Origin of the sequence: Ensifer meliloti (assembly GCF_030064585.1) — a bacterium.
Classification (GTDB): Bacteria; Pseudomonadota; Alphaproteobacteria; order Rhizobiales; family Rhizobiaceae; genus Sinorhizobium; species Sinorhizobium meliloti.
Genome location: NZ_CP120365.1, coordinates 735,814 through 791,188, shown reverse-complemented (window position 1 = coordinate 791,188; position 55,375 = coordinate 735,814). Strand labels below are relative to the sequence as shown.

The window sequence follows — 55,375 nt, the reverse complement described above, 5'->3', positions numbered from 1 at the left end:
CTGATGTCGCGGGTAACGCCCGAAAGTGTCGAGGACCTGCTTCGCTCGGCGGTCGACGCGAACATGAACATGATCCGCGTCTGGGGGGGCGGCTTCTATGAGCCCGACTGGTTCTACGATCTGTGCGACCGGCTCGGTCTGCTCGTCTGGCAGGATTTCATGTTCGCCTGCAATCTCTACCCGTCGACGCCGGATTTCCTGGAGAATGTTGCGGCCGAAGTGGACTATCAGGTCAGGCGGCTTTCGACCCATCCGTCCCTCGCGCTCTGGTGCGGCGACAACGAGCTTGTCGGCGCGCTTACCTGGTTCGAGGAGAGCCGCCGGGATCGCGACCGCTATCTCGTCTCGTACGATCGCCTGAACCGGACGGTCGAGGCGGCGATGAAGCAGGCCTGCCCGGAAGCGATCTGGTGGCCGTCCAGCCCCTCCGTCGGCTACCTCGATTTCGGCGACGCCTGGCACGCCGACGGCGCCGGCGACATGCACTACTGGTCCGTCTGGCACGAGAACAAATCCTTCGACAATTACCGCACCGTGCGGCCGCGCTTCTGCTCGGAATTCGGATTCCAGTCCTACACCTCGATGCCGGTCATCCGGCAGTTCGCCGAAGCGCATGACCTCAATATCGCCTCGCCGGTGATGGAGGCGCATCAGAAGAATGCCGGCGGCAACGAACGCATTGCCGGCACGATGTTCCGCTACTTCCGCTTCCCCAAGGATTTTCCGAGCTTCGTCTATCTGAGCCAGATCCAGCAGGGCCTCGCGATCCGGACTGCCGTCGACTACTGGCGGTCGCTGAAGCCCCATTGCATGGGCACGCTCTATTGGCAGCTCAACGACACCTGGCCGGTCGCGTCGTGGTCGAGCCTCGACTACGGCGGACATTGGAAGGCGATGCACTACATGGCGCGCCGCTTCTTCCAGCCGGTTGCCGTAGCCGCAACTCCCTCTGCGGATGGGCGGGAGATCGCCTTCTCGATGGTGAACGACACGGCCGAGCCGGCGACGGTCGAGTTGCAGGCGTTCCTGGTCTCGCTCGACGGCAATCGGCAGCGGCTGCTCGCCGCAGCGGGGACGTGCCCGGCCGATCGCGCGTCGACACTCGTGACGGTCGCCGCGAAGGACATTCCGCCAGACACGCTGCTCTTCTGGTCTTTCGAAGCTTCGAACGGGGCAACGGGCGAGGGACATTATGCCCACGGTACCTATAAGGCGCTCGATCTCGTGCCTTCCGGCCTGACCATCGAGGCGGTGCCTCGGCCGGACGGTTCCTTCGATGTCGCCGTAACGGCAGCCGGGCTGGCGCTGCACGTCATGATCGAGGCCGATGTCGAGGGACGTTATTCCGACAATGCCTTCGATCTGACCGCCGGCGAGACGAAATCGATCCGTTTCACCCCGAGGATAGCGCTCGACGCGGGCGCGAGCCCACGCTTCAGCGCCTACGATCTCGAATCCTGCCAGGGAAAAGGGTGACCCCTTTTACGCGCACTCCCAAGCAACCGTTCCAACGAAACCACCAGGAGATTTCGATGAAAGACGTCAGCTTCCAGCTCTACAGCGCCCGCAATTTTCCGCCCTTTGCCGAGGTCCTCTCTGCTGTCGGCTCTGCCGGCTACACACAGGTGGAAGGCTACGGTGCCCTTTACGCGGCCCTCTCGGACGCGGAGATCGCCGATTTCAAGGCAGGGCTCGATCGCAACGGTCTCTCCATGCCGACCGCGCATTTCGGCCTGGATATGCTGGAGAGCGACGCTCCACGCGTGCTTGAGATCGCCGAGGCGCTCGGCATTCGCGCTATTTACTGCCCTTACCTGATGCCGGACCAGCGCCCGGGCGATGCGGGCGGATGGCGAGCCTTCGGGGCACGGCTGCAGACGGCCGGCAAGCCGTTCCGCGATGCGGGGCTCGACTTCGGCTGGCACAATCACGACTTCGAGTTCCATGCACTCGCCGACGGCTCGGTGCCGCTCGACCAGATTTTCGCCGGCGGTCCGGACCTTTCCTGGGAGGCGGATATCGCCTGGATCGTGCGCGGCGGGGCAGACCCCTTCGCCTGGATCTCCAAATATCCAACCCGCATCACGGCGGTCCACGTCAAGGACATCGCGCCCAAGGGCGAGAAAGCGGACGAGGATGGTTGGGCCGACGTCGGAGAGGGCACGCTCGACTGGAAGGCACTGATCCAGGCGCTTTCCAGAACCTCGGTTAAATACTTTGTCGCCGAACACGACAATCCCAGCGACTTCAGGCGTTTCGCCAAGCGCTCGCTGGCTTCGATTCAATCCTACTGATCGACGGATAAGTCCCATGACAAAAGAACTTGGTGTCGGCATCATCGGATGCGGCAATATTTCCACGACCTATTTCAAGCTCGCCCCCCTGTTCAGGGGCATTCGGATCGCCGCTTGTGCCGACATCAATCCGGCGGCGGCGGAAGCACGGGGCGCCGAATTCGACGTCACGGCGCAGAGCATCGATGCGTTGCTCGCCAATCCGGAAGTTGACATCGTTGTCAATCTGACGATCCCGGAGGCGCACTTTCCGGTCTCGAAAGCCATTCTGGAAGCCGGCAAGCATGTCTACTCCGAGAAGCCGCTGGTGCTTTCGCTGGAGCAGGGCGAAGAGCTCAGGAAAATCGCCACGGGGAAGGGGCTGACCGTCGGCTGCGCACCGGACACTTTCCTGGGTGGAGCCCATCAGCTTGCGCGCGCCTATATCGACGCCGGCAAGATCGGGCAGGTCACCTCCGGTACCTGCCACGTCATGAGCCCGGGCATGGAGATGTGGCATCCGAATCCGGACTTCTTCTTCCTGCCGGGCGGCGGGCCGGTGCTCGACCTCGGACCCTATTACATAGCAAACCTGATCAACCTGATCGGACCGGTGAAACGGGTAGCCGCACTCTCCTCCATGGCAAGCACGACGCGGACCATCACCAGCGAACCCAGAAACGGGGAGGTTATCCCGGTCAAGACGCCCACCAACATTCATGCCCTGCTCGAGTTCCGGGACGGCGCCACCATCACGCTATCGGCAAGCTGGGATGTCTGGGCGCATCGTCATGCGAACATGGAGCTTTATGGCACCGAAGGGTCGCTCTTCGTTCCGGATCCGAATTTCTTCGGCGGCACCGTCGAGGCGAGCGGGCGGAACAAGGACATCCAGCCGCTCGAAATGTGGGAGCACCCCTTCGCCGTCAACAACTGGGACCATCCGCTCGGCCCGATCGCCAATTATCGTACGGCGGGGCTTGCGGATATGGCCGATGCGATCCTCAAGGGGCGCGATGCCCGCTGCTCGCTGGAACGTACGCTGCACGGTGTCGACGTGATGGTGTCGATCCTGAAATCCGGCGAGGAGGGAAGCTTCGTCACGCTGTCGACCACCTGCACTCAGCCGGCGGCGCTCGGTATTGAAGAGGCGCGGGCGTTGTTGCGCTGAGCCTGCTTCTGCGTTGACCCTCCTCCGGTTGCCCGGGCCTTGCCGGTGCCCCTCATCCGGCTGCCGCCACCTTCTCCCCATTTTGACGGGGAGAAGGGACAAGCGGCCGGCCCCCTGCTGCTATTGTCGGTGTGAGAGGTGATCGAGCGTCTGCCGCTGTCCCCTTCGCCCCGCTTGCGGGGAGAAGGTGCCGGCAGGCGGATGAGGGGCCCTTTATCGATCTACTCCCTCTTGAGGGCCCTTGTGGGGAGGGGTATTCAAGGCCACCGAAGCGAACGAAGGAACATAAGTCATGGCCTGGCAACCGGCGGAAAACCGATACGAGAAGATGAAGTACAATCGCTGCGGCAGGAGCGGCTTGAAGCTGCCGGCGATTTCGCTGGGTCTTTGGCACAATTTCGGTGGCGACACGCCGCATGAGCGCAAGGTGGACATGTGTCGCACGGCCTTCGATCTCGGCATCACCCATTTCGATCTGGCCAATAATTACGGCCCGCCGCCCGGCTCGGCCGAAATCGCCTTCGGCGAGCTCATGCGCAGCGATTTCGCCGGCCTGCGCGACGAACTCATCATCTCGTCCAAGGCGGGGTATGACATGTGGCCCGGCCCCTATGGCGAGTGGGGCAGCCGGAAATATCTTGTCGCCTCTTGCGACCAGAGCCTCAAACGCATGGGGCTCGACTATGTCGACATCTTCTATTCCCATCGCTTCGATCCGGAAACGCCCCTCGAAGAGACTTGCGGAGCGCTCGATCACATCGTCCGCTCGGGGCGTGCGCTCTATGTCGGCATCTCCTCGTATAACTCCCAGCGTACCCGCGAGGCGGCGGTAATCCTGAAGGAGATGGGCACGCCCTGTCTCATCCACCAGCCGAGCTATTCGATGCTCAACCGTTGGGTCGAGGATGACGGTCTCGTCGACACGCTGGAGGAACTCGGCATCGGCTCGATCGTCTTTTCGCCGCTCGCCCAGGGCATGCTGACGACGAAGTACCTGAACGGCATTCCCGAGGACAGCCGCGCCGCGCAGAACCACTTCCTCAAGAAGGACTTCATCCGTCCGGGGATAATCGACAATATCCGCAAGCTGAACGCCATCGCCGAACGGCGCGGCCAGACGCTCGCCCAGATGGCACTCGCCTGGGTGCTGCGCGGCGGCCGCATCACCTCGGCGCTGATCGGCGCCAGCCGTTCCGCACAGATCGTCGACTGCGTCAAGGCGCTGGAAAACGACACTTTCACACCAGAGGAACTGAGCGAGATCGATCTTTACGCCCGCGAGGCCAACGTCAATCTCTGGGCCAAATCCGCCGAGCTCTGAATTGGCTCGAATGCATTGATTTGCCTCGATTTTGGGCAACTTCCAAACGCTTGCGGCGTCTTATACAAAAGTCGAAGAAGACGGCGCAAAACGGTCGCTGGACATGCATTATCGATTATGTATGGTGCACATGTGCCGCGGTGCGCAAAGCCTTCGCGGGCTTCAGCGTTGCCGGCAATAACGAGGAGGAAAGAGACCTTGCGACGTCCCGGACGGGGCGGACGAAGGCTCGACGGGCAGTGGCGCGGTCGATCCGTGCCGGACTGCTCGTGGCGGGAAACAGGGAGGAACCATGGATCGCCGTTCATTCATCAAACATGCGAGCATCGGCGGCCTGGGTGCGGCTGCTGCATCGGCGCTGGCTGCGCCGGCCATTGCGCAGACCAATCCGAAGGTCACCTGGCGCTTGACGTCGTCCTTCCCGAAATCGCTGGATACCATCTATGGCGGTGCGGAAGTTCTGTCGAAATACGTGTCCGAAGCCACCGACGGGAATTTCCAGATCCAGGTCTTCGCCGCCGGCGAAATCGTCCCGGGCCTGCAGGCAGCGGATGCGGCGGCTGCCGGCACCGTCGAGGCGTGCCACACGGTCGCCTATTATTACTGGGGTAAGGATCCGACCTGGGCACTCGGCGCAGCCGTGCCCTTCGCCCTCAATGCCCGCGGCATGAACGCCTGGCACTATCATGGCGGCGGCATCGACCTCTTCAACGAGTTTCTCGGAAGCCAGGGCCTCGTCGGCTACCCGGGGGGCAACACCGGCGTTCAGATGGGCGGCTGGTTCCGCAAGGAAATCAAGACCGTTGCCGATATGAAGGGCCTGAAGATGCGCGTCGGCGGTTTCGCCGGCAAGGTCATGGAACGGCTCGGAGTCGTCCCGCAGCAGCTCGCCGGCGGCGACATTTATCCGGCGCTCGAAAAAGGCACGATCGACGCGGCCGAATGGGTCGGTCCCTATGATGACGAGAAGCTCGGCTTCTACAAGGTCGCACCCTATTACTACTATCCCGGCTGGTGGGAAGGCGGCCCGACCGTGCATGCCATGTTCAACAAGGCAGCCTTCGACGGCCTGCCGAAGGCCTATCAGTCGCTCCTGCGGACGGCCTGCCAGGCGACCGACGCGAACATGCTGCAGAAATACGACTATCTCAACCCCTCCGCGATCAAGCGCCTCGTGGCGGCGGGGGCAAAGCTGAGCCCGTTCAGCCCGGAAATCCTGTCGGCCTGCTTCGACGAGTCCAACAAGGTCTACGCGGAAATGGAAGCGTCGAACGCGCCATTCAAAAAGATCTGGGAATCGATCAAAGCCTTCCGCGCCGAGTATTTCCTCAACGCACAGATTGCGGAATACAACTACGACACCTTCATGATGATTCAGCAGCGTAACGGTAAGATCTGAAACTGCGGACTGGATTGCAAAATGAAGACCCCCGGAGCGACGGTGCTTCGGGGTTCTTTTTTTGCTTATCACCTGACGAAATCGGTTCTCATCTTCGTTTCACCGAATCGATGACCGGTAGAATGCTTCAACAAATTGAACTTCCGTTCGCACATACTTTTCCATCCCGCTTTAAGGCCTGTTGAGATTCATCTGGTGTTTATGACGGCTGCTGCGAAATCGGTGATGGCGTTTCTCCTGGCCCTCATCTCTGTGCTTGTCACAGAGATCCAGCAGCGCCGCGTCTGCGGCGCGGGAAATGTTTTTTCAGGCCAAGGACTTGGCCTGGCTGGATCCCTGTGACGAGCACAGGGATGAGGAGATCAAACAAGCCGCCCCGGGGGTATCCCGAATCTCAACGGGCCTTAGTTGAACGACGGCGGTGCGCTGAGATCGGGGGCCGGATTGTTCTGTTGAGGCGCCGTACTCGGTTGGGCCGGCTGCTGGCCACCCCCGTCGAGCGGACTGCCACCCGGCAGCTGCAAGCCGCCGGGAAGGCCGAGGCCGCCGCCATTGTCGGGCAGGGTAAGACCGCCGCCGCCGGTGCCGAAGCCCGGGACCTCGATCTTGATCGTCGACGGATCGACCGCCGCGCCGCTGCCTTTATAGTGCAGGACCATCTGCGGGAACATGAGGGTCAGCGCAACCATGACGACCTGTATGCAGACGAAAGGCACGGCGCCCCAATAGATCTGTCCGGTCGTCACGGGCTGCATCATCTTGCCGGTTACCCTGTCCAGATAGGGCACCCTGGCTGCCACGGAACGCAGATAGAAGAGCGCGAAGCCGAAGGGCGGATGCATGAAGCTCGTCTGCATGTTGATGCCGAGCAGCACGCCGAACCAGATCAGATCGATGCCCAGCTTGTCGGCCGCCGGCGCGAGCAGGGGGACGATGATGAAGGCGAGCTCGAAGAAATCGAGGAAGAAGGCCAGGAAGAAGACGAGCACGTTGACGGCGATCAGGAAGCCGATTTCGCCGCCCGGCAAGGCCGTCAGCAGATGCTCCACCCAGAGATGCCCGTTGACGCCGTAGAAGGTGAGCGAAAAGACGCGGGCGCCGATCAGGATGAACAGAACGAAGGCGGAGAGCCGCGTCGTGGAGGCGAGTGCGGCGCGGACCACTTCCATGTTGAGGCGGCCCTTGCCGGCCGCCATGACGAGCGCGCCGACGGCTCCCATGGCGCCGCCTTCGGTGGGTGTGGCGATGCCCAGGAAAATCGTCCCGAGAACGAGGAAAATCAGGGCCAGTGGCGGGATCAGAACGATGATCACCTGTTGCGCCAGCCGCGAAAGCGCGTTGATCTTGAGCGTCCTGTCGGCGAGGGCGGCCAGGTAGATGAATATGATGCCCACCGTCGCGCCGAGGATGTCCGCGTTTTCGCCCTGCGTCGGCGAGAGATAGACGTGGGCCGCATAGGCGATCGCGCAGGCGACCAGGAGCGCGATCGCAAGCGAGGTGACGCCGGACCCGAGCGTGCGCGCTTCCAGAGGCAGCGCCGGCATGGAGTGCCGCTTCACGAAGGTCATCAGCAGGATGTAGCCCATATAGAGCCCGGTCAGAACGAGGCCGGGGATGAGGGCGCCGGCATACATGTCGCCGACCGAGCGGCCGAGCTGGTCGGCAAGAACGATCAACACCAGCGACGGCGGGATGATCTGCGCAAGCGTGCCGGAGGCGGCGATGACGCCGGAGGCAATGCGCCGGTCGTAGCCGTAGCGCAGCATGATCGGCAGCGAGATCAGGCCCATCGCGATGACGGAAGCCGCGACGACGCCGGTGGTCGCCGCAAGCAGCGCGCCGACGAAGATGACCGCGTAGGCAAGTCCCCCGCGCACGGGACCGAAGAGCTGGCCGATCGTGTCAAGAAGGTCCTCGGCCATGCCCGACCGTTCGAGCACTATGCCCATGAAGGTGAAGAAGGGGATGGCGAGAAGCGTGTCGTTCGACATGACCCCCCAGAACCGTTCCGGCAGTGCGTTCAGCAGTGGCCAGGAAAGATTGATGGAGTCGGACAAAGGCGCGAGTTCGACGCCGATGATGAAGAACAGGAGACCGTTGGCGGCGAGCGAAAAGGCGACCGGGTATCCGAGCAGAAGGAATACGATCAGCGACACGAACATGATCGGCGCCAGGTTTTCAGCGACGAACTCGATCATGAACGGGCCTCCGGCGCAACGGCGTCATCGAGCGGTGCATGGGCTGGGACGTAAGGCGTCGGATCATCCATGTTCCCGGTCATGATGGCGATTTTTTTGATGATTTCCGAAACGCCCTGCAGCGCGAGAAGCACGAAGCCGATCAGCAGGATCGCTTTCGCCGGCCATATGATGAGCCCCCCGGCGCTCGAGGAAAGCTCGCCCGAGACATAGGACATCCGTACGTAGGGTACGAGGTAATAGAGCATGAGAACCACGAAGGGCATCAGGAAGAAGACGTGCCCGAAGAGGTCGATCCAGTGCTGCACGCGGCGCGAGAACATTCCGTAGACGACGTCGATGCGGATGTGCTCGTTCTGGCTCAGCGTGTAGGCGGCAGCGAACATGAAGGCCGCGCCGAAGAGATACCACTGCGCCTCCAGCCATGCATTGGACGACATGTTGAACATTTTTCGGATGACGGCGTTGCCGGCGCTCACGAGCACGGCCACCAGAATAAGCCAAGAGACCGCCTTGCCGATCCTTTCGGTAATGGCGTCGATCAATCGGCTGAAGCCGAGTAACGGTTTCATCGAGTTCCTCCCCGCAATGGTTTTTGTTTTTTTGCCAAGCACAGGCAGAGTGCCCATTTCAAGCCTGCTTTCAAGTGCGACGGCCGATTTTCCGGGATAGGGGCGGGGTCTCAGACGAAAGTCGAATACAGTCCGCCGGCGAATGATCAAAACTTAGGCACGCGAGCGCGATTCCCGCCGATGTTCCGCCGCAGCTTTCGTGGAAAATAAAGCCCGTGCAGGGGATTTCACGCGATTCGAGAGGTGGCAACCTGCCAGGATCGCCGGTGTGGGAGCGCCTGCGTGAAAGGTCTTGAAAAGACGGTGAGCATGGGGCTGGATGCGGCACCGCGAAGAGGGAGATGCAAGAGATGACCGCGACGATCCGGAACCCGATCCTGCCCGGTTTCAATCCGGACCCATCCATCTGTCGGGTCGGCGAAGACTATTACATCGCGACCTCGACATTCGAATGGTACCCCGGTGTACAGATTCACCATTCGCGCGATCTCGTGAACTGGCGGCTCGTGCGCCGCCCGCTCGAGCGCGCAAGTCAGCTCGACATGCGCGGCAATCCCGACAGTTGCGGCGTATGGGCTCCGTGCCTCTCCTATTGCGACGGGCTGTTCTGGCTCGTCTACACCGACGTCAAACGCCTGGACGGCAACTTCAAGGATGCCCACAACTACATCGTGACGGCGGAAGCGGTGGAGGCCACCTGGTCCGATCCGGTCTATGTCAATTCGTCGGGCTTCGATCCGTCGCTGTTCCATGACGACGATGGCCGCAAATGGTTTCTCAACATGCAATGGAACCACCGCTCGGAAAGCTTCGCCGGCTCGCCCAAGAGCCCCGCTTTCGACGGTATCCTGCTGCAGGAATGGGACGAGCGGACCCGCAAGCTCGTGGGCCCGGTGAAGAACATCTTCGCCGGCAGTCCGCTCGGCCTTGTCGAAGGGCCGCATCTCTTCAAACGCGACGGTTGGTATTACCTGACGGTCGCCGAGGGTGGAACAGGTTACGACCACGCCGTGGGCATGGCGCGGTCCCGCACGATCGACGGACCTTACGAGATGCACCCGAATGTTCATCTCATCACCTCCAAGGATCACCCGGAGGCAGCTCTGCAACGGGCGGGGCACGGGCAATATATCGAGACGCCGAACGGCCAGGCCTATCATACGCATCTTTGCGGCCGGCCGCTGCCGCCGCAGCGACGCTGCACGCTCGGGCGCGAGACTGCGTTGCAGAAATGCGTCTGGCGGGAGGACGGTTGGCTCTATCTCGAAAATGGCGGGCCGGTTCCCGAGGTGACCGTGCCCGCGCCGGGAGCCGCGGGAACAGTCGCTGAGCGGGTCCTCTTTGAAACGGACTTCGACGAGCAGGTGCTTCCGCCGGAGTTCCAGTGGCTGCGCACTCCGGTACCGGAGCGGATCTTCTCGTTAGCCGCCCGGACCGGGCATCTCCGGCTCTTCGGCCGCGAGAGCATCGGAAGTTGGTTCGAGCAGGCGCTGGTGGCGCGGCGGCAGGAACACCATTCCTTCCGCGCAGAAGCCGTCGTCGATTTCGCTCCCGATACCTATCAGCAGGTCGCGGGACTGACCCATTACTATAACCGGCACAAGTTCCATGCCCTCGGTGTCACACGGCACGAAACCCTCGGACGCGTCCTCACCATACTCTCCTGTCCGGGCGATTTTCCGAACGGGCGGTTGGCCTATCCGGTCGGCAGCGGTTTCGCCGTACCGGACGGTCCAGTTCAACTCTCCATGGAGGTCAGAGACAACGATCTCCAGTTCTTCTGGCGGGGAGCGGCCCAGGCAGAGTGGCTGACCATCGGGCCGGTGCTCGACGCCGGCGTGATTTCGGACGAAGGCGGGCGCGGCGAGCACGGTTCCTTCACGGGGGCGTTCGCCGGCATTTTCGCTTTCGACATCTCGGGTTGCGCGACGCCTGCCGACTTCGACCGGTTCCGCTACCAGGCGCTCAGCGTTTGAAATGCCGTACGCTTATGAGAGAACTCTTATAAGTATCGGTAATCATTACTTATTTGTAATGTCAGGCTTCATATTCGGTTCAGGAAGGGAGGCTTAGTTTCGGGGGGTAATAACGAAAGGGAAACCCCATGAAACGCCTTCTGATCGCGCTCGTCGCAAGCTCATTCCTCGCCACTCCGATGGCGCTTGCTCAGCCGGCCGGCTCCTTCGAGCTTGCGCAGGCGCATGATCGCAATCGCCACAGGCACGTCGATCGACATGTCGAGAAACGCGTCGACCGACACGTCGAGAAGCATGTCGAAAAGCGCGTGATCATCAAGAAGCACCGCTGGGCGCGCGGCCACAGGCTGAGCCCGTCCGAGCGGCGCCACATGGCCTATGTCCGTGACTACCGCCGCTACAAGCTGCGGCCGCCGCCGCGGGGCCAGCAATGGGTGCGTGTCGACAATGACTTTCTGCTGATCAGCCTCGCAACGGGCGTGATCGCAGGCCTTGCATCGGCTTATTGACTTTACGTGTTCCTTTTGAAGGACTCCGATTTCTCCCTCATCCCTGTGCTTGTCACAGGGATCCAGTAGCGCCGCGTCTGTGGCGCGGGAGAGTCTTCTCGGCCCAGGGACCTGGGCCGACTGGATTCCCGTGACAAGCACAGGAATGACGGATACAGGAATGACGGGCTCGTTACATCTTCCATGTCAGTCTAGCTCGCCGAAGAAAGGCATTCCTTCAGCGAATCGCCGATGTTTTCCATCATCTGGAAGTAGAGATCCGGTCCAGCCTCGAGGGTGCCGGCTTCCGGATCGAGCATGCCGGATTTCGCCGGCGTGCCTTCTATGACGACGCTGACGAGCTTCGGCTCGAACTGCGGCTCGGCGAAGACGCAGGTCGCGCCCAATTCCTTGATCTTCGCGCGAATCTCGGAGAGCCGCTCGGCGCCGGGCAGCACCTCCGGGCTGACGGTGATCGAGCCGGCGACGCGCATCTGGTAGCGGTTTTCGAAATACTGATAGGCATCGTGGAAGACGACGAAAGGCTTGTCCTTGACGGCAGCCACCGTCTCGGCGAGGCTCTTGTCGAGAGCGTCGATCCGCGCGTTGAACTTCTCCAGATTTGCCTTGTAGGCGGCGGCGTTGGCCGGATCGGCCGCGGCCAAAGTCTTCTCGATCTCGGTCGCCATGTCCTTGGCGTTCATCGGATCAAGCCACATATGCATGTCGAACTCGCCTTCGGCATGATCGTGATGGTCATGCTTATCGGCGTGCTCGGCACCGTCCGCTTCGCCGGCATGGGCATCGCCGTGACCCTCGTGCCCCTCATGGCCCGCTTCCTCGCCGTGGCCCTCTTCACCGTGATCGTGCCCCTCGAAGGCGCCGCCCTCGCGGAACTTCAGCTTCGCGAGCCCGGGAGCCTCGCCGAGTTCGACCACCTGGGCTCCTGTGCCGAGCGTATCAAGCGGCTTGTCGAGGAACGCCTCGAGGCCGGGTCCGACCCAGAACACGACCTTTGCCGCCTGCAGTGCCGCGGCGTTCGAAGGCTTCATGGTGTAGGTATGAGGGGAGGCGCCGCCCTCGACGATGAGCGAGGGCTCGCCGACGCCCTGCATGATCGAGGCGACCAGCGAATGGACCGGCTTGATCGAAACGACCACATTGGGCGCCTCCGCAAATACGGGGGAGGCCAGGAGAAGCGTCGAGGCGAACAGGAGGGCAGTCGTCGATTTCATCGTTTTCTCCGAATTGTCCGGTGGCTGCAGCCGCTTTTACGGCCGGACATTGCTTGTAACGGCGTTGTTATGTTATTACATCAATTGCGTTATGCTATAACGTGTGCGATAGCCAGTGGCAACCACCAGCCGGAACTTTTTGATGTTGAACTTCCGATCACCAGAAACGATGCCCTTGGTCAGCCTCGCCAATGCCGGGGTGCGGCGAAACGGCAGGTGGCTCGTGCGCGGTGTCGATTTTTCGATCAGCCGCGGCGAGATCGTCACCCTCATAGGGCCGAACGGATCGGGAAAGTCGACGACGGCGAAAACGGCGATCGGGGTTCTCAAGCCGGATGAGGGACACGTCGAACGGCTAGCAGGGCTGAAGGTCGGCTATGTGCCGCAGAAGCTTGCGGTCGACTGGACGCTGCCTTTGACGGTGGAGCGGCTGATGACGCTGACGGGCCCGCTTAAAGGTCGGGAAATCGAGGAGTCGCTCGCAGCGACGGGCATGCTGCACATGGCGAAGGCCGAGGTACAGCACCTTTCGGGTGGCGAGTTCCAGCGGGCGCTGCTTGCCCGCGCTATCGCCCGCAAACCCGACCTGCTGGTCCTGGACGAGCCGGTGCAGGGGGTCGATTTTTCCGGGGAGATAGCCCTTTACGAGTTGATCAAGCAGATCCGCAACCGCACCGGCTGCGGTATCCTGCTCATTTCCCACGATCTCCATATCGTCATGGCGGAAACCGATACGGTCGTCTGCCTCAACGGCCATGTCTGCTGTCGCGGAACGCCGCAGGTGGTGAGCCAGAGTCCGGAATATCTCAAACTCTTCGGCCGCCGGGCCGCCGGCGCGCTTGCGGTCTACAGTCATCACCACGACCACACGCACCTCCCCGACGGGCGGGTGCTGCATGCGGACGGCAGCATCACCGAAAGCTGCTTCCCGGGCGACGGCCATCATCATCACGAAGAGGCCGACAACATTCATGACCACGATCCGGACTGCGGCTGCGGCCATCACGCGCGGCTCCAGGGTTACGACGGGACGGAGAAGCGCGATGCTTGACGATTTCTTCATTCGCGCGCTCGTCGCCGGAATTGGCATCGCCATGGTCGCCGGGCCGCTCGGTTGCTTCGTCATCTGGCGGCGCATGGCCTATTTCGGCGATACGATGGCGCATTCGGCGCTGCTCGGGGTGGCGCTCTCGCTGCTCATGGACCTCAACCTCATGGTAAGCGTGTTTATCGTCGCCTCGGTCGTCTCGGTGCTGCTTCTCTTCCTGCAGAAGCGCGGCGCGCTCTCGACCGACGCGCTGCTCGGCATCCTCTCGCACTCGGCGCTGTCGATCGGCCTCGTCATCGTCGCCTTCATGACCTGGGTCCGGATCGACCTCGTCGGCTTCCTCTTCGGCGACATCCTCGCGGTTTCCCGCGCCGATATCGACATCGTGTGGGGCGGTGGCATTCTGGTGATCTTCGCGCTCGTCTATCTATGGCGGCCGTTGCTCGCATCGACCGTCAATCCGGAGTTGGCCGAAGCGGAAGGCCTCAATCCCGAAAGGGCGCGGTTCTTTTTCATGCTGCTGATGGCTCTGGTGATTGCGATCGCCATGAAGATCGTCGGCATCCTGCTGATCACCTCGCTGCTGATCATACCGGCGGCGACCGCCCGTCGCTTCGCCTCGTCTCCGGAAGTCATGGCTGTCTGCGCCTCGCTCATCGGCGTGGTCGCCGTTGCCGGCGGGCTTTTCGGCTCGCTTCACTGGGATACGCCGTCGGGACCGTCTATCGTGGTTGCGGCGCTGGTCCTTTTCGTGCTGAGTCTGCTGCCGGTCGGCCGCCGGATCGAGAGCGCCCCGCATACTTCGCATGGAGGACATCACTGATGGTTACGCCCCAACTGACCAAGAACCAGTCGCTGGTGATGGGGGCGCTTGCCCATTCGGACGGTCCGATGAGCGCTTACACCATTCTCGACAAGCTGCGCGACAATGGCTTTCGCGCACCGCTGCAGGTCTATCGCGCACTCGACAAGCTGCTCGAATACGGGCTGGTTCATCGGCTGGAGAGCCTCAACGCCTTCGTGGCCTGCAGCTGCCCGCATGAACACGAGCACGACCACGGCGTCACGGCCTTCACCATCTGCGAAGGCTGCGGCCAGGTGACCGAGTTTCATGACGAGGTGATCGAGGATCGGCTTTCCACGCTCGTGCGGGCGCAGGAGTTCAAGACCGAGAAGACGACGATCGAGATCCGCGGACACTGCAAGAGCTGCGCGTAAGGCCGCGTATCAATCCAGCAGCGTAAACTGGGCGGCGTAACGCTGCCAATTCTTCACATAATGTTCGGCCGAACGCTTCAATCCCTCGACTGCGGCGTCGTCGAGTGTCCGCACCATCTTGGCCGGAGCGCCGACGATGAGTGAATTGTCGGGGAATTCCTTCCCCTCGGTCACCAGCGCATTGGCGCCGACGAGGCAATTGCGGCCGATCTTCGCGCCATTCAATATCGTCGCTCCCATGCCGATCAGCGAATTGTCGCCGATGGTGCAGCCGTGAACGATCGCCCGGTGACCGATGGTGCAGCCTTCGCCTATAGAAACCGGGTGACCGGGATCGACATGGATGATGACGGCCTCCTGGATGTTCGTGCGCGCGCCGATGCGGATCGGCTCGTTGTCGCCGCGCAGCATCGCGCCGAACCAGATGCCGACGTCCTCGCCGAGCTCAACCTGCCCGATGATATTGGCGTCCGGCGCCACCCAATAGCTGCCTTCGGTCGGCGTCTGCGGTCTGAGCGGTCCTAGAGCGTAAAGCGGCATGGCGGCTGCGTCCTTTAATCGAAGGCGGTGACTTTCGCTCTTCCTGTTTCTCAAACGATATTGACGGAGATCGCGCCGATCCCGTCGATGCCGCAGGCGACGACATCGCCTTGCGTGACGGGACCCACACCTGATGGCGTCCCGGTCATGATGATATCGCCCGGTGCGAGAGTGAAGAGGCGGGACAGTTCGGCGATGATTTCGGGCACCTTCCAGATCATTTGATCAAGATCGCCCTGCTGGCGCAGTTCGCCATTGACCTTGAGCCATATGTTGCCGCTTGCGGGATGACCGATCGCGGTGACGGGGACGATCGCGGAGACCGGAGCGGAATGCTCGAACGCCTTGGCGGCCGTCCACGGCTTGCCGGCCTTCTTCGCTTCCGCCTGCAGGTCCCGGCGGGTGAAGTCGATGCCGACGCCATAACCGAAGATGTGATCTGCCGCTTCCGAGACGGGAATGTCCGCTCCGCCGGTGCGCATCGCGACGACCAGTTCAACCTCGTGGTGAACGTCGGAAGAGCGCGTCGGATAGGGGAAATTCTCGCCCGGCGGCAGAAGATTGTCGGCGTTCTTCTGAAAGAAGAAGGGTGCCTCCCGGTCCGGGTCGTGACCCATCTCGCGGGCGTGGGCCGCATAGTTGCGGCCGACACAATAGACCCGGCGCACCGGAAACCCGACGGAACTGCCGGAGATCGGCAGCAGGATGAGCGGCGGGGGTGTCAGGGCTGTCTGCATGATCGTCCGGCTCCATCATTCGGTCTCGGTCTGGCCCGAGCGGTTCGTTCGCAGAATCGACGCACCGGCACCGCCCGGTAAGTCAGGGCGACGCCGAAGCGAATCTGGAGAGAAGGACGTTAGCAGCCGGACGGGCTGCTGCAATAGGCAGAGCATGAGGATGATGCCGGAGCCGCGCTCTCGGGCTCAGGCGCAGCGCGCATAGGCCTCGAGTTGGTCACGCGTGAGGAAGCGCCCGTCGGACCGCGAGTTTAGCTCCGGATGGCTGTATTCGAGGCTCGGTACCTGGGGAAGCTCAAGGGCCTGGCGTACGGTCATGATGCCGATTTCCTTCCGGCCGCTTTCGCGCTTCATGCTGACTTCGACGATACGATAGAGATTACGCTCTCTCATCATAGCTCTCCCGTATTATTTTCTTATGTCCCTCTTTTGATGGGACCTTAAACATTCGATATTGGTTTTTGTGAGACGGACTAAAATATAACCCCGCAAGATGAAGCCTTCACGACAGAAATCGGGCGGTTTGGCGAAGATTTCCGACTTATTTCGAGGCTGGACCGCGCGATTGCGAAGGTCGCATTCCCATATTCGCGGATTAAATCTCGGGATCGGTTATATTAGCGGTTTCTTTGTTTTTCAAGCGGTCCGACTGGGGTGCAGGCGAGTATTGCGCCGCACAAGAATTGTATTACGAATACATAGGCCCCGACTGGGAGGCGCCGAGCAATGATCCGCGCAGGAGGCGGAGGATCACGCCATTCGCCATTCGCCATCGTCACCGGCAGCCGCAAACGCAAAGGATCGATCACGTGTCGCGGTCGGTTGCTCGGGCTATCGTGAGCTAGTGCGCTTTAAGGCGCGCCTCCTCAGCTGCGGAAAGAAAGAGTCTGCGTGCTTCCTCGCAGGTACGGCGCCCGTCGATCGCGGCGCGGCACGCGCTGCGCGCGGCGACGTAATAGGGGCCGCGATAAGGCCAATGGTCCGCGAGGCACCGGAGCGCATCGGACGGTCCCTTGACCATGCGCACGTCACCCCCGGTCATTCCAAGCTCGATGGGATTGCTCCACAAGACCTGCATGCTTCTCCTCCTGGATCGCAGCGACGCGGCAATGGTGCCCCGCGTCGTGGGTATGTTCGGTTCCTATCGGGCGACAAGCGACGGACACCGGCTTCGACTGCCGCTTTCCCGCTCCCGGGATCATGTACAAGAACGCTGCCGGGTCAGCCCCGGTTCCCTGCCGCGAAAGGCCGGAGACCGAGCCAAGCGTTTCAATGTAGCTCAGGGATTCCGGTTTGTCCGCAATTTTGCTGAAACACAATTTTGCTTCTGTCCGCCGCCGCTGCGGCCGACCGGATATCTTCGCCGGAAGGGGCGCTAGCTCATCGCCGAACAAGCCCTTATCTGGAGTTGTCCTTTCCTTCGCCACCCGTATTGCGCTGCATCCCCTTAAATGGCGGGGTTTCAAGCACTTGGCCCCCATTCTATACCTTTTCTGCTGTTGGAGGGCTGGAATGGTGACGGTTGCAGAGATCCGTTTGACTTGGTTGCCGCTGCAGAATGGGACTTTCTGCGCGATGCTTGGCATACATGAAGTCGCCTTTGTCATGAAACGGCAGGCCATGAGCGATTGGGCCTGGCGTATCTCCCATTGCAACGGTACCGGTGAAACAGGCTTCCGCTACGCGCCGACGCTCGAGGGCGCCAAGGCGGAGGTCCTTGCCGGCATTCAGGAGTGGTTCCGTCAGGCGGGGTTTCAATGAGCTTCAACCGCCTCTGCCTGTGGCAGTAGAGCGGGATGAGGAGAAAAGTGTGCTGTTTTCCGCCCGCATCCCGCTCTAACTTCCTAGAGTCGATCACGTTCATGATGTCAGGTCGACCCGACCTGAAATCATCGTGATCCAGCGACTATTGGTGCTGTGTCAGTCGCTCGAAGTGGAAGCCGGGGTTTCTCCACCGCCTGAGCCGGTATCCTGACCGCCGCCGGAGCCGCTGTCCTGACCGCCGCCGGAGCCTTCGCCACCGCCGGAGCCGCTATCCTGGCCGCCGCCGGAGCCAGTGTCCTGACCGCCGCCGGAGCCTTCGCCGCCGCCGGAGCCGGTGTCCTGACCGCCGCCAGAGCCGGTATCCTGACCGCCACCTGAGCCGCTGTCTTGACCGCCGCCGGAGCCTTCGCCGCCGCCGGAGCCGCTATCCTGGCCACCACCGGAGCCGGTGTCCTGACCGCCGCCAGAGCCGGTATCCTGGCCGCCACCAGAGCCGGTATCCTGGCCGCCGCCGGAGCCTTCGCCCCCGGAGCCGCTATCCTGGCCACCACCGGAGCCAGTGTCCTGACCGCCGCCAGAGCCGGTATCCTGACCGCCACCAGAGCCGGTATCCTGGCCGCCGCCGGAGCCTTCGCCGCCGCCGGAGCCGCTATCCTGACCGCCGCTGGAACCGGTATCCTGGCCGCCACCTGAGCCAGTCTCCTGACTTCCGCCTGGCGCGCTGCCGGCGTCGGCAACGACAAGGACGTCACCATGAGGACCGGCGAGCGCTGTACTCTGACGCAGGCCGTCATCGAACGACGCTAGTGAGGCAAATGGCGTGGCAACGACATAGGCGAGACCAAGCAATGAGCCGATGATAGTTTTTCCTGTTCTACGCATAGTCCTGCTTCCTTCCCTAAAGTTTAGGACATGTTTCGAACCTCAGCCTCCAGCGCGGCGCAGGATGGCACAGAAAGTGCTGGCTTACGCAAGAATATTATAACTGACTGATCTGCAACAGAATATCCAGTTGCAGGCGCCGAGAGCTGCCCGATTTTGGCCACAAGATACAATCGACAGTATTAATTGCGAAGGAACAATACATCCAATAATCTGGTTCTGATCTGTTTCATCTATCGGTTATATTAACGATCTCTCTTTCACTCGACGATTGTGCACGTGATTTGCTACAAGCCTCGGACCGCTGCCGCATGTAGCAATGGCAACGCAAAACGGGTTAAAAGGGATCAAACGAGAGCTGACGAGACATGATGGAATCGGTGCAAACTGACGGGAAGAGGGGAGAAAACAGGTACTTCAAGGCGCCTGTCTTTGCCGTGGCGCCTATGATCGACTGGACCGATCGTCATTATCGGTTCTTCGCGCGCCAGCTCTCGAGCCATGCTCTGCTCTATACGGAAATGATCGTCGCGGATGCGATCCTGCGAGGCGACCGGGAAAAGCTGCTCGGCCACGACGCCTCGGAACATCCGGTCGCCCTGCAGCTCGGCGGCAGCGATCCGGCGAAGATGGCGGAGGCGGCGCGGATCGCCGAAGGCTTCGGCTACGACGAGATCAACATGAATGTCGGCTGCCCATCAGACCGGGTGCAGTCCGGCACCTTCGGCGCTTGCCTGATGCAGGAGCCGGCGTTGGTCGCCGACTGCATCGCGGCGATGAAGGCGGCGGTCAAGATTCCCGTCACGGTCAAATGTCGCATCGGCGTCGACGATCAGGATCCGGAAGTAGCACTTCGCGACCTCGTCCAGCGTGTCAAGGATGCCGGAACGGATGCCGTCTGGGTGCATGCCCGCAAGGCATGGCTCAAAGGGCTGAGCCCGAGAGAGAATCGCGAGATTCCGCCGCTCGATTATGGCCTCGTACACCGGCTCAAGGCGGAAAATGCGAATCTTTTCATCGGTCTCAATGGGGGTCTTCAAAGGCTGGATCAGGCGCTATCCCACCTCGATCCGCTGTCGCTGCCGACGGGAGGAACCACCGGGACTGCGGCAGAGCCGGCGTGCGGTGCTCCTCTCGACGGCGTGATGCTCGGTCGTGCGGCCTATCACGACAGCGGCCTGCTGACGGCCGCCGACGGCTATTTCGTCCACCCGCTGACGGGGGCCGAGCCCATGCCGGTCGATCGCGACGGCTTTTCCGATCATGACCATAAACTGTCGCTGGATTTCTGGTCCGGGATCCGTGACGCCATGGCGGACTATGCCGCCGCGCATATCGAGAATGGCGGCCGGCTGATCCACGTCACGCGGCACATGGTCGGGCTCTTTCAGGGCTGGCCCGGCGCGCGGCGCTATCGTCAGATACTCTCTACCGAGGCCACCCGCAAGGACGCCGGTCCGCAAGTGATCCATGCTGCCTTCGACGCGGTGTTCGAGGCGGTAACGGCAAGGCAGGCGGCAGAGTAGCTCGACTGCGGCGCGAGTCTCCGCCGCCGGCGAGGGGAAGGTGGGCGGCAGGCCGGATGGGGCGCTCTCCAACGAAAAACGGCGCCTCTTGCGAAGCGCCGCTCTTCAAGCTTTGTCGAACGCCAGGCTTAGAGAGCCTGGAGGTTGACGGCCTTCGGGCCCTTGCCCATGCGATCCGGCTCCGTGTCGAAGCTGACCTCCTGGCCATCGTTCAATGTGGTGAGGCCTGCGGCCTGGACAGCGGTGATGTGGACGAAAACGTCCTTCGAACCGCCTTCCGGCGTGATGAAACCAAAACCCTTGTCCTGGTTGAAGAATTTGACGATGCCTTTGGTGGCCATGGAAGAAGTCCTTTTCCTTCAGTCTGTCTTTGCCGCAACCCTGCGCTTCAATATCACGCATCGGTTGCTTTAGGTAGTGTGTCCGCGCCCCCGGGAGGAAGCGAACGTGTCGTCTTCAGCGAAATGCGCTGAAAGGCGTCGAGTGGTCACGATATCGGGGAAAAGACGTCTACGATGCCGCTTGCGGCAGTCCCGGCGTCAAGCCAGGCTCAAAGCGAAAGTCCAGTCTCCGGGATTGAAAACGCCCGAACAGAGATAGGATTGGCAGTATTCCGCGAAAAAGGCAAGGGGGAGTTCTTGCGATCTCGCACCTGCGGCGATGCCTGATGCCGAAGCGCCCGCCTGACCTCACATTGCCCTGTGCCGCAGGGCGAATGCCTTGGTTTGCCTCGTTTCGACCACATTTTCGTCGCGGCACTAGATCACGATGTTTTTAGGTCGGGTCGACCTAAAAACATGAACGTGATCGATACCAATAGTTTAAGCGGGATGCGGGCGGAAAATCGCACACACTTTTCCTCATCCCGCTCTAAGGTCTGTTGAGATTGATCCTAGGAAACCTATCGGAGGACTGCAATCTCTCCTCCTCCTCATCTCTGTGCTCGTCCCAGAGATGAGAGCAGCGCCGCGTCTGCGGCGCGGGAAGCGTTCTTTCAGCCCAAGGACTTGGTCTGGCTGGATCCCTGTGACGAGCACAGGGATGAGGAGATCGAACAAGCCGTGGCAGGTATCCCCAATCTCAACAGGCCTTAGGTTGACCTGCGCTCTCCCTACGGGCCTCGCGGGCTTGCTGCTGCCGCGGCGAACCGGTAGGTCTATACCGGAGACGAATATGCGAGTTGACGATGAGCAGGTGGCCGGCGTGATCGATCCCTATGCCCTCCTTGGAATTGAGCGCGACGCCGACGAACGGGCGGTCCGGACGGCCTACCGTCGGGCGGTGAAGACCGCGCATCCCGACCGCGGCGGTGATGCCGAGCAGTTCGGCAAGCTGCAGGCGGCCTACGACCTCCTGAAGGACCCGGTGCGCCGCAAAGTCTACGATGACACCGGCTACGATCCGCAACTCGCCGACCCGAAAGACCTGAAGGGCCTGATGATGCTGGAGACGCTCGTCAACGATTTCATTCTCGACGAGCGCGAGCCCGGCAGTTTCGATCCGGTCGCGGCGATGCGGCGCAAGCTCTCCGACGACATCGTCAAGAACCGCTTCCACATTTTGGAACTGGAACGCCACCGCTCCCGCGTGCGCAAGCATCTCGACCGCCTCGGCCGGCGGCCCGAGACAGACGTGCTCGGCTCCATGCTGCGCGCCCGCAGCCAGTCGATCGCCGAGGCGATCAGGAATGCCGAAGCCCAGATCGAGGCGATCGAGCAGGCCTACACCATGCTCGAGGGATATTCCTACGAATTGGAAGCGGTGGAGGCGAAGGCGCGCGCGGCGGAGTAGAGCAGGTGGCGCCTGTCCATGCCAAGGTACCGCTCGTTGGAGCACTTCCACTGTGAAATAGGTTTCCGTCCGGCCGGGGTTACCTTCAGAGCTGGATGCTCGCCGGCAACGCACCCGGATCTGCACGCATGTAGTGCGCGTGGTCAGGGCGCGGACGTCGTGCCGGCTATGAAAAGCCGGCACGACGTCCTGGTCATTTGCGGTCGAGCGCTCTTGCAACCAATCCTTCAGTGGCCCGACTTCCCGCCATCGCGGTGATCGTGACCTGGTTAATCCTGATTACCTTTGAGGCCGCCATCTTGGCTGCCTTTGCCGTTGTCCTGGTTGCCGTTGTCCTGGCTGCCCTTGCCGTTATCCTGGCTGCCCTTGCCATTGTCCTGGCTGCCCTTGCCGTTGTCCTGGTTGCCCTTGCCATGGTCTTGGTTACCCTTGCCGGTGTCTTGGCCACCGCCACCGCCGGGATCGCCGCCGCCGCCGCCGCCGCCACCGCCGCCGCCGCCACCGCCGCCGCCACCGCCACCGCCGCCGGGATTACCACCGCCGCCGTCATCGCCGTTCAGGTTGCGAGGACCGCTGTCGGTGGAGGTCGTGGAAAACGAATTTCCGATGGCCGCCGTGGAGAGGGGCGGGCATTGCTCTATTTGCCCGGCCGTGAGGATATCCGCTCTGTTCTGAGCCATGCAGCATGCTTCGTAATTGGCGTCCGTCAGAGGGCTGCACTGCTCAGCCACGAGCATGGGGCCCGTAAGGTTCTGGGCGTGCGCGGGAATCGTTGTCGAAGTTGAAAAACCGACCATCAGAGCCAGGCCGGTGCTCGTAAGAAATACATCCAGGGTTTTCATGTTTTTCTCCCTAAATTAGTGTCAACTTAAATTCGAACCGGGAGAGAAATGTTCCATAAAAATTTATGGGTTTGAGTGGTATGTCGGGCTAATCATTTCGGATTACCACTAAAAAAAGGGGGTAGTTAGCGTATCCTTGGACGCGTTCTTACGGCCGCCTCTTGCAGCGACCCTCTCGAGCAATTCGACGGTCCGGAAAGGCCCAGCGCCGGGTGGAGCCGGTTGCGACTGCGGCGGCAGCGAGTGCTTCGTGATCGGTAAGCGGCTCAGCAGATCGTCGGATTCTGATACGACCGGCTCACCGTCCCGGACGCCCTGTCTTGCCCTTTGTCCGGCTCTTGCGCCGCTTTTCCTCCGCCGGATCCTCGTAGGACCCCACGCCCGGCTTGGCGCGGGTGAGGGTCGGCTTCTCCGGTGCCTGTCCCGGTACCGGCTTCTCCGTGCGGCCGACGGTCATTTCGTCCAGGGTGTTTTTCCTGAATAGCGACTGCCCCTCATCTGCCTTTCGGGCACCTTCTTCTCGGCCGCGGGAAGAAGGGATCGCCACGTCGCGGCCCATTTCATCGAGTTCGGGTTTGCGGAAGAGGGGACGTTCGGTGTCGGTCCCCGGTCCCATATTGTCGAGCGAGGGCTTTTGGAAGTAGGACTGTGTCTTTCCCTCCCCATCGCTTTTCGCCTCCCCAACACTCCCCACAAGGGGGAGGGAGTCCGTTGTGCCGGGCACCCCCTTGCTGGCTCGCTTGCTGCTCTCCTGCGATTTCGCTTCCTCTCGCGCCATCGGATCGTCCAGCACTGCCAGTTCGGCCGCCTTGAGGCGCTTGATCTCGTCGCGCAGGCGTGCGGCCTTTTCGAAGTCGAGGTCCGCGGCGGCGTCGCGCATCTGTTTTTCGAGTGCGTTGAGGTGCGCCTGGAGATTGTTGCCGACGAGGTGGCCGCCATCGGCAAAGCCCTTGCCGGCGACGCCGGAAATATCGGCGCGGACATGGTCGCGTTCGTAGACCGAATCGAGGATGTCGGAGATCTTCGCCTTGACCGATTCGGGCGTGATGCCGTGCTCGGCATTGTAGGCCATCTGTTTCTCGCGGCGGCGGCTGGTCTCCTCCATCGCCCGCTGCATCGAGCCGGTGATCGTGTCGGCATAGAGGATGACCTTGCCGTCGACGTTACGGGCGGCGCGGCCGATCGTCTGGATGAGCGACGTTTCCGAGCGCAGGAAGCCTTCCTTGTCGGCGTCGAGAATGGCGACGAAGCCGCATTCGGGAATATCGAGACCCTCGCGCAGGAGGTTGATGCCGACCAGCACGTCGAAGGCGCCGAGGCGCAGGTCGCGGATGATCTCGATGCGCTCCAGCGTGTCGATGTCGGAATGCATGTAGCGCACCCGCACGCCCTGTTCGTGCAGATATTCGGTCAGGTCCTCGGCCATGCGCTTGGTGAGCACGGTGACGAGGGTGCGGTAGCCCGCGGCTGCGGTCTCGCGGATCTCGCCGAGCACGTCGTCCACCTGCGTCTTGGCGGAGCGCACCTCCACCGGCGGATCGATGAGGCCGGTCGGACGGATCACCTGTTCGGCGAAGACGCCGCCGGCCTGTTCCATCTCCCAGGCGCCGGGGGTTGCCGACACGGCGATGGTGTCGGGGCGCATCGCGTCCCATTCCTCGAAGCGCAGCGGCCGGTTGTCCATGCAGGAGGGCAGGCGGAAACCGTATTCGGCGAGCGTCGCCTTGCGGCGGAAGTCGCCGCGATACATGCCGCCGATCTGCGGAATGGTGACGTGACTCTCGTCGATGAAGATCAGCGCATTGTCGGGAATATATTCGAACAGCGTCGGCGGCGGCTCGCCCGGCCTGCGGCCGGTGAGATAGCGCGAATAGTTCTCGATGCCCTGGCAGGAGCCGGTGGCCTCGAGCATTTCGATGTCGTAACGGGTGCGCTGTTCCAGCCGCTGCGCTTCCAGAAGGCGCCCGGCGCGTTCCAGTTCGGCGAGGCGCTGGCTCATTTCCTCCTTGATCGCCTTGATGGCGGCGTTCAGCGTCGGCCGCGGCGTCACATAGTGCGAATTGGCGTAGATCTTCACCGATTTGAGGTCGCCGGTCTTCTGGCCGGTGAGCGGATCGAACTCGGTGATCGAGTCGATCTCGTCTCCGAACATCGAGATGCGCCAGGCGGCATCTTCCAGGTGGGCGGGAAAGATTTCGATCGTGTCGCCGCGCACGCGAAAGGAGCCCCGCTGAAAATCCATGTCGCGGCGCTTGTATTGCTGCGCTACGAGGTCGGCCAGGAGTTGCCGCTGATCGAGCCGGTCGCCGACACTCATCTGGAAGGTCATTGCCGTATAGGTCTCGACCGAGCCGATACCGTAAATGCAGGAGACCGAGGCGACGATGATGACGTCGTCGCGTTCGAGCAGCGAACGCGTCGCCGAGTGGCGCATACGGTCGATCTGCTCGTTGATCGAGGATTCCTTCTCGATATAGGTGTCCGAGCGCGGGACGTAGGCTTCCGGCTGGTAGTAATCGTAATAGGAGACGAAATATTCGACCGCGTTGTCCGGGAAGAAGTTCTTGAACTCGGAGTAGAGCTGCGCCGCGAGCGTCTTGTTCGGGGCCAGAATGACGGCCGGGCGCTGTGTCGCCTCGATCACCTTGGCCATGGTGAAGGTCTTTCCCGAGCCGGTGACGCCGAGCAGCACTTGATTGCGCTCGCCCGAGGTGAGGCCGTCGACCAGGTCCGCGATCGCCGTCGGCTGGTCTCCGGCCGGCTCGTAGTCCGATTGCATGCGGATCGCGATGCCGCCTTCGGACTTTTCAGGCCGGGCCGGGCGGTGCGGCGTCCAGAGCTTGCCGTCCTTGAACAGCGGATTGCCGCTCTCGATGAGCTTCGCAAGCGCCTCGACGGTGGCGGTGACGCCGGAGCCCGAGGTGAGCTTGTCGGCATCCTCCAAGGCGACATCGAGGCCTGCCACCGGATTGAGCCCCGCGGCCGCTCGCGTCTTCGGATCGGTCGTTCCGCCCATCGATGTGCCGCGGGCCGATTTCGACGCGGAGATCTCCACCTTCTTGCGATGCCTGCCGGCCTTGGAGGCAACCTCGCGCCGGCTCTCGAAGGTGCTCGCTTCCGCTTCCGATTCGAGCTGCTTCACCCAGTCGGAGACATTGCCGGAAAGCGGCGTACCGGAAAGCGGCGCCTGCGGGGCTTCTTCGAAACCGCCGGGTGCCGACGATTTCTTCGGGGAATTCTTCGTTGATCTGGCCATGGCGGGAATATGGACAGAGTCAGGTCGAAAGTGAAGGGGGAACGAGTACAAAAGGGAAACGGAAAGCCGCGATCTTCTCGTCGGTTTCCCGGACCTTCGAGGCGGCGGCTTGAACCGACGGTCGCATCGTTGCACTGGCAGCCGAAGGCACTTGCAACGCCGGCACCCGGCGGAGCATCCTCGGCGTGCGATTCGCGCTCTTCCCGAGGTTTCCATGCCATTTGCCATCAATCCTGCCTATGTCTGGCCGGTCATCCTGCTGCTCCTCTCCAATGTCTTCATGACCTTCGCCTGGTACGGCCACCTGAAGTTCACTTCGTCGCCGCTCTACATCGTCATCGTCGCAAGCTGGGGGATCGCCTTCTTCGAATATTGGCTGGCCGTGCCGGCGAACCGCATCGGACACTCGGTCTATTCGGCGGCGCAACTGAAGACGATGCAGGAGGTGATCACGCTTACCATTTTCGTCCTCTTCTCGATTTTCTGGCTGAAGGAACCGATCGGCTGGCATCAGCTCATCGGCTTCGCGCTGATCGCGCTCGGGGCGTCGTTCATCTTCAAGGGGTGAGACGTCGCCACGAGGGGCGTTTGCCCCCGTCAATCGAGAAGGTCGAAGGCGCGATACATCCATGTGAGCTGGTAAAGAACCGCGCCCACCAGAAAAGACGCATGGAAGCGCCGGTCGGGCGTGACCGCCGCGATGATGCAGAGCGCGATATAGGCCGCGTTGCGCAGCGGATATTCGATCCCGAAGGACTGGAAATAGGCCTTGCCCTTCAAGGCCGTGTCGATGAGGTCGACTGCGAATGCGATGGCGAGGAAGCCGAAGAACCAGGCGCGCCTGGACATGAAATAATGTTCGTAGCCGCTGTATTCGTCGAGCGTCGTCGGGAAGAGGAAGACGCAGAGGAGGAAGAAGACGCAGCTATAGAGGATGACGAACAGGTAGACGCTGACGTCGATCACCGCCAGCGAGTGCAGGTGATACTCCCACCACCAGAAATGGACGAGGAAGACGAACATGAACAGCACCCAGCCGAGGTGTATCCAGTAGACCTTCGTCTTGCCCGGATGCTGCACGAAAAGCGCGACACCGCTGAGGAGCCGCGCAAGCGAGAGGCTGATCACCATGCCCATGACGACGCGTATGTGCGAAAAGATCGCCGGATCGCGCTGCACCTGCTCCATGAATGCGGCCCCTATTGCTCGGACGGAACCGGCGTCGGCTTGCCGGTCGAGTCGAGCGCCACCATCACGAAGATCGCGTCGGTGACCTTTTCCATGACATGCGAGAGGTAACGCTGCGCCCATGCCTCGACCTTGAGCGTCATCGACGTCCGCCCGACCGTGACGATGTCGGTATAGATGCAGAGTGTGTCGCCGATCTTCACCGGCATGGCGAAGGCCATTTCCTTTACCGCCGCAGTCACGACGCGGCCCCTGGCGCGCTCGGCGGCCCGGATACCGCAGGAAAGGTCCATCTGCGCCATGACCCAGCCGCCGAAGATGTCGCCGGCGGCATTGGCGTCGCCGGGCATTGCGAGCGTGCGCAAGGTCAGTTCGCCATTCGGCTTGCTTGCTGCGTTCATTCGGCCTGTCTCCCTGTTGACGAACAAGGTTTAACGCACTGCCGTCAGGCGAGCAAAGAGGCGCCGGAACAATTCCACGCTGAAGAACCAAAGGCGGCACGCGTGACGGTTTTATCGTTAATTTGATCACCCTCAAATCTAGTGAGTGTTTGTTAGGAGCTTTGCAAATAGCCGCTCATATTCTGCATGCCTCGAAATGGAGGCAGGGGATGAGAAGAATTCGGATTTCAGCGCGTCTTTACGCGCTGGTCGCGTTTGCGCTTTTGACGATGGCGGCGGCGCTGACGTTCGGACTGGTCCAGGCGCAGGACAAGCTGGTTGCAGAGCGCAAGGCCATGCTCGCGGCGATGAACGAGAACGCGATCACGGTGTTCGACGCCTATCACGGCCAGGAAAAGGCCGGAACGCTCACGCGCGAGGAGGCGCAGGGCCGCGCTCTGGAGGCGATCCGGGCGATGCGCTATCAGGACAGCGGCTATTTCTGGGTGAACGATATGCATCCGAAGATGGTGATGCATCCGATCAAGCCCGAACTCGACGGCGCCGACCTGACGCAGAACAAGGATCCGAACGGCAAGTTCCTGTTCGTGGAATTCGTCAAGACGGTGCAGGCGCACGGCAAGGGCTTCGTCGATTATTACTGGCCGAAGCCCGGCGCCGACGAGCCCGTGCTGAAATATTCGCATGTGGCCGGTTTCGAGCCCTGGGGATGGGTGGTCGGCACCGGTGTTTATGCAGACGATCTCGCCGCCATGTTCCGCGAGCGCGCCTGGCAGATGGCCGGCATTCTGGTCGCGGCAGCGCTCACGATCCTCATGGCGGCCTTGGCGATCGTGCGCAGCGTCGTTCGGCCCATCGAAAAGCTGAAGGTCTCGATGCGGGCGATCGCAGACGAGGACCTTTCCTCGGATGTTCCGGAAACCGATCGCGCCGACGAGATCGGGCAGATGGCGAAGGTGCTCGTCGTCCTGCGCGACTCCGTCAGGGAGCGCCTCGAACTGCGATCGCGCGAGGCGGAGCAGCAGGACCGCCTCGACGCAGAACGGCGCGGCCACGAGGAGCGCCAGCGTACGACTGCCGCAACCCAGGCCGAGGCGATGGAGACGCTCGGCGCCGCGCTCGAGCGGCTGGCAAACGGCGACCTCACCGCCGCGGTCGCCCGGATCGCGCCGGAATATGCCAAGCTCAAGGACGACTTCAACACGGCGGTCGCCGCGCTTCGCGACGTCATCGGCGCCATTTCCCGATCCACCGAAATCGTCCATGGCAGTGCCGCCGATATATCAGAGGCGGCCAACAACCTGTCGCGCCGGACCGAACAGCAGGCGGCGGCTCTTGAAGAGACAGCCGCGGCTCTTGACGAGATCACCTCCACCGTACGTCATGCGTCGGGTCGTGCCCTCGAGGCGCGCGACATGGTCGACGAGACGAAGGCGAGCGCCGCAAAATCCGGTGATATCGTGCGCAACGCGATCGATGCCATGGGGCGGATCGAAGCCTCATCGAGCCGGATCAGCCAGATCATCGGCGTGATCGACGAGATCGCCTTCCAGACGAACCTGCTGGCGCTGAATGCAGGCGTCGAGGCGGCGCGGGCAGGGGAGGCCGGCCGCGGTTTCGCCGTCGTTGCCCAGGAGGTCCGCGAACTCGCGCAACGCTCGGCCGGCGCGGCAAAGGAAATCAAGGCGCTGATAGGCACCTCGGTGAAGGAAGTCGGTGCCGGCGTCGAACTCGTCCGCTCGACGGGTGATGCGCTGATGGAGATCGATGCTCTGGTCAACCGTGTCAACGAGCAGGTGGCCGCGATTGCGACCGCTGCTCGGGAACAGGCGACGGGACTGCAGGAGGTCAACACGGCCGTCAACAGCATGGACCAGATGACGCAGCAGAACGCGGCAATGGTCGAGGAGACGACCGCGGCAAGCCAGACACTGGCGCAGGAAAGTCGTGAGCTGAAGGCGCTGCTCGAACAGTTCAGGCTCGAGGAACGGGGCGCGCAGCCGGCCTATGGCAGGGCAGCGTAAACGATAACAGCAAGCGTAGCGGCGACAAGGCCTGCGTTCGGAAGGACGTGGGCCTCTTCGTTTAACCTGGTCGCTCGGGCGGGTGAGCCTGCTCCTGTCGGTGGTGAGTGGATGGCGCATCTCGCGGGAGTTGACGCGTGGCCGCAAGACAGGCGAGATGGTGCGACGGAAGGACGGTCGCTATCGCGCGCCGATCCAGCCGCATCCGAGATGCCAGTCAAGGGGGAGACCTGTGTTGCCTTTCAAGCGTTTCATCATGAAGTCTGCCGCCATCTTCCTGGCCGCCGCCGGCTTCCTTTCTGCCTGTACCGTGGTCGTCGACGAACCGCGCCCCGGTCCGGGGCCGATCCGCCCGCCAGGCCCGCAAATGTGCACGATGGAATTCGCGCCGGTCTGCGGCGAGCGCGGCAATCGCATGCGGACCTTCCCCAATGCCTGCCAGGCACGCGCCGACGGCTTCCGTGTCGTTCATCGCGGCGAATGCCGCCCGGCATCCCGTCCGCCGGAAGAACAGGCCTGCACGCGCGAGTTTTCGCCGGTGTGCGGTCAGCGCGGCCCGAGAAGGCAGACCTTCCCCAATTCATGCGTGGCGCGCGCCGAGGGTTTTCGCGTCGTCGCACCCGGCGAATGCCGCCGCGAGGATGATCGCCCGCAGCAGCCGCAATTCTGCACCCGGGAATTCGCGCCGGTCTGCGGCGAGCGCAACGGACGATCAAGAACATTCCCGAATGCCTGCGAGGCACGGGCGGACGGGTTCCGCGTGGCCCATCCCGGGGAATGCCGTTAACCGGACGAAAACCGACGTTGAAAAGGCCCGCATTCGTAAGGATGCGGGCCTTGTCTTTTGTGCCCGCTCGCCTGATTTGGCGTGCCGCCGGCAAGGCTTCGTTTACCACGTTTGCCTAAATTGCTTTGCAAAGCCGACTTTCTCGACCGAGCGCCCGTTTGGCGACATTCCGCACGTTCATTCTCGGCTGTGGGCAGGCGGCGCACGGACAAGGCCGAAGCTTTGTCATGGATGAAGGCGGCAATCAGTATGGCGTATGTTTCTCTTCTTCATCGTCCATTGGCGGCGCTGCTGTTGTCCATTCCACTCGTTGCCTGCACGACCGACGTGCTTGCGCCACCGGCCCGGATCGACGGGAGCTCTCGTGTCGGCGCGATCAGGCCGGCGCCTGCAGCCATGCCGGAGCAGGAAGTCGCTGCCTATCCGTCGTCAGAGCCGGTCGCCATGGCCAGCCAGACCTCGGTTGCCCCGGTTTCCGATAATGCGGCCGTTGCGCCGCAGGGCCAGGTCGCCGCGGCCGGATCGATGACGGTTCCGCCCGAGGGGGTGAACATGGACGCCATGCTCGGCGTCGAACCGGTCGTCGGCCTGGCGCAGGAGCAGGCCGGTGAAATCGCCGAGGGGAATACGACGCAGCCGGTCGTGGCCGGTATCGGCGACAGCGATGTGCGCCAGCTTGCCGGAGCGCCGCAGCCGGTACCGGTGGCTGAGGCGAATCCCGGCTATGATCCCGACCTGCCGCCCCTTGCGCCCGCGCAGAGCGCGGCCGAGGAAGCGAATCGAACGCATGTACTCCAGCCGCAGCGGGCGACGCGCACCGAGCAGCCGCAGCAGGTCGCTTTCATACCGCGCGCCCGCAGCCCGGTGTCGACGCCGGAATATACCGGCGAAATGCCGGGCTCGGAGGTCGCGTGCAGGCAGCGGTTGAAGAAGCTCGGGGTCGTCTTCCGCGACGTTCCGCGAGTCCATAACGGACCGTCCTGTGGCATCGACTACCCGATCGAGCTCAGCGGCCTTTCCGGCAATATCGGCGTCAAGCCCGCGGTGAAGCTCAATTGCCAGGTGACGGAAGCCTTCGCCAAATGGGTGAAGTATGAGCTCGCGCCATCGTCGCGCTACCGTTACTGGTCGGGCGTCAAGACGATCAAGCCGCTCGGCGGCTATTCCTGCCGGACGATGAACTCCCGGCGCGGCAATCCCATGTCGGAACATGCGCGCGGCAACGCGATCGACGTCGGCAAGTTCGTGCTGAAAAACGGCAAGGAAATCGATGTACGCAGGAAAGGTCTCTTCGCTTTCCGCGAAAGAGGGCTCTTGAAGGCCGTGCGCACCGATAGCTGCAAGTATTTCAACACCGTGCTCGGCCCCGGCAGCGATCCTTTCCACAAAGACCATTTCCACTTCGATCTGAGGACGCGCAAATCCGGCTACCGGCATTGCGACTAAGGCCTGTTGAGAGGCTCTCGTGGGTTTGTCGGCGTTCAGGGCGGTGCGGACAAGATTGCCAACTGCATGGCCCAGGAAACGTATCACCGGATTGCAATCTCTCCTCTTCCTCATCTCTGTGCTTGTCACAGAGATCCAGCAGCGCCGCGTCTGCGGCGCGGGAAGAGTTGTTTCAGCCCAAGGACCTGGTCTGGCTGGATCCCTGTGACGAGCACAGGGATGAGGGAATCAAACAAGCCGCCCCGGGTATCCCGAATCTCAACAGACCTTAGAGCGGGATGAGGAAAGTGTGTGCGGTTTTCCGCCCGCATCCGGCGTCTCAACTTCTTGGAGTCGAGCACGTTCATGTTTTTATGTCGATTCGACCTAAAAACATCGTGATCTAGGCGCGGCCGGGAAGGCGGATCCCGGCCGCTCGACAGACCAGATTCGGTATTCGCCGTCGGCGAATCTGTGCGGTAGATTTTCTCTTTGCGGCCCCGCTCAGAGAACCAGCGTAACGCCTCCATCGAGGACCAGTTGCGCCAGTGCCGCGAGCGTGCGGACCGCAGCGGCCGTCTGCCGGAACCGGAGGCCGATGGCGCCCGTTACCTGAAGTTCAACGCGCTCAAGGGAGCAGCGGGGGCTGAGGGCCTGACCATGGGAACGGTGACCAAATTCCGGAATATACGCCCTTGCATGACCGAAAGGGCAGACGAAGCTGCGGCGCTGCTCAAGGCGGCGGCGAACCAGAACCGGCTGATGATCCTGTGCACGCTCATCGAAGGCGAGCACTCGGTCGGTCAGCTGGAAGAGATGCTCGGCATCCGCCAACCGTCCTTGTCGCAACAGCTGACCGTGCTGCGTGAGGCTGGTATCGTCGCGACACGACGCGACGCCAAACAGATCTTTTACCGGCTCGCCGAGGAGAAGGCCGTAAGGCTGGTAATGGCGCTCTATCAGATATTCTGCCGCTGAAGCGACTGATTTGACGGAGTGTCAACGCAAATTTGGCTTGGATGGGCTGCAAATCCATGTGAATCGGCCCATATAGAGCAGCACCCTGCCGACTTTGCACCTCTTCCCCGGATCTGTTTCATGGCGCCAATCGTTTCCGTCTCCAATCTGTCGAAGACCTATGCCTCGGGGTTCCAGGCTCTGAAAGGCGTCAGCCTCGACATCGAGGAGGGCGAAATTCTTGCCCTACTCGGTCCGAACGGCGCCGGCAAGACGACGCTCATCTCGATCGTCTGCGGTATCGTCAATGCGACGGGCGGCAAGGTTACCGTCGGCGGCAACGACGTCGTGCGCGACTTCCGCCAGACGCGGGCGATGATAGGCCTGGTGCCGCAGGAACTGACCACCGATGCATTCGAGACCGTGTGGAACACCGTTTCCTTCTCGCGCGGGCTTCACGGCAAGAAGCCGGATCCGGCGCATATCGAAAAGGTGCTGAAAGACCTCTCGCTCTGGAACAAGAAGGACAGCACGCTGCGCGAGCTTTCCGGCGGCATGAAGCGGCGCGTGCTGATCGCCAAGGCGCTCTCGCACGAGCCGCGCGTCCTTTTCCTTGATGAGCCGACGGCCGGTGTCGACGTCAGCCTGCGCAAGAGCATGTGGGAGGTCGTCCAGCGGCTGCGCGCTTCGGGCGTGACGATCATTCTGACGACGCACTACATCGAGGAAGCGGAGGAGATCGCCGACCGGATCGCGGTGATCAACAGCGGCGAGATACTGCTCGTCGAGGACAAGAATGCGCTGATGACGAAACTCGGACGCAAGCAGCTGCGCGTCGATCTGGCCCAACCTCTGGAGCGGGTTCCCGATTCTCTGGCCTCCTACAATTTGTTGCTTGAGGGCGAAGGCGAACGCCTGATCTATGAATACGACACCAGCGCTGACCGGACGGGCATCACGTCGCTGCTCGCAGCCCTGGCCGAGGCGGGCATTAGGCTCCGGGACATTTCCACGAGGCAGAGTTCGCTCGAGGATATTTTCGTTGAGATCGTGGAGGCGGGGCGATGAACATAGAAGCAGTGAAATCCATCTATTTCTTCGAAATGGCGCGCACACGCCGCACGCTTCTGCAAAGCGTGGTGTCGCCCGTCATCTCCACCTCGCTCTATTTTATCGTTTTCGGCGCCGCCATCGGTGGGCGCATCCAGGAAATAGACGGGATTTCCTACGGCGCCTTCATCACGCCCGGGTTGATGATGCTGACGCTTCTGACGCAGTGCATCGGCAACGGCTCATTCGGTATCTATTTCCCGAAATTTACCGGCACGATCTATGAGGTGCTGTCGTCACCGATATCCATGCTGGAGATTGTGCTCGGCTATGTGGGGGCGGCGGCGACAAAGGGGATGATGATCGGCACGATCATTCTTGTCACGGCCTCGCTGTTCGTCGATCTCAGCATCGCCCATCCCTTCGTGATGCTTTTCTTTTTCGTTCTGACGGCGGTGACCTTCAGCCTGTTCGGTTTCCTGATCGGCATCTGGGCGAAGGATTTCGAGCAGCTCAACCTCATTCCGATGCTGGTGGTCCCGCCGCTCGTCTTCCTCGGCGGCAGCTTCTATTCGATCGACATGCTGCCGCCATTCTGGCGGGCAGTAAGCCACTTCAACCCGGTCCTTTATCTGATCAGCGGCTTCCGATGGAGCTTCTTCGAGATCTCCGACGTAAATCCGCTCGCCAGCGCGGCAATTATTCTCGTCTTTCTCGCCCTCTGCATGTCCGCCCTGACATGGATATTCCGGACCGGGTACAAGCTGCGTAACTGAGGCTGGATCTGCTGGGGGCTCAGTCCCTGAGCCGAAGCTCGTCGCTGCGCATCTGCAGGAAGTCGAGGGTCGAGAGGAAGCTCATGCCGAGCAGGCTGCTGTCGAGTCGCCCCTCGGCCGCGACCATGGCGCGGATATTCGTCCGCCGGATCGGTCCGATGGCGATCTCCGGCAGGATGACCGGGGCCGCAAGTGCCGGCCCGTTCGCGGTCATGACAGTGATCGTGTAGCCGAGATCTGCGACGTCGAGACCGGCCCTCGCGGCGTCCTCATGGGTAAGCACGACACTGCTTGCGCCGGTGTCCACAAGCATGGTGACCTCACGCCCGTTGATCGTCGCATCGGCGGCGAAGTGGCCGTCGATCCGCTTGTGCAGCACCACCTCCTGCTGACCCTCGCTGTCGGTGATGACCATTGCCCGGCCGGGCATAAGGCCCGCCAGTACCCGGTCGCCGACGGACTGGAGCTCGAAGCGGTAGACATAGAGTGCAACGAGGACGAGCGCGATAAGCAGCCAGATCGCGATCTGCGTCAGCCCTTCTCCCAGTGTTCGGCGGCTTCTGACGATACCAGCCGCAAAAAGCGTTGCCAGAGCGCCGAGGGCAACGAGATGCCCGAAGTCGTCGTTGTTCATGCCGAAAGTTCGGCCGGAATCGTGATTGAGGATCAGCAGCACGAGGCCGATGCCGAGTATTGCGAGGAGGATGATCAGTCTGCTCATGCGCCGTTTCGTTCTCGCGCCATGCGCGACCGGCGCGTCTCCCGCCGCGGTTTGCGCTCGACCGTTTCCAGTCGCGCCGGCAAGGCCTGCATGATGCTGTGCCGTTCGGTGTCGGTGTAGAGCGTCCAGGCGCCGATCTCCTGACGTGTGCGCCCGCAGCCGAAACAGTAACCGGTCCTATCGTCGATCGTGCAGACGAGAATGCAGGGAGATTCCATGATCAGGACAATGCTCTGCTGTTTCGTTCGAAAATATATCGGCCTTTCAGATGGCCAGTGCAAGAGCGCCCAGAACGGCAATCTCCGTGAGTTGCTGGGTGGCGCCGATGGTGTCGCCGGTATGGCCGCCGAGCTTGCGTGAAGCGATCCGGGTGAAGGCTGGCACGGCAAGGCCGAAAGCGGCGAACGAAAGCAGGACGGCGACGGTCGGGATGCCGGCGAGGAAAAACAGCACGAGCGCGAGGAGAACGCCCGAGCCGAGCGCAACCGATGTCGCCCCCGGCTCGGGAATGCCCGCCGAGGCGGCGACCCCGCCGCGGCGGGCAGGGGGGAGGCGGGACCAGTGCCAGACCATCGCGGCGCGGCTCAGCGCAGCGGTGGCCAGCAGCGCAATTCCACCGCCTGTCGGCGTCAGCAGCGGCAGGAAGGCGGCAAGGGCGGAGACGCGAAGGCCGAAGGAAAGGATGAGGGCAACCGCGCCATAGGTACCGATCCGACTGTCCTTCATGATCTCCAGCGCGCTTTCCCGATCGCGCCCGCCGCCGAAACCATCGGCCGTATCCCCAAGGCCGTCCTCATGCAGGGCGCCGGTGACCATCGCCTGCACCGCGACGACGAGGAAGGCGCTGAAGAGCGAGCTCGCGTGAAGCGCGCCCAGAATGAACGCTATCGCGGCGGCAGGAAGGGTGATCAGGATACCCGCAAGCGGGAAGACGCGCACGGCGCGGCCGAGCCCGCCGTCATAGCCGCGGAAATATCGATCCGGCACGGGAATGCGGCTCAAGAAGGCAACCGACCGTGCGACGTCGTCCCAGAGCTCGCGAATATCTGCCATCTCGTCTCCCGCATCCCGAATCGCCCGGCGTTCCGCGGGATCATGCGAGACGACGGCAATTGGCGCAAATGCCGTTGCCGCGGGCGGCCTCACACTCTATGACGAGCCCCGAGCGAGTTCACATTGCAAGGATGATCCATGAGCGCCAGCGGCCTGCCGTTTGATGATTTCCGCGAACTACTGCGCAATCTGCCGGGGCCGGACACGGCGGCACTCGTTGCGGCGCGCGAGCGGGACGGGCAATTGACGAAGCCGCCCGGCGCTCTCGGGCGCCTCGAGGAAATCGCCTTCTGGCTTGCCGCCTGGACGGGACGTCCGCCGGCGGTCAACCGGCCGCTTGTCGCGATCTTCGCCGGCAATCACGGCGTGACCCGTCAGGGGGTGACGCCCTTTCCCGCTTCGGTGACGGCGCAGATGGTCGAGAACTTCGCCGCCGGCGGTGCTGCCATCAACCAGATCTGCGTAGCACACGACCTCGGCCTCAAGGTCTTCGATCTGGCGCTCGATTATCCGACTGGCGATATCACCGAGGAACCGGCTCTCTCCGAGCGTGACTGCGCCGCCACCATGGCTTTCGGCATGGAAGCGATCGCCGGCGGCACGGATCTGCTGTGCATCGGCGAGATGGGCATCGGCAACACCACGATCGCAGCCGCCATCAATCTCGGCCTCTATGGCGGCACGGCAGAGGAATGGGTCGGCCCCGGCACCGGTTCGGAAGGCGAGGTGCTCATGCGCAAGATCGCTGCTGTCGAAAAGGCCGTTGCGCTGCACCGCGACCACTTGTCCGATCCGCTCGAGGTCATGCGGCGGCTTGGCGGCCGCGAGATCGCGGCGATGGCGGGCGCAATTCTCGCCGCGCGGATGCAGAAGGTGCCCGTCATCATCGACGGCTACGTCGCGACCGCGGCCGCGGCGATCCTCAAGGCCGCCAACCCGGCGGCGCTCGACCATTGCCTGATCGGCCATGTTTCAAGCGAGCCCGGTCACATGCGGGCGATCGAGAAACTCGGCAAGACACCGCTCCTGGCTCTCGGCATGCGGCTTGGGGAAGGCACGGGTGCGGCTCTTGCAGCGGGCATCGTCAAGGCGGCGGCTGCCTGCCACAGCGGCATGGCGACCTTTGCGCAGGCCGGCGTAAGCAACAAGGAGTAGGGCACGCTCCGGCGCTTGCTGTCGATTGGCCGTCATGCGTGCTATGCTCGTGCCGTGCAGCTATTGATGCGCGGCGGCTTCTCGCATATCCGGGAAGCGCCGGGTCATCGGTTCGGGTGGCCTCGCAATGCGGCATTGGTGCCGCCTTTGATTCGCCTCAATAGGAACGTCGAAGCTGTGCCATCTCCCAACCCGCGAGACGAAATGGACGCCAAGAACACTATCTCCCGCAACGGCACCGCCGCGCCCGTCCACAAGCATCGTGGTATCCGGCATCTTTTCGCGGCGGCCAGCTATTCCTTCGGCGGTGCGAAACGCCTGATCGGCGAGGCGGCATTCAGGCACGAACTCATCGCCTTCGCGGTCGCGATGGTCGCGTTCATGATCGTCGGCGCGAACCTGTTTCAGTACGTCGCGATGGCAATCCTGTTTCTGCTGATGATGGCCTTCGAGGCGATCAACACCGCGATCGAGGAAATCGTCGACCGCGTCTCGCCGGAGATCTCCGAAATGGGCAGGAACGCAAAGGATCTCGGCTCCTTCGCGTGCCTTTGCCTCATTCTCGCCAATGCGGCCTATGCGCTGTACGTGATATTTCTCGCTCGCTTCCTGGGCTGACCAGCAACGCGGCGCCGCATGCAGATGATCAGGCAAAGCTCCTTCGCCGGCGGGTGAGGGAAGGGACGTCCTCGACCGGGGGCAAGCTCTGCAGTACGCGACGCGGCGGCAGGATGGCGATCGCCTCGGTGCCTTCCCGGAGTTTCGAGCGGAGGATGAACTGGCCGCCATGCTTGGCGAGGATCGCCTGGACGATCGGCAGTCCGAGGCCGGTACCCTGTTCGGCGCTCTTGATGGCGATCGAACCCTGGCCGAAGGCGGAAAGGACGATCGGGATTTCCTCTTCCGGAATGCCGGGGCCGTTGTCCCTGATCGAAAGATATTGTCCGCCGCCGGCGGTCCAGCCGACCTTCACGCTGACCTCGCCGCCCGACGGGGTGAACTTGACGGCATTCGAAAGAAGGTTGAGCGTCACCTGGCGCATGGCCTTCTCGTCCGCCCAGACAGACGGCATCGCCTGTTCGAACTGATGGCCGATGGTTATGTTCTTGCCGCGAGCGCGGAGCTGAACCATGCCGATGCAATCCTCGACGATCTCTGCCAGGTTTACCGCATCCTCGCTGAGCTCGTACTTGCCGGCTTCGATACGCGAAAGATCGAGAATTTCGTTGATGAGATTCAAGAGGTGCTCGCCGGAGCGATGGATGTCCAGCGTGTATTCCTTGTAGGTCGGGTTACTGAGCGGCCCGAGTACCTCTGTCGACATGACCTCCGAGAAGCCGAGGATGGCATTGAGCGGTGTGCGCAGCTCATGCGACATCGAGGCTAGGAAACGGGACTTGGCGAGATTCGCTTCTTCCGCGCGGCGGCGAGCCTCGTCCGACATTGACTTCGCCACTTCGAGTTCGGCGATGAGATCGTCCTTTTCGGACTGTACCGAGAGAATATGGACATTGGCGCGGTTCATCCTGTCGGTCATGAACGCCAGGAAGACGAGCGAGAGCGCCAGAATGCCCGTGAGGCCGATATCGACCGCGTCGCCGGTCCTGAGTGAGGAGAAGCCGAGCGCGGCCAGGACCGGCAGAAACGTGTAATACAGGGCATTGCGCAACAGGAAGGTGCCCATGGCGGTGACCGCAAGGGCAATGAAGAGCACCGTTCCCTCGAAGAGACCGGAAGCGATCTCGCCGCAGGACGCACAGTCCGGGAGCGTGAAGATCGCCCAGCACAGGCCGGTCAGCATCTGGCCCGCGAGGAAGCGGCGGCGCCAGACGGACACTTTTTCGGTGACGACATCCTCGCGCTTGGCCTTTCGCGCGAGAAAGATGGTGACCGCATGCGCCGAAAGCGCCAACAAGGCCCAGGCGAGAATATGCGGGTCGCCCGATAGGTAGATGCCGCTGGCGGCGATCAGGATCACGAGGAGGGGCAGGGCCATCGCGCCGTGGAGCACGGACTCGATGTGGAGCAGGAGCATTTCCCGTTCGAAGCCGGACGGTGCCGAGGAGCCGGTCTGCAGCCGCTGACGCGTCGCGCGAACGGTCTTCGAAACAGCCTTGTTTCGATGGCTCCGCGACTTGTCCACGATGATCTTGTCGGTCGATGTGCTGGCGGCGATGCTCATGCTTCTGGTCAGGATTGGGTTCAGCTTGCACTCTAGGATGCAATCCTTAAGAAGTTGCTGCCCCCATGAAGGATTCGACAACCATTGTGGCGCGATTGCGGTTTTCGAGGTCGGAACGCGGGCAGGAACAACACGAGGAGGCGCTGGGCGTGAAGTCGCAGAACCGCAGATTTCGGATTGTCGGCGGCAGCGGCGCAGGCCCGGGCTCTGCTGGAAGGCGCTTTGGCTTCGGTCGCTCCGGAGTTCCTGCCCGGCGAAAAAGGCCGTCCGGCAGCGGCGGCATGGCCGGCGGGTGGATCTTCCTGGTCCTGCTCGGTATCGGCGCCTATATAGCCGGGCAGCTGCCCGCGCCGGAACGCCCCGTGACCGGCGAGTTGACCGGCCCGGCGTCGGCGAGCGATGGCGACAGCCTGCGGCTCGACGGGCGCCGCATACGCATCGAAGGCATCGACGCCCCGGAGATCGGTCAGATGTGCCGGCGCGGGGAAACCGTCTGGGACTGCGGCGCGCAGGCGCGGCGACGGTTGGTTGCTCTCGTCGCGGGAACAACGACCGTCTGCCGGCTCCATGGCCGCGATCGCTATGGCCGGGAACTGGGTGTCTGCGCGGCTGGCGGGGCCGACCTCGGAAGAGAGATGGTCCTGTCCGGTCATGCGGTCAGCTATGGGCTCTACCGTGACGAGGAGGAAACGGCGCGAACCGGCCGGCTGGGTCTCTGGGGCGGCGATTTCGTGAGGCCGCAGGAATGGCGGCGTTCGAACGGCGGTGCGGAGGAGGCCCCGCACCGGGCGGGTGACTGGCTGGAGATCATTATCCAATGGCTTCAGGAGCATTCGAGCGCGATCATGGCGAGGATCGGCGGTGACTGAGGAGCGGCTGCAGGCGTTGCGGGCGGCGATCTCGGTCTGTCGCCGGTGCCGTGACGAGCCGGCGCGCGGCGAAGGCCACCGGCTGCCGCACGAGCCGAGGCCGGTGGCGGTGCTTTCCGCGTCGGCTCGGATTCTGATCGCCGGGCAGGCACCCGGCCTGCGGGTCCATGAAAGCGGTCTTCCCTTCAACGATGCTTCGGGCGATCGCCTGCGGCAATGGCTGTCGGTGGACCGGGCGGCATTCTACGATCAGCGAAACTTCGCGATCGTGCCGATGGGTTTCTGTTTCCCGGGCTACGACAGACACGGCAGCGACCTGCCGCCGAGAAGCGAATGTGCGCCACTGTGGCGGCAGAGGGCGATGGACGCGATGCCGCAGATCGAGCTGGTGCTGGCGGTCGGCCATTACGCGCAGCGCTGGCATCTCGGAACGGACTGTCCGAAATCCATGACGGAGACAGTGCGCAACTGGCAACGCTACGCGAAACGCAATTCCGGCATCTCCGTATTGCCGCTGCCGCATCCGAGTTGGCGCAATACCGGCTGGCTCCGGCGTCATCCCTGGTTCGAGGCCGAGCTGCTGCCCTTCCTGCGTGAACGGGTGCGGGCGCTGACGATCTGAAACAATTTTCTTTATTTTCATAAATCCCGCGCTATGAAGGGAAAAATATTCGAGAGGACTTTCCATGGATCGCCTAGACCGCAAGATCCTGCGGCTTTTGCAGGAAGACTCGACCTTGGCCGTAGCCGACCTCGCAAAGAAGGTCGGGCTTTCCACCACGCCATGCTGGCGGCGCATCCAGAAGATGGAAGAGGAGGGCGTGATCCGCCGCCGTGTCGCGCTTCTCGATCCGGTGAAGGTCAACACCAAGGTCACCGTATTCGTGTCGGTGCGCACCAATTCGCATTCCATGGAGTGGCTGCGGCGGTTTTCCGAAGTCGTGGCGGATTTTCCGGAAGTGGTGGAATTCTATCGTATGAGCGGCGACGTGGATTATCTCCTGCGCGTGGTCGTTCCGGATATCGCGGCCTATGATGCCTTCTACAAGCGTCTGATCGCCAAGATCGAGATCCGCGACGTTTCCTCGGCCTTCGCCATGGAGCAGATCAAATATACGACGCAGCTGCCGCTCGATTACATGGTCATCGACCAGGCAAAATCGAGCGAGGATTAGAAGACCGGGTCGTTATCCCCGGGTCCAGCCCGGGTAGGCGACCTTCATGCGGGAAGCCCCAGTCGCTGGCGGACCTTGCCGTTCGTCAATTCGCGCAGCGCGTCCTTGCCCGTCCATCGTGCCGTGCGGTCCGTGCTCGCCGCGAGCTTCTGCGCGAGCGCCAGCGCCGGGCCGTGGCAGGCGGGGCTGCGCTTGCCGATCTGCCTGAGTGCCCAGTTGACCGACTTCTTCACGAAGTTGCGCTCGTCGGCCGCATGAGTCTCGATCAGCGGCAGCCAGGCAAGCAGCGCCGGGTCTGGCTCCTTCTTGAGATGCACGGCGGCTGTTGCGATCATCGCGAAGGCCAGGCGGCGGACGAATTCCCGCTCATCGGCGGCGAATTCAGGAATGAGGACTTGCTCGAGGCGCGCTGCGACGAAGAGGTCGGCAACGGTATCGACCACTTCCCAGGAGTTGCAGGCATTCGCCCATTGCCGCGCTTCAGCGAGCGTCAGCGCCTTCGGGTCCGCGGTGAACGCTGCCAGCAGGCGTGCTTCGCGGATGCCGGAAGTCCAGAGGTCGAGCGCGCGGGCATGGTCGGTCTTTACCATGCGGGCGACGCGGCGAAGCTGGACGTTCGAAAGCCCCAGGGCGGTTTCGGTCGCAATGCCGAAGCGCGCCATGCCGGCGATGTTCTCGTCCGAGCCGAGGGCGCGGAGGTGTTCGATGATCTCTTCCGCCGTCGACGCCGGGCCAGGCGTCATTTTTCGAGGCGGGCCAGCAGGGAAGACGTATCCCAGCGATTGCCGCCGAGCGCCTGGATGTCGCCGTAGAACTGGTCGACGAGGGCGGTCACCGGAAGCTTGGCGCCGTTGTGCCGGGCCTCGGCGAGGACGATATCCAGATCCTTGCGCATCCAGTCGACCGCGAAGCCGAAGTCATACTTGCCTTCGTTCATGGTCTTGTGGCGATTTTCCATCTGCCAGGAACCGGCCGCTCCCTTGGAGATGACCTCGATCACCTTCTCGATGTTGAGCCCTGCTTTCTTGCCGAAATGGATTCCCTCTGCGAGCCCCTGGACGAGCCCTGCGATACAGATCTGATTGATCATCTTGGTGAGTTGGCCGGCGCCGGCGGGGCCCATCAAACCGACCATCCGGGCAAAGGCATCGATGACGGGCCTGGCCTTGTCGAAGGCTCCCTCATCGCCGCCGCACATGACGGTGAGCACGCCGTTTTCCGCTCCGGCCTGTCCGCCGGAGACCGGCGCGTCGATGAAATGCGCACCCTTCGCCGCCGCCGCCGCATAGAGCTCGCGGGCAACCGCGGCCGATGCCGTCGTGTTGTCGATGAAGACCGACCCGGGTGTCATCGTTTCGAAGGCACCGTTCTCTCCCGTGGTGACGGAGCGGAGGTCGTCGTCGTTGCCGACGCAGGCGAAGACGAAATCCTGGCCCTTGGCCGCCTCGGCCGGCGTTGCCGCGGTCCGGCCGCCGAATGCCGCTGCCCATTGCTCCGCCTTGGCTGCGGTCCGGTTATAGACCGTGACATCGTGCCCGCCGCGGGCCTTGAGATGACCGGCCATCGGGTATCCCATTACGCCGAGACCGATGAATGCGACTTTGGCCATTTCCTTGAGACTCCGTTTGCGATGGCATGTTCCGCCCGACGATAGCCGCGGCCGCAGCAGCCTTCAATCAGGGTTTGAAGCGGGCGATCACCAATTGGCCGGCAATCGGCTCGCCTTCCTCCATGCGCACCGTGATGTCGGTGATGTCGACGATCTCGAACCCGGTCGCCGCCAGGCGTTCGCGCAGGTAGGTCTCCGAGTGGGCGAAGCGCTGGTGCGGTCCGACGGCGAAGCCTTGCCCCGCCGGAGTCTCGTCCGGCAGGCTCTCGCTCGAGAAGATCAGGAGCCCGCCCGGCACCATGTTGTCAACCGCGCCGAAGAACAGCGGCTCCAATGCGCCGATATAGGGCAGGACGTCGGTTGCGGCGATCAGGTCGAACGGTTCGTCGTCATTGTCGTCGAGAAAATCGACCGCCTCTGCAACATAGAGCGTCTCGTAGAGGTCCTTCTCATGGGCGATCTCCACCATGTTTTCCGAAAGGTCCACGCCGGTTATGTCTTCCGCCATGTCGCGCAGCGCACCTCCGGTCAGCCCGGTGCCGCAGCCAAGATCGAGGACGCGCTTGAACGGTCCGAGCCCGAGCGCCTGAATCCGCTGGCGCACGAGCAGTGGCACGCAATAGTGGAGCTGGTCGACGAGAACATTGTCGAAGACGTCGGCGTGCTGATCGAAGAGCGTTGCCACATAGGCGTCCGAAGCCTTGAGCGGCGTCTCGCCGCGGCCCATCGATGCCAGCCGAACGGCGGCACCGCCGTGGTCCTCCGGGTCGATTTCCAGAACTTCCCGATAGGCGGCGGCGGCCGCGTCGAAATGCCCGGACTTCTCCAAGGCAAGCGCGCGGTTATAGGCCTCTGCGAGGGCTTCCTCGTCGATCTTCTTGATTTTCTGCGTCATGGGCGCTTCTTACGACCCCCGGCGGCCTTTGACAATCGCCGGTCGCGGCCGTTCCTGTAAGTGGCCCCCGATTCCTGCGGAGTCATAAGATCTCGCGGCCCGAGGGAGGGTCTCCCGAGTGGGCAGAATAATGGGAACAATCGCCTGCGGCAAAGATTTTGACCAGGTCGGGGCGCGCGGCATTTAACCTTGATCGAAAAGGAGTCATCATTCCTAAAAGAATGAAAAATCCGGAGGAATGCCGATGTCTGCCGAATTGAGCCCGTTGACATTGGAAACGGAGATACCGGAGCGGCAAACGCCGCCTCTGCCGCAGACACCGCAGGAGACGATCAACGCGATCATCCACTATTATCGCGGCGAAATCGGGCGGATGGCCGGTTGGCGGGACCGCATAGACCGAACATCGAACTGGGCGATCACCGTGGTCGCAGCGATGCTTTCGGTTTCGCTCTCGACGCCGTCGTCCCATCACGGTGTCCTTCTCTTCGCCATGCTGCTCATCAGCCTGTTGCTGCTGATTGAAGCGCGGCGTTACCGTTTCTTTGACGTTTATCGTGCCCGCGTGCGCCAGATGGAACGCGGCTACTTCGCGCAGATCTTGTGCCCTGAAGGCACGCCGAGCTTCAGATGGTCGGTGTCGGTCGCCAAGAGCCTGCGCCAGCCGGCTTTCCTGATGGGCTACAGGGAGGCCCTCTGCCGGCGGTTGCAGCGCAATTATTGCTGGATGTACCTGATCCTGCTCCTGGCATGGGCACTGAAGATTTCCTCCCCGAAGATTTCGAGCACGGGAGAGCCCTTCGGCCATGTCCGTTCCTGGGCCGATGTTGCCGAGAACGCCGCTCTCGGTCCGGTGCCGGGCGTTGCCGTGGCGATTGGCGTCGCGCTCTTCTATGCGGTCGTGCTCTACGGTTCCCTCCACAGGGCGACAGGCGCCGGCGAATTGGCTCATGGCGAGGTTCATGTCTGAGACGCTGCGTGCGCCGTTGCGCCGCGTTGCTGATGCCGCCTTCAGAAATTCTCATTTGATGCCGGCGCGCAGGCCTGCTTCAACTGCGCTTCTCTCGGTCATGCCAAAAGGAGCACAAGATGAGCGAACAGAAGGTGGCGATCGTCACGGCCGGCGGTTCCGGCATGGGGGCCGGGGCGGCACGGCGGATGGCGGCAGAGGGCTACAGGGTTGCAATCCTTTCTTCGTCCGGCAAGGGCGAGGCGCTCGCAAAGGAACTCGGCGGTATCGGCGTCACCGGATCGAATCAGTCGAACGACGATCTGAAGCGGCTCGTCGATACGGCCTATGACGCCTGGGGGCGCGTGGACGCGCTGATCAATTCGGCAGGCCATGGCCCGCGGGCTCCGGTGCTCGAACTCACCGACGAGGAATGGCACCGGGGGATGGATGTCTATTTCCTCAATGTCGTCCGGCCGACCCGGCTGGTGACGCCGATCATGGTGGAGCAGAAATCCGGCAGCATCGTCAATATTTCCACCTACGCTGCCTTTGAACCCGACCCATTGTTTCCAACGTCGGGGGTCTTCCGTTCCGGGCTTGCGGCTTTCACCAAACTCTTTGCCGACCGGTATGCCGCCGACAATATCCGCATGAACAATGTTCTGCCCGGCTTTATCGACAGTCTGCCTGAAACGGAGGAACGCCGTCGGCGGATTCCGATGGGACGCTACGGCGCATCGGAAGAGGTGGCCGAGTTGATCGCGCTGCTCGCAAGCGACCGCGGAGGCTATATCACCGGCCAGAACATCCGTATCGACGGCGGCATCACCCGATCCGTCTGACCCATCCGACAACGACGTGCACCGGAACCTGGAGCAGGATGAGGAGAAGTGTGTGCGGTTTTCCGCCCGCATCCCGCTCCAATTTCTTGAATCGATCACGTTCATGTTTTTAGGTCGACCCGACCTGAAAACATCGTGATCTAGTGGACGATAAACTCTCCCTTGAGAGCCCGCCATTCGGACGCCGAGATCAACTTCCGGTGCACATAGCGTACCGAATGCAGCGGGCCGTCCAGCTTCTCCTGCCAGAATTTGAGGAAGCTGTGCATTTCCGGAAAGTCCGGCGCGATGTCGTAGTGTTGCCAGATGTATGTCTGCAGGAAAGCCGGGTGGTCGGGCATCCGATAAAGTATCTGAGCGGTCGTCAGCCCGTAACCCTTGAGCTGCAGTTCCATGTCGTTCGTCATGCGGACCTCACTTTTCACAAAGGTTGGTCTCTATGATGGAGCGCTTGATTGCTTAATCAAGCCTTAATGTAGGTGAATAAAGCGAGAAATCTCTTACAAAAACAACCGCTTGGCAGCATATGACGGCGAGTGCTGCCAAGCTACAGGAATACGGCCTGCGGCCAAACGCGTTTAGCGCTTCAGATGGCGGGTCAGGCGGGCTTCCAGCCAGCCCCAGATGTTGCGCAGCAATTCCACCATCAGCAGATAGAGGATCGCCGCCCAGATATACATCTGGTAGTCGAAGGTCCGGGAGAAAGCGCGCCGCGTCTCACCCATGAGATCGAAGACCGTGACGATCGCCACGATTGCCGAGCCCTTGATCATCAGGATGATTTCGTTGCCGTAGGGGCGCAACGCTACGATCATCGCCTGGGGCAGAATGACCTTGAGGAAGGCTACGCGCTCCGGCAGGCCGAGCGCGGCCGCCCCCTCGCGCTGGCCGCGCGGCACGCTTTCGATGGCGCCGCGCAGGATTTCCGCCTGATAGGCGGCGGTGTTCAGAGTGAAGGTGAAGAGCGCGCAGTTCCAGGCATCGCGGAAGAACCACCACAGTCCAACGGTTTCGAGCTGCGGACGGAAGCTGCCGAGCCCGTAATAGATGAGGAAGAGCTGGGTGATGAGCGGCGTGCCGCGGAAGAAATAGACATAGGCATAGGCGAGCCAGCCCCAGAACCTGTTCTTCGACATGCGCCCGAGCGCCACGGGCAGCGAAAGGACGGCGCCCATGAGAATCGACGAGATGACGAGTGTCAGCGTTACTCCGAGGCCGGAGAGGAAACTCGGTCCGTAGCGGGAGAATTTTTCCGGGTCCCAGCCATTGACGACCGTCAGGAAGATGCCGACGCCGAGCGCCAGCCAGATGCCGAGCGCAATGCTGCCGAAAAAGCGCGAGAAGGTGTAGGGCTTCGGCGGGGAGGGCGGCGGCGCCTGCGGCGGGATCATGGTCTCGGCAATGCTCATCGGCCCGCCTCCGCGCGTTTGGTCGAGCGCTCGAGCGCCGAGAATACGACGGAGGAAATCATCGCCAGGACGAGGAAGAGAACGCAGGCGATGCCGAAGAACTCGAAGGCATGCTTGGTGACGCGCGCCGCGATCCCGGTTTGCCGGAGAATGTCCGGAAGGCCGATGACCGAGACAAGGGCGGTATCCTTGAGCAGCGCCATCCAGAGATTGCCGAGGCCGGGCAGCGCGATTCGGATGAGCTGCGGCAGGATGATGAGGCGCATCGTCTTGCCCCGGTGCAGCCCGAGCGCGTCACCGGCTTCGTACTGCCCGTGAGGAATGGCCTTGAAGGCCGAAAGCAGCACCTCGGAGCAATAGGCCGAAAAGACCACTCCGAGTGCGATCATTCCCGCTACGAAGGCATTGATCTCGACCGCTCCCTCATAGCCGACCGTCGCGAGGAACTGTTGAACCAGGATCTGCAGGCCGTAATAGACGATGAAAAGCGTGAGGAGTTCCGGCAGGCCCCGAAAAATCGTCGTATAGATGTTGCCCGCCAGTCGCAGGGACTTTTCTTCCGATTGCTTGGCGAGCGCGACGAAGAAGCCGATGACCAAGCCCACCGGAAGCGTTGCGACCGCGAGACTGGCGGTGACCAGGAAGCCATAGGCGATTTCATCGCCCCAACCCGCGTCTCCGCATGCAAGTAGCGTTCCCGAGCCGAACCAGCGAAAGATCCCCGCGGGACCGCATAGCGGATCGATGATCGCACCGATCCAGGCGAGACCGGCGGAAAGGGCGGCAAACAGTCCGCTCATGCCAATAATTCCCCGTACCGTTTTTGGCGTCTACTGCATGTTTGCTGTAATCGTAAATAACCAAACGATAAACCATGCAGCAACTTAAAGGGTTACAGCCGCCTTTGCGCACCTATAGGACGCGAGACGCTGTAGACGCTTATTTTCGAGATTCCTTGTCAAACAAAAACGGCGGAAGGGCAAGCCCGTCCGCCGTTGCATTTTTCTCATCAACCGAGATTTTCCCGGCATTAAAGCCGGATACTCGCAGGAAACGCTGCGATTAGCTGCCGTAGACGTCGAAGGGGAAGTACTTTTCGTTGATTTGCTTGTACTTGCCGTTCGCGCGGATGGCCTCTATCGCCTTGTTGAGCTTTTCGCGCAGCGCATCGTCGCCCTTACGGATTGCGATGCCGGCGCCCTCGCCATTGATGACGGGATCGATGGGCAGGGTGCCGAGCAGCTTGCAGCAGGCGCCGTCTTCGGTCTTCAGCCATTCGGAGAGCACGACGACGTCGTCGATGGCTGCGTCGATGCGGCCGTTTGCGAGGTCGAGCTTGTATTCATCCGCGGTCGGATAGAGCTTCACCTCCGACTCCTTCATATGCGCTTCCGCGTAGTTGGAGTGAGTGGTCGAGCCCTGCGCGCCCAGCGCCTTGCCGGAAAGGGCCGCTGCGGTTGCCTCGGTTATCGGTGAATCCTTCGGCACCACGATTGCCGGTGGCGTGTTGTAGTATTTGTTGGTGAAATCGACCTGCTGCTTACGCTCTTCGGTAATCGACATCGACGCGACGATAGCATCGAACTTCTTGGCGATCAGCGCGGGGATGATGCCGTCCCAATCCTGCGTCACGAAGGTACATTCGGCCTTCATCTCTTCGCAAAGCGCCTTCGCGATGTCGATGTCGAAGCCGGTCAGCGTGCCGTCCGACTCGAGATTGTTGAAGGGCGGGTAGGCGCCTTCGGTACCGATCACGACCTTCTCGCCCTCTGCCATGGCAACGCCGGCCATAAGCACGAAAACGGCAGCCGATGCGGTGGCTGCAAGCCGTCTGGAAATACGCATGATGTCCTCTCTGTTGGCTCGGCATCCGGTTCTTCTTGTTTCGCGGATGCCAATTGGCGCCGGGGCTTCAAGCCGCCGGTTGCGGCGATATTCGTACGGTTTTCCTGCAAAAATCAACTGGAAAGCTTTGCTTCCCACTGTTCGACGCGAATCATGTCCTTCGATCGTCGCAGAAGTTGCGCGCGAAGATGAACGGGCCGTTCAGGACCGGTTAATGTCGGCTTCTATAGGCCTTGCAGCGGAACCGATCCGCGGCTGCAGCGTTGCGGCTACGGCATTTCGGCCGAGGCAAAAAAGGCCGGGACCGCGGATCATGGCCCTGTGACGAGGGCGTCATGGTGGGCGAGGCGATTGGAGTCGCGGTTGCACACCAGCGTCAGGACCTCCGAACAAGAGGAAGAAACAATGTCGATACGATCCAGACTTTTCGCAACAGTGGCCTTGCCCGTTCTTTCGGCGTCCCTGATGATCCAGCCGGCCTTCGCTGACAGCCTGACCGCTCCGTTCGAAGTCGCTCAGGAAGGAGAGGGCCAACCGTCGCCCGAGGAGCTGTTGCTGAAGCGGAAGCAGCGCCAGGCCGAGGAGGAATCGCAGGGGCAGGCGGAAGAGCAACAGCCGCAGGCCGAGGAGCAGCAAACGCCGCGCAAGAAGCGCCAGCAGCAGGCTGAAGAGCAGCCGGCAGCCGAGGAGAGTGCTCCGCAGCAGGCCGAAGAAGAGGCTCCGCGGCGCAAGAAGCGCCAGCAGCAGGCTGAAGAGCAGCCGGCAGCCGAAGAGAGTGCTCCGCAGCAGGCCGAAGAAGAGGCTCCGCGGCGCAAGAAGCGCCAGCAGCAGGCTGAAGAGCAGCCGGCAGCCGAAGAGAGCGCTCCGCAGCAGGCCGAAGAAGAGGCCCCCCGGCGCAAGAAGCGCCAGCAGCAGGCTGAAGAGCAGCCGGCAGCCGAAGAGAGTGCTCCGCAGCAGGCCGAAGAAGAGGCCCCCCGGCGCAAGAAGCGCCAGCAGCAGGCTGAAGAGCAGCCCGCGGCCGAAGAGAGCGCTCCGCAGCAGGCCGAAGAAGAGGCCCCCGCGCGCAAGAAGCGTCAGCAGCAGGCCGAAGAGCAGCAGCCCGCAGCCGAGGAGGGCGCGCCGCAGCAGGCCGAGGAACAGGAGCCTACGCGTAAGAGACGCCAGCAACAGGCCGAGGAGCAGCAGCAGACGGACGAACAGAGAGCCGCCGAGCAGCCGGGTGCCGAACCTGAGGGCGGCACGACCGCTGAGCAGCCCGCTACGGAGGCGCCGGCCGAACAGACGGGCGAGGGCGAGCAGCAGCCGGTGCCTGGCGCGGAACCACCCGCAACTGCAGAACAGCAGGGTGAGCAGCCCGCCGGCCAACCGGCTCCCGAAGTCGTCGATGAGCGCTCGACGGAAGAAAGGCAGAAGATCGCTGAGGATCCCGCAGCCTCGGATGATACCGTCGTGCTTCCCGTCGAGAGGGGCGCAGCCGTCCTCGACAGCGACAAGGACGCCGACATCGCAGGCGGCAACCAGTCACGCGAGACCCGACGCAAGCAGCGCGAGGAACTGCGTGCCAAGCAGGAGAGCGTAGAAGTACCGACCGACGATGCGTCGGCACAGGCGGCGATCCCGGCCGAAGCCAGGGAAGAAATTCCGCAGAAGATCGAGGCTGTGCTCAGCGAAGAGGGCGAGCGCGTCGAAGAGGCTCCGACCTTTACAGTGCCGCAGACGACCAACATCATCAACAACACCGTCATAAACAACACGGTGAACAACACGACCGTCAATAACACCACCGAGAACAATGTGACGGAGGTGAGGGTTGTCGAAGAGGTCGACGATCGTGTCATCCTCGGCGTCGGCGATCGCATCTTCGTGCGCGGTGACGACCGGCCGCGTCTGCGCAGGAATTCGGAAGAGAGTTTCTACGAGACTCTTCCGCGGGGCCGCGTCCGCGAGACGATCGTCCGCCCCGGCGGCTATCGGATCGTCACCATCTACAACGAGTACGGAGACATCCTGACGCGCACGCGCGTCGATCGCGGCGGCGAGGAATATGTCATGATGTACGCGCCGGAATATGAAGAAGACCGGCCTACTATCGTCGACGTGGGTTACGATCTGCCGCCGATGCGCCTGTCGATACCGGTGGACGAATATATCGTCGACGTCGCCGAGGATCCGGACCGGGATTACTACGAGTTCCTGTCCGAACCCCCGGTCGAGCCGGTCGAACGCGTCTACACCATCGATGAGGTGCGTCACTCCGCCCGCCTGCGCGACAAGGTTCGCCGTATCGATCTCGACACCATCACCTTCGCGACGGGAAGCGCCGAGGTATCGATGTCGCAGGCGAAGACCATGCGCAACGTCGCGGAGGCAATGAACAAGGTCCTTGAGAAGGATCCGGGTGAAACCTTCTTCATCGAGGGTCACACGGATGCCGTTGGCGCCGACCAGTCCAACCTGGTCCTCTCCGACGAGCGTGCCGAGTCCGTCGCAGTGCTCCTGACCGAGGTCTATGGCATCCCGGCCGAAAACCTCGTCACCCAGGGCTATGGCGAGCGGTTCCTCAAGATCCGCACGGATGGGCCGGAACAGGAGAACCGCCGCGTCACCATTCGCCGCGTGACACCGCTGGTGCGCCCTGTAGCGCAGCGGTAGGGGCAACGAAGCATGCGAACTGACATCGGGGCCGGGAAACCGGCCCCGATTATTTGTGCGTTCTACAGCCCGCCTGTGTGCGCTTGTCTTGGATGGCTGCCGTCCACTCGACCGTCAGTCACGCAGTCCCGTGACCTTCTCGACGAAATCGGCGATCGCCTGCGTGTCGTCCAGGTCGAATACGGGGAGCCCGGTGTCCGCGACCGGGTGATCGGCAGCGATGGCCATGATATGCGGATCGCTCGGAGCGAGCGGTTCGCGATGGGCCGATTCCTCGCGGCGCGCCTCGATTTTCGGGACAGGCTCGCGCTTGTAGCCTTCGATCAGTACCAGGTCGCAGGGGGCAAGACGCGACAAGATCTCTTCGAATGTGGGCTCCGGCGCCCCACGCAATTCATGCATGATTGCGAAGCGCGTCGATGAAACGATCGTTACCTCATGCGCGCCGGCCTCGCGGTGGCGGTAGCTGTCGGCGCCGACCTTGTCGATGTCGAAGTCGTGATGCGCGTGCTTGATCGTGGAGACCATATAGCCGCGCCGGGTCATTTCGCTGACAAGACGGACCATCAGGCCGGTCTTCCCGGAATTCTTCCAGCCGGCGATTCCGAAAATCTTCGGTGGGCGCAAGGGGTCGTTCATGGTTCGCGATCCTCCAGATAGGGCAACCAGGCCTCAGCCTGCCGAAGCTCTTCGGGGGTGTTGATGTTGAAGAAAGGGTCCAGCGGTCCGGCCGCCGTCGGGATCAGGGGAAACTCTACCGCTGCCGATTCGTGCCGCGCAATGAAGGCACGGACGCGCCGCTTTTCGTCCGCATGAATCCACGCCTCAAGATCATCGGCGAGCGCGACGGGCCAGAGCGCGAAAAGCGGATGCATCTCACCGGCCGAGAAAGCGACGGCGATTTCACCCCCGGACGTGATGGCGGTCTTCAGCCGGGCGGCAAGGCTCTTGGGAAAGAGGGGCGTATCGACCGGCACGGTGAGCACATGGCTAGCCCCCGGTGACTTGCGCACAGTATGGCGCATGGCGGCTAGAATGCCGGCCAGCGGGCCGACGAATCCGGGTATGGTGTCCGGCACGACCTCGAGACCAAACGCAGAAGCAGGATCCGGATCGGCATTCAGATTGATGGCGATGCCGGCGACCTGTGGCCGGAGGCGCTCGATCACGCGCGTAAGCATGCTCCTGCCCCCGAGCACGAGTCCTGCCTTCGGGCGCCCCATGCGCGAGGAAAGTCCGCCGGCGAGGATGACTGCCGGAGGGAATGTGGCATGGGAGGGGGCGCCTGTCATCGAGAACTATTCCAGGGGGCCGCCGAGTGCGCGCTGCGCGACCGCCTGCCGGCCGCGCTTGCTCTCGCGATAGAAAGTATAAAGGCCGGAACCGATGATGATGGCGACGCCCGCCAGCATCCAGCGGTCCGGCGTCTCTGCGAAGAAAACGACCCCGAGGGTGACCGACCAGAGAAGGCTCATGTAGCGGAATGGCGCAATGACGGAGATCTCGCCCTCGCGCATCGCGAGTACGATCGTCTGATAGCCGAGCATCAGAAGCACGCTGGCGCCGGCGATGTGGCTGAGAGACGTCGCAGACATCGGTTGCCAGCCACCGAGCGGGACGATGAGGGCCGCACCGACCAGCGTCGTCACGAGTGAGGTCGTCACGGTGATGTACAGCGACGGCACGTCGGTGCCGATGCGGCGGGTGCAGAGGTCGCGGGTCGCGGTGCAGAAGACGCAAGCGACGACGGTGAGGGCCGCCGCGGTGAAGCCCTCGGGACCAGGACGCAATACGATGAGGACGCCGGCGAAGCCTACGACGATCGCCGCCCACCGCCGCCAGCCGACGGGCTCGCCGAGAAACAGCGCGGCGCCGAGCGTGACCGCCAGCGGAAGTGCCTGCATGATCGCCGAAGCGTTGGCGAGCGGGATCTGGCCGAGCGCGGAGATATAGGTCACCGATGCAAGCGCCTCCATGGCGATGCGCAGCAGTATGGCCGGCCTGAAGATCGTCCGAACCGGCCGGAAGGCGCCGAAGCGGTATGCGACTACGACCACCATCAGCGTCGTCAGCAATCCGCGCATGAACATGATCTGGCCTGTATTCATGGCGCCGGTGACCGATTTTACCAGCGCGTCGTTGCAGGCGAACCCGATCATCGCGAGGCACATGAAGACGATGCCGCGGAAATTGGCTGACGAGCGCATTCTCATTCCTGATAGCTTGTGGCCGAACGGCGCGAGCCTTCCCGGCGTGGCGAATCCCTACTGCATGTTCCTTAAATCCTATCCGATTAAAGGACAAAAACATCCAGCAGATCAAAGATCTGAGCGCTGCAAAACCGGTGCGATAGGAGATGTGACATAGAGCCGAGCAAGGCATTGCCGCTTGTTCCTTCGCCCCGCTTGCGGGGAGAAGGTGCCGGCAGGCGGATGAGGGGCAGGCTCACCCCCCGGTGACGCTCATGTGGCGGGCGACGGCGGGGCGGTTGTGCTCGCGGTCGATGATGAAGTCGTGGCCCTTCGGCTTGCGGCCGATCGCCTCGTCGATGACCTGCGCGAGATAGGCGTCGTCGTCGGTGGCGCGCAATGCGGCGCGCAGATCGGCGGCGTCGTTCTGGCCGAGGCACATATAGAGCGTGCCGGTGCAGGTCAGCCGGACGCGATTGCAGCTTTCGCAGAAATTGTGCGTGAGCGGCGTGATCAGGCCGAGGCGGCCGCCGGTCTCCGCGACCTCGACGTAGCGCGCCGGGCCGCCGGTGCGGTAGGGGATGTCGCTGAGCGTGAAGTCGGCCTCGAGCCGCCTGCGCATCTCCGAGAGCGGCAGGTAATGGTCGGTCCTGTCCTCGTCCACTTCGCCCATAGGCATGGTCTCGATCAGCGTCAGATCCATGCCGCGGCCATGCGCCCAGCGCATCAGTTCTGGTATCTCGGCGTCGTTGAAGTCCTTGAGGGCGACCGCATTGATCTTCACCTTCAATCCGGCTGCCAACGCCGCATCGATGCCTTCGAGCACCCTTGCCAATTCGCCCCAGCGGGTGATCTGGCGGAACTTGTCGGGGTCGAGCGTGTCGAGCGAGACATTGATCCGCCGCACGCCGCAATCGACGAGTTCGGCGGCAAATTTCGAAAGCTGCGATCCGTTGGTGGTGAGTGTCAGTTCATCCAGCCG

56 protein-coding genes (2 of these 56 running past the window's edge) are annotated in these 55,375 nt (G+C 62.4%); 28 read left to right on the top strand and 28 right to left on the bottom strand.

The annotated features are described in order from the left end of the window. The 5 genes from PZL22_RS10850 to PZL22_RS10830 form a co-directional block, all read left to right on the top strand. A protein-coding gene (locus tag PZL22_RS10850; RefSeq protein ID WP_033049328.1) for a beta-mannosidase crosses the window boundary here: on the top strand, positions 1-1,476 show its 3' portion. It extends 999 nt beyond the left edge of the window; 1,476 of the gene's 2,475 nt are visible here — the last part of the coding sequence; its start codon lies beyond the left edge, outside the window; its stop codon occupies positions 1,474-1,476. Positions 1,477-1,532: 56 nt separating this feature from the next. Beyond that, positions 1,533-2,294, top strand: a complete 762-nt coding sequence (locus PZL22_RS10845; RefSeq protein WP_003536812.1) for a sugar phosphate isomerase/epimerase family protein — start codon at positions 1,533-1,535, stop codon at positions 2,292-2,294. A gap of 16 nt (positions 2,295-2,310) precedes the next feature. Next, the gene (locus tag PZL22_RS10840; protein WP_003536809.1) at positions 2,311-3,444 is read left to right on the top strand and encodes a Gfo/Idh/MocA family protein; all 1,134 of its coding nucleotides are present in this window, start codon (positions 2,311-2,313) and stop codon (positions 3,442-3,444) included. A 292-nt stretch (positions 3,445-3,736) separates the two neighbouring features. Next, positions 3,737-4,765, top strand: coding sequence for an L-glyceraldehyde 3-phosphate reductase (mgrA, locus tag PZL22_RS10835; protein ID WP_003536871.1), 1,029 nt, complete (start codon positions 3,737-3,739; stop codon positions 4,763-4,765). 292 nt (positions 4,766-5,057) lie between these two features. Further along, positions 5,058-6,164: a TRAP transporter substrate-binding protein gene (locus PZL22_RS10830; protein WP_003536869.1), complete on the top strand. Its 1,107-nt coding sequence runs from the start codon at positions 5,058-5,060 to the stop codon at positions 6,162-6,164. 404 nt (positions 6,165-6,568) lie between these two features. Here the strand turns inward: PZL22_RS10830 and PZL22_RS10825 are convergent, their stop codons facing one another. Both PZL22_RS10825 and PZL22_RS10820 read right to left on the bottom strand, forming a co-directional pair. Further along, complete coding sequence (locus PZL22_RS10825; RefSeq protein ID WP_003536868.1) at positions 6,569-8,362, bottom strand: TRAP transporter large permease; 1,794 nt, start codon at positions 8,360-8,362, stop codon at positions 6,569-6,571. Next, on the bottom strand, positions 8,359-8,934 hold the full coding sequence (locus PZL22_RS10820; RefSeq protein WP_003536867.1) for a TRAP transporter small permease subunit: 576 nt from the start codon (positions 8,932-8,934) through the stop codon (positions 8,359-8,361). Before PZL22_RS10820 ends, PZL22_RS10825 begins: the two co-directional genes overlap by 4 nt. Positions 8,935-9,284: 350 nt before the next feature. On the opposite strand from PZL22_RS10820, the gene PZL22_RS10815 reads away from it, so the two are divergent. Together PZL22_RS10815 and PZL22_RS10810 are read left to right on the top strand one after the other, a co-directional pair. Further along, positions 9,285-10,910, top strand: coding sequence for a glycoside hydrolase family 43 protein (locus PZL22_RS10815; RefSeq protein ID WP_033049330.1), 1,626 nt, complete (start codon positions 9,285-9,287; stop codon positions 10,908-10,910). Positions 10,911-11,038: 128 nt separating this feature from the next. Then, entirely contained in the window at positions 11,039-11,419 is a 381-nt protein-coding gene (locus tag PZL22_RS10810; RefSeq protein WP_003536865.1) for an RcnB family protein, read from the top strand. 191 nt (positions 11,420-11,610) lie between these two features. On the opposite strand, the gene znuA is transcribed toward PZL22_RS10810, so the two are convergent. Next, entirely contained in the window at positions 11,611-12,633 is a 1,023-nt protein-coding gene (gene znuA / locus PZL22_RS10805) for a zinc ABC transporter substrate-binding protein ZnuA (RefSeq protein WP_003536864.1), read from the bottom strand. 142 nt (positions 12,634-12,775) lie between these two features. Between znuA and PZL22_RS10800 the strand changes: the two genes are divergently transcribed. The 3 genes from PZL22_RS10800 to PZL22_RS10790 are packed head-to-tail and all read left to right on the top strand — an operon-like array spanning position 12,776 to position 14,899. Beyond that, positions 12,776-13,684 carry a metal ABC transporter ATP-binding protein gene (locus PZL22_RS10800; RefSeq protein ID WP_013844580.1) on the top strand — a complete coding sequence of 303 codons (909 nt, stop codon included), beginning with the start codon at positions 12,776-12,778 and terminating at the stop codon, positions 13,682-13,684. Beyond that, entirely contained in the window at positions 13,677-14,504 is an 828-nt protein-coding gene (znuB, locus tag PZL22_RS10795; protein WP_003536854.1) for a zinc ABC transporter permease subunit ZnuB, read from the top strand. Before PZL22_RS10800 ends, znuB begins: the two co-directional genes overlap by 8 nt. Then, positions 14,504-14,899, top strand: coding sequence for a Fur family transcriptional regulator (locus PZL22_RS10790; RefSeq protein ID WP_003536852.1), 396 nt, complete (start codon positions 14,504-14,506; stop codon positions 14,897-14,899). Before znuB ends, PZL22_RS10790 begins: the two co-directional genes overlap by 1 nt. Positions 14,900-14,908: 9 nt before the next feature. On the opposite strand, the gene PZL22_RS10785 is transcribed toward PZL22_RS10790, so the two are convergent. From PZL22_RS10785 to PZL22_RS10770, 4 genes are all read right to left on the bottom strand, one after another. After that, positions 14,909-15,439 (bottom strand): gamma carbonic anhydrase family protein, encoded by a 531-nt coding sequence (locus PZL22_RS10785; protein ID WP_003536850.1) that lies wholly within the window; start codon positions 15,437-15,439, stop codon positions 14,909-14,911. Between the two features lie 50 nt (positions 15,440-15,489). Next, the gene (locus PZL22_RS10780) at positions 15,490-16,176 is read right to left on the bottom strand and encodes a fumarylacetoacetate hydrolase family protein (protein ID WP_003536848.1); all 687 of its coding nucleotides are present in this window, start codon (positions 16,174-16,176) and stop codon (positions 15,490-15,492) included. Positions 16,177-16,362: 186 nt separating this feature from the next. Beyond that, the gene (locus PZL22_RS10775) at positions 16,363-16,572 is read right to left on the bottom strand and encodes a hypothetical protein (RefSeq protein ID WP_003536846.1); all 210 of its coding nucleotides are present in this window, start codon (positions 16,570-16,572) and stop codon (positions 16,363-16,365) included. A 445-nt stretch (positions 16,573-17,017) separates the two neighbouring features. Further along, complete coding sequence (locus tag PZL22_RS10770; RefSeq protein ID WP_003536844.1) at positions 17,018-17,254, bottom strand: DUF982 domain-containing protein; 237 nt, start codon at positions 17,252-17,254, stop codon at positions 17,018-17,020. A gap of 434 nt (positions 17,255-17,688) precedes the next feature. On the opposite strand from PZL22_RS10770, the gene PZL22_RS10765 reads away from it, so the two are divergent. Continuing rightward, a complete protein-coding gene (locus PZL22_RS10765) occupies positions 17,689-17,937 on the top strand; it encodes a hypothetical protein (protein WP_003536840.1) in 249 nt (82 codons plus the stop codon). Between the two features lie 159 nt (positions 17,938-18,096). Here the strand turns inward: PZL22_RS10765 and PZL22_RS10760 are convergent, their stop codons facing one another. Beyond that, positions 18,097-18,822 (bottom strand): hypothetical protein, encoded by a 726-nt coding sequence (locus PZL22_RS10760; protein WP_284718645.1) that lies wholly within the window; start codon positions 18,820-18,822, stop codon positions 18,097-18,099. 368 nt (positions 18,823-19,190) lie between these two features. Between PZL22_RS10760 and dusA the strand changes: the two genes are divergently transcribed. Beyond that, positions 19,191-20,348, top strand: coding sequence for a tRNA dihydrouridine(20/20a) synthase DusA (dusA, locus tag PZL22_RS10755; RefSeq protein ID WP_003535348.1), 1,158 nt, complete (start codon positions 19,191-19,193; stop codon positions 20,346-20,348). Between the two features lie 128 nt (positions 20,349-20,476). On the opposite strand, the gene PZL22_RS10750 is transcribed toward dusA, so the two are convergent. Continuing rightward, positions 20,477-20,689 (bottom strand): cold-shock protein, encoded by a 213-nt coding sequence (locus PZL22_RS10750; protein ID WP_003535347.1) that lies wholly within the window; start codon positions 20,687-20,689, stop codon positions 20,477-20,479. Between the two features lie 832 nt (positions 20,690-21,521). Between PZL22_RS10750 and PZL22_RS10745 the strand changes: the two genes are divergently transcribed. After that, the gene (locus tag PZL22_RS10745; RefSeq protein WP_003535345.1) at positions 21,522-22,139 is read left to right on the top strand and encodes a J domain-containing protein; all 618 of its coding nucleotides are present in this window, start codon (positions 21,522-21,524) and stop codon (positions 22,137-22,139) included. Positions 22,140-22,408: 269 nt separating this feature from the next. Here the strand turns inward: PZL22_RS10745 and PZL22_RS10740 are convergent, their stop codons facing one another. Beyond that, a complete protein-coding gene (locus PZL22_RS10740) occupies positions 22,409-22,981 on the bottom strand; it encodes a hypothetical protein (protein WP_284718644.1) in 573 nt (190 codons plus the stop codon). A gap of 298 nt (positions 22,982-23,279) precedes the next feature. Beyond that, complete coding sequence (uvrB, locus tag PZL22_RS10735; RefSeq protein WP_003535341.1) at positions 23,280-26,237, bottom strand: excinuclease ABC subunit UvrB; 2,958 nt, start codon at positions 26,235-26,237, stop codon at positions 23,280-23,282. A 214-nt stretch (positions 26,238-26,451) separates the two neighbouring features. On the opposite strand from uvrB, the gene PZL22_RS10730 reads away from it, so the two are divergent. Further along, on the top strand, positions 26,452-26,805 hold the full coding sequence (locus PZL22_RS10730; RefSeq protein ID WP_003535339.1) for a DMT family protein: 354 nt from the start codon (positions 26,452-26,454) through the stop codon (positions 26,803-26,805). 29 nt (positions 26,806-26,834) lie between these two features. Here the strand turns inward: PZL22_RS10730 and PZL22_RS10725 are convergent, their stop codons facing one another. Together PZL22_RS10725 and PZL22_RS10720 are read right to left on the bottom strand one after the other, a co-directional pair. Further along, on the bottom strand, positions 26,835-27,425 hold the full coding sequence (locus PZL22_RS10725; RefSeq protein WP_003535337.1) for a hypothetical protein: 591 nt from the start codon (positions 27,423-27,425) through the stop codon (positions 26,835-26,837). A gap of 11 nt (positions 27,426-27,436) precedes the next feature. After that, the gene (locus PZL22_RS10720; RefSeq protein WP_003535335.1) at positions 27,437-27,826 is read right to left on the bottom strand and encodes an acyl-CoA thioesterase; all 390 of its coding nucleotides are present in this window, start codon (positions 27,824-27,826) and stop codon (positions 27,437-27,439) included. Between the two features lie 209 nt (positions 27,827-28,035). Here PZL22_RS10720 and PZL22_RS10715 point away from each other — a divergent pair, with 209 nt between their 5' ends. The 6 genes from PZL22_RS10715 to PZL22_RS10690 all read left to right on the top strand — a co-directional run bounded on the left by PZL22_RS10715 (position 28,036) and on the right by PZL22_RS10690 (position 34,845). Continuing rightward, entirely contained in the window at positions 28,036-29,850 is a 1,815-nt protein-coding gene (locus PZL22_RS10715; protein ID WP_003535333.1) for a methyl-accepting chemotaxis protein, read from the top strand. Between the two features lie 232 nt (positions 29,851-30,082). Then, positions 30,083-30,637, top strand: a complete 555-nt coding sequence (locus PZL22_RS10710; protein ID WP_010969547.1) for a Kazal-type serine protease inhibitor domain-containing protein — start codon at positions 30,083-30,085, stop codon at positions 30,635-30,637. Positions 30,638-30,886: 249 nt separating this feature from the next. Continuing rightward, a complete protein-coding gene (locus PZL22_RS10705; RefSeq protein WP_010969546.1) occupies positions 30,887-32,083 on the top strand; it encodes an extensin-like domain-containing protein in 1,197 nt (398 codons plus the stop codon). Positions 32,084-32,722: 639 nt separating this feature from the next. Further along, positions 32,723-33,040: an ArsR/SmtB family transcription factor gene (locus PZL22_RS10700; protein ID WP_010969541.1), complete on the top strand. Its 318-nt coding sequence runs from the start codon at positions 32,723-32,725 to the stop codon at positions 33,038-33,040. 120 nt (positions 33,041-33,160) lie between these two features. Then, positions 33,161-34,087, top strand: a complete 927-nt coding sequence (locus tag PZL22_RS10695; RefSeq protein ID WP_003535323.1) for an ABC transporter ATP-binding protein — start codon at positions 33,161-33,163, stop codon at positions 34,085-34,087. Next, on the top strand, positions 34,084-34,845 hold the full coding sequence (locus tag PZL22_RS10690; RefSeq protein ID WP_003535321.1) for an ABC transporter permease: 762 nt from the start codon (positions 34,084-34,086) through the stop codon (positions 34,843-34,845). Before PZL22_RS10695 ends, PZL22_RS10690 begins: the two co-directional genes overlap by 4 nt. 19 nt (positions 34,846-34,864) lie before the next feature. On the opposite strand, the gene PZL22_RS10685 is transcribed toward PZL22_RS10690, so the two are convergent. From PZL22_RS10685 to PZL22_RS10675, 3 genes are read right to left on the bottom strand one after another with little or no spacing between them, the layout of a single operon-like run. Further along, a complete protein-coding gene (locus PZL22_RS10685) occupies positions 34,865-35,566 on the bottom strand; it encodes a TIGR02281 family clan AA aspartic protease (protein WP_003535319.1) in 702 nt (233 codons plus the stop codon). Next, on the bottom strand, positions 35,563-35,784 hold the full coding sequence (locus PZL22_RS10680; RefSeq protein ID WP_003535317.1) for a DUF1289 domain-containing protein: 222 nt from the start codon (positions 35,782-35,784) through the stop codon (positions 35,563-35,565). The genes PZL22_RS10685 and PZL22_RS10680 overlap by 4 nt, the downstream gene beginning before the upstream one ends. A 46-nt stretch (positions 35,785-35,830) precedes the next feature. Next, positions 35,831-36,619, bottom strand: coding sequence for an adenosylcobinamide-GDP ribazoletransferase (locus PZL22_RS10675; RefSeq protein ID WP_003535315.1), 789 nt, complete (start codon positions 36,617-36,619; stop codon positions 35,831-35,833). Positions 36,620-36,757: 138 nt separating this feature from the next. Between PZL22_RS10675 and cobT the strand changes: the two genes are divergently transcribed. Together cobT and PZL22_RS10665 are read left to right on the top strand one after the other, a co-directional pair. Then, positions 36,758-37,774 carry a nicotinate-nucleotide--dimethylbenzimidazole phosphoribosyltransferase gene (cobT, locus tag PZL22_RS10670; protein WP_003535313.1) on the top strand — a complete coding sequence of 339 codons (1,017 nt, stop codon included), beginning with the start codon at positions 36,758-36,760 and terminating at the stop codon, positions 37,772-37,774. Positions 37,775-37,978: 204 nt separating this feature from the next. Beyond that, positions 37,979-38,392, top strand: a complete 414-nt coding sequence (locus PZL22_RS10665) for a diacylglycerol kinase (RefSeq protein ID WP_003535311.1) — start codon at positions 37,979-37,981, stop codon at positions 38,390-38,392. Positions 38,393-38,420: 28 nt separating this feature from the next. Here PZL22_RS10665 and PZL22_RS10660 read toward each other — a convergent pair whose 3' ends face one another. After that, complete coding sequence (locus tag PZL22_RS10660; protein ID WP_003535309.1) at positions 38,421-39,956, bottom strand: sensor histidine kinase; 1,536 nt, start codon at positions 39,954-39,956, stop codon at positions 38,421-38,423. A 149-nt stretch (positions 39,957-40,105) separates the two neighbouring features. Here PZL22_RS10660 and PZL22_RS10655 point away from each other — a divergent pair, with 149 nt between their 5' ends. From PZL22_RS10655 to PZL22_RS10645, 3 genes are all read left to right on the top strand, one after another. Continuing rightward, complete coding sequence (locus tag PZL22_RS10655; protein WP_193378106.1) at positions 40,106-40,825, top strand: thermonuclease family protein; 720 nt, start codon at positions 40,106-40,108, stop codon at positions 40,823-40,825. Beyond that, positions 40,818-41,447: a uracil-DNA glycosylase family protein gene (locus tag PZL22_RS10650; protein WP_003535305.1), complete on the top strand. Its 630-nt coding sequence runs from the start codon at positions 40,818-40,820 to the stop codon at positions 41,445-41,447. Before PZL22_RS10655 ends, PZL22_RS10650 begins: the two co-directional genes overlap by 8 nt. A 64-nt stretch (positions 41,448-41,511) precedes the next feature. After that, positions 41,512-42,000 carry an Lrp/AsnC family transcriptional regulator gene (locus tag PZL22_RS10645; protein ID WP_003535303.1) on the top strand — a complete coding sequence of 163 codons (489 nt, stop codon included), beginning with the start codon at positions 41,512-41,514 and terminating at the stop codon, positions 41,998-42,000. A gap of 44 nt (positions 42,001-42,044) precedes the next feature. On the opposite strand, the gene PZL22_RS10640 is transcribed toward PZL22_RS10645, so the two are convergent. The 3 genes from PZL22_RS10640 to PZL22_RS10630 all read right to left on the bottom strand — a co-directional run bounded on the left by PZL22_RS10640 (position 42,045) and on the right by PZL22_RS10630 (position 44,504). Beyond that, entirely contained in the window at positions 42,045-42,743 is a 699-nt protein-coding gene (locus PZL22_RS10640; protein ID WP_003535301.1) for a DNA alkylation repair protein, read from the bottom strand. Beyond that, the gene (locus PZL22_RS10635) at positions 42,740-43,609 is read right to left on the bottom strand and encodes an NAD(P)-dependent oxidoreductase (RefSeq protein ID WP_284718643.1); all 870 of its coding nucleotides are present in this window, start codon (positions 43,607-43,609) and stop codon (positions 42,740-42,742) included. Before PZL22_RS10635 ends, PZL22_RS10640 begins: the two co-directional genes overlap by 4 nt. A 67-nt stretch (positions 43,610-43,676) precedes the next feature. After that, complete coding sequence (locus PZL22_RS10630; RefSeq protein ID WP_003535118.1) at positions 43,677-44,504, bottom strand: class I SAM-dependent DNA methyltransferase; 828 nt, start codon at positions 44,502-44,504, stop codon at positions 43,677-43,679. Between the two features lie 244 nt (positions 44,505-44,748). Here PZL22_RS10630 and PZL22_RS10625 point away from each other — a divergent pair, with 244 nt between their 5' ends. Both PZL22_RS10625 and PZL22_RS10620 read left to right on the top strand, forming a co-directional pair. Further along, the gene (locus tag PZL22_RS10625; RefSeq protein ID WP_003535111.1) at positions 44,749-45,474 is read left to right on the top strand and encodes a DUF2270 domain-containing protein; all 726 of its coding nucleotides are present in this window, start codon (positions 44,749-44,751) and stop codon (positions 45,472-45,474) included. 119 nt (positions 45,475-45,593) lie between these two features. Continuing rightward, positions 45,594-46,298, top strand: coding sequence for an SDR family oxidoreductase (locus tag PZL22_RS10620; RefSeq protein ID WP_003535109.1), 705 nt, complete (start codon positions 45,594-45,596; stop codon positions 46,296-46,298). A 140-nt stretch (positions 46,299-46,438) separates the two neighbouring features. Here PZL22_RS10620 and PZL22_RS10615 read toward each other — a convergent pair whose 3' ends face one another. The 4 genes from PZL22_RS10615 to PZL22_RS10600 all read right to left on the bottom strand — a co-directional run bounded on the left by PZL22_RS10615 (position 46,439) and on the right by PZL22_RS10600 (position 49,552). After that, on the bottom strand, positions 46,439-46,705 hold the full coding sequence (locus PZL22_RS10615) for an usg protein (protein ID WP_003535108.1): 267 nt from the start codon (positions 46,703-46,705) through the stop codon (positions 46,439-46,441). A 171-nt stretch (positions 46,706-46,876) separates the two neighbouring features. After that, a complete protein-coding gene (locus PZL22_RS10610; RefSeq protein ID WP_003535105.1) occupies positions 46,877-47,707 on the bottom strand; it encodes an ABC transporter permease in 831 nt (276 codons plus the stop codon). Next, positions 47,704-48,507: an ABC transporter permease gene (locus PZL22_RS10605; protein ID WP_003535103.1), complete on the bottom strand. Its 804-nt coding sequence runs from the start codon at positions 48,505-48,507 to the stop codon at positions 47,704-47,706. The genes PZL22_RS10610 and PZL22_RS10605 overlap by 4 nt, the downstream gene beginning before the upstream one ends. A 262-nt stretch (positions 48,508-48,769) precedes the next feature. Next, a complete protein-coding gene (locus tag PZL22_RS10600; protein ID WP_003535100.1) occupies positions 48,770-49,552 on the bottom strand; it encodes an ABC transporter substrate-binding protein in 783 nt (260 codons plus the stop codon). Positions 49,553-49,957: 405 nt separating this feature from the next. Between PZL22_RS10600 and PZL22_RS10595 the strand changes: the two genes are divergently transcribed. Further along, positions 49,958-52,204, top strand: a complete 2,247-nt coding sequence (locus PZL22_RS10595; protein WP_015007657.1) for an OmpA family protein — start codon at positions 49,958-49,960, stop codon at positions 52,202-52,204. 114 nt (positions 52,205-52,318) lie between these two features. Here PZL22_RS10595 and mobB read toward each other — a convergent pair whose 3' ends face one another. From mobB to moaA, 4 genes are all read right to left on the bottom strand, one after another. Beyond that, the gene (mobB, locus tag PZL22_RS10590) at positions 52,319-52,843 is read right to left on the bottom strand and encodes a molybdopterin-guanine dinucleotide biosynthesis protein B (protein WP_003535097.1); all 525 of its coding nucleotides are present in this window, start codon (positions 52,841-52,843) and stop codon (positions 52,319-52,321) included. After that, the gene (gene mobA, locus PZL22_RS10585; RefSeq protein ID WP_027989272.1) at positions 52,840-53,496 is read right to left on the bottom strand and encodes a molybdenum cofactor guanylyltransferase MobA; all 657 of its coding nucleotides are present in this window, start codon (positions 53,494-53,496) and stop codon (positions 52,840-52,842) included. The genes mobB and mobA overlap by 4 nt, the downstream gene beginning before the upstream one ends. Positions 53,497-53,502: 6 nt before the next feature. Next, positions 53,503-54,411 carry a DMT family transporter gene (locus PZL22_RS10580; protein WP_003535093.1) on the bottom strand — a complete coding sequence of 303 codons (909 nt, stop codon included), beginning with the start codon at positions 54,409-54,411 and terminating at the stop codon, positions 53,503-53,505. A gap of 238 nt (positions 54,412-54,649) precedes the next feature. Then, a protein-coding gene (gene moaA / locus PZL22_RS10575; RefSeq protein WP_003535091.1) for a GTP 3',8-cyclase MoaA crosses the window boundary here: on the bottom strand, positions 54,650-55,375 show its 3' portion. Its footprint extends 324 nt past the window's final position; only the last 726 of its 1,050 coding nucleotides appear in the window; the start codon falls outside the window, past its right edge; it ends in the stop codon at positions 54,650-54,652.

Coding starts and splice junctions, on each gene's coding strand:
- znuB (WP_003536854.1), top strand. CDS start 13,677: ATGCTTGACGATTTCTTCATTCGCGCGCTCGTCGCCGGAATTGGCATC.
- PZL22_RS10605 (WP_003535103.1), bottom strand. CDS start 48,507: ATGAGCGGACTGTTTGCCGCCCTTTCCGCCGGTCTCGCCTGGATCGGT.
- PZL22_RS10845 (WP_003536812.1), top strand. CDS start 1,533: ATGAAAGACGTCAGCTTCCAGCTCTACAGCGCCCGCAATTTTCCGCCC.
- PZL22_RS10770 (WP_003536844.1), bottom strand. CDS start 17,254: ATGCAGGTCTTGTGGAGCAATCCCATCGAGCTTGGAATGACCGGGGGT.
- PZL22_RS10615 (WP_003535108.1), bottom strand. CDS start 46,705: ATGACGAACGACATGGAACTGCAGCTCAAGGGTTACGGGCTGACGACC.
- PZL22_RS10635 (WP_284718643.1), bottom strand. CDS start 43,609: ATGGCCAAAGTCGCATTCATCGGTCTCGGCGTAATGGGATACCCGATG.
- PZL22_RS10730 (WP_003535339.1), top strand. CDS start 26,452: ATGCCATTTGCCATCAATCCTGCCTATGTCTGGCCGGTCATCCTGCTG.
- PZL22_RS10630 (WP_003535118.1), bottom strand. CDS start 44,504: ATGACGCAGAAAATCAAGAAGATCGACGAGGAAGCCCTCGCAGAGGCC.
- PZL22_RS10825 (WP_003536868.1), bottom strand. CDS start 8,362: ATGATCGAGTTCGTCGCTGAAAACCTGGCGCCGATCATGTTCGTGTCG.
- PZL22_RS10665 (WP_003535311.1), top strand. CDS start 37,979: ATGGACGCCAAGAACACTATCTCCCGCAACGGCACCGCCGCGCCCGTC.
- uvrB (WP_003535341.1), bottom strand. CDS start 26,237: ATGGCCAGATCAACGAAGAATTCCCCGAAGAAATCGTCGGCACCCGGC.
- PZL22_RS10810 (WP_003536865.1), top strand. CDS start 11,039: ATGAAACGCCTTCTGATCGCGCTCGTCGCAAGCTCATTCCTCGCCACT.
- dusA (WP_003535348.1), top strand. CDS start 19,191: ATGATGGAATCGGTGCAAACTGACGGGAAGAGGGGAGAAAACAGGTAC.
- PZL22_RS10700 (WP_010969541.1), top strand. CDS start 32,723: ATGGGAACGGTGACCAAATTCCGGAATATACGCCCTTGCATGACCGAA.
- PZL22_RS10600 (WP_003535100.1), bottom strand. CDS start 49,552: ATGCGTATTTCCAGACGGCTTGCAGCCACCGCATCGGCTGCCGTTTTC.
- mobB (WP_003535097.1), bottom strand. CDS start 52,843: ATGAACGACCCCTTGCGCCCACCGAAGATTTTCGGAATCGCCGGCTGG.
- mgrA (WP_003536871.1), top strand. CDS start 3,737: ATGGCCTGGCAACCGGCGGAAAACCGATACGAGAAGATGAAGTACAAT.
- PZL22_RS10675 (WP_003535315.1), bottom strand. CDS start 36,619: ATGGCAGATATTCGCGAGCTCTGGGACGACGTCGCACGGTCGGTTGCC.
- PZL22_RS10720 (WP_003535335.1), bottom strand. CDS start 27,826: ATGAACGCAGCAAGCAAGCCGAATGGCGAACTGACCTTGCGCACGCTC.
- PZL22_RS10820 (WP_003536867.1), bottom strand. CDS start 8,934: ATGAAACCGTTACTCGGCTTCAGCCGATTGATCGACGCCATTACCGAA.
- PZL22_RS10695 (WP_003535323.1), top strand. CDS start 33,161: ATGGCGCCAATCGTTTCCGTCTCCAATCTGTCGAAGACCTATGCCTCG.
- cobT (WP_003535313.1), top strand. CDS start 36,758: ATGAGCGCCAGCGGCCTGCCGTTTGATGATTTCCGCGAACTACTGCGC.
- PZL22_RS10595 (WP_015007657.1), top strand. CDS start 49,958: ATGTCGATACGATCCAGACTTTTCGCAACAGTGGCCTTGCCCGTTCTT.
- PZL22_RS10645 (WP_003535303.1), top strand. CDS start 41,512: ATGGATCGCCTAGACCGCAAGATCCTGCGGCTTTTGCAGGAAGACTCG.
- PZL22_RS10765 (WP_003536840.1), top strand. CDS start 17,689: ATGGTGACGGTTGCAGAGATCCGTTTGACTTGGTTGCCGCTGCAGAAT.
- PZL22_RS10740 (WP_284718644.1), bottom strand. CDS start 22,981: ATGAAAACCCTGGATGTATTTCTTACGAGCACCGGCCTGGCTCTGATG.
- PZL22_RS10620 (WP_003535109.1), top strand. CDS start 45,594: ATGAGCGAACAGAAGGTGGCGATCGTCACGGCCGGCGGTTCCGGCATG.
- PZL22_RS10780 (WP_003536848.1), bottom strand. CDS start 16,176: ATGCAGACAGCCCTGACACCCCCGCCGCTCATCCTGCTGCCGATCTCC.
- PZL22_RS10815 (WP_033049330.1), top strand. CDS start 9,285: ATGACCGCGACGATCCGGAACCCGATCCTGCCCGGTTTCAATCCGGAC.
- PZL22_RS10625 (WP_003535111.1), top strand. CDS start 44,749: ATGTCTGCCGAATTGAGCCCGTTGACATTGGAAACGGAGATACCGGAG.
- PZL22_RS10745 (WP_003535345.1), top strand. CDS start 21,522: ATGCGAGTTGACGATGAGCAGGTGGCCGGCGTGATCGATCCCTATGCC.
- PZL22_RS10750 (WP_003535347.1), bottom strand. CDS start 20,689: ATGGCCACCAAAGGCATCGTCAAATTCTTCAACCAGGACAAGGGTTTT.
- PZL22_RS10785 (WP_003536850.1), bottom strand. CDS start 15,439: ATGCCGCTTTACGCTCTAGGACCGCTCAGACCGCAGACGCCGACCGAA.
- PZL22_RS10680 (WP_003535317.1), bottom strand. CDS start 35,784: ATGGAATCTCCCTGCATTCTCGTCTGCACGATCGACGATAGGACCGGT.
- PZL22_RS10725 (WP_003535337.1), bottom strand. CDS start 27,425: ATGGAGCAGGTGCAGCGCGATCCGGCGATCTTTTCGCACATACGCGTC.
- PZL22_RS10640 (WP_003535301.1), bottom strand. CDS start 42,743: ATGACGCCTGGCCCGGCGTCGACGGCGGAAGAGATCATCGAACACCTC.
- PZL22_RS10715 (WP_003535333.1), top strand. CDS start 28,036: ATGAGAAGAATTCGGATTTCAGCGCGTCTTTACGCGCTGGTCGCGTTT.
- PZL22_RS10840 (WP_003536809.1), top strand. CDS start 2,311: ATGACAAAAGAACTTGGTGTCGGCATCATCGGATGCGGCAATATTTCC.
- PZL22_RS10690 (WP_003535321.1), top strand. CDS start 34,084: ATGAACATAGAAGCAGTGAAATCCATCTATTTCTTCGAAATGGCGCGC.
- PZL22_RS10790 (WP_003536852.1), top strand. CDS start 14,504: ATGGTTACGCCCCAACTGACCAAGAACCAGTCGCTGGTGATGGGGGCG.
- PZL22_RS10775 (WP_003536846.1), bottom strand. CDS start 16,572: ATGATGAGAGAGCGTAATCTCTATCGTATCGTCGAAGTCAGCATGAAG.
- znuA (WP_003536864.1), bottom strand. CDS start 12,633: ATGAAATCGACGACTGCCCTCCTGTTCGCCTCGACGCTTCTCCTGGCC.
- PZL22_RS10705 (WP_010969546.1), top strand. CDS start 30,887: ATGGCGTATGTTTCTCTTCTTCATCGTCCATTGGCGGCGCTGCTGTTG.
- PZL22_RS10580 (WP_003535093.1), bottom strand. CDS start 54,411: ATGCGCTCGTCAGCCAATTTCCGCGGCATCGTCTTCATGTGCCTCGCG.
- mobA (WP_027989272.1), bottom strand. CDS start 53,496: ATGACAGGCGCCCCCTCCCATGCCACATTCCCTCCGGCAGTCATCCTC.
- PZL22_RS10660 (WP_003535309.1), bottom strand. CDS start 39,956: ATGAGCATCGCCGCCAGCACATCGACCGACAAGATCATCGTGGACAAG.
- PZL22_RS10830 (WP_003536869.1), top strand. CDS start 5,058: ATGGATCGCCGTTCATTCATCAAACATGCGAGCATCGGCGGCCTGGGT.
- PZL22_RS10610 (WP_003535105.1), bottom strand. CDS start 47,707: ATGAGCATTGCCGAGACCATGATCCCGCCGCAGGCGCCGCCGCCCTCC.
- PZL22_RS10800 (WP_013844580.1), top strand. CDS start 12,776: ATGTTGAACTTCCGATCACCAGAAACGATGCCCTTGGTCAGCCTCGCC.
- PZL22_RS10760 (WP_284718645.1), bottom strand. CDS start 18,822: ATGCGTAGAACAGGAAAAACTATCATCGGCTCATTGCTTGGTCTCGCC.
- PZL22_RS10685 (WP_003535319.1), bottom strand. CDS start 35,566: ATGAGCAGACTGATCATCCTCCTCGCAATACTCGGCATCGGCCTCGTG.